Genomic DNA, 57,671 nt, shown 5'->3' with positions numbered 1-57,671 from the left:
CGGCCAATGTCATTGAAGGCACGGTCCGAAAGGCGGAAAAGGCCGGCGTCAGGATCTATATCAGCGGCACGAATGACGAGTTTCGCAGACTGTTGCAGACCCACGACGTTGCGCCAGCAAGGGTGGTCTTTACCAAGACAATCGAAGAGGCCTGCGAATTGATCGGCAATACGGGACGGTCATGAAGGCTGTCGCACAGGCCGGCTCCCACCGCGTCTATCGACACTCTTCTCCGCCATTTTTGCTGCAATCAGCTTCAGTCCCGAACTCGGGTTCAGAGCCGAGACACGGTTGCGGCCGCCGCGTTTGGCAATGTAAAGCGCCCGGTCGGCAAGACCGAACAGGAAGGTCACCTCTGCATGGCCGACGACATCGGCACAAAGTCCCTGGCTGACGGTCATGTGGAGTTGCTCGGCGCCGACCCGGATCGGGCAGCTCTCCACCTCTTTGCGAATACGTTCGCAGTGGATCTTGGCCTCTTCAATTCCCATACCCGGAAAATAGATGGCGAACTCCTCGCCACCGATCCGGCCGAAAATCATGTTAGGCGCCAGCGTTCTTTCCACGATGGCACAAAACATGTTCAGCGCCTCGTCGCCCGCACCATGACCATAGGTGTCATTGATGCGCTTGAAATGGTCGATATCGAGCAGTGCAAGCGCACCTCGATTCGTCCCGTCGGCACGCGCGGCCGAGACATAAGAGATAAACGCCCGCCGATTAAAGATGCCCGTCAACTCATCCACTTCCGAGGCGACGCGATAGCGCAATTCTGCACGCTCGCGAACCAGTACGAAAATCGCAACGGCAGAAAACATCATCTGCAGAAATGAGATAAACATGAAGAGCGGGGGCCAGATGGACACGCCCGCATCCACTGGATCCAGCAAAGCAGTGACCATGGCGACGCGCATCAGATAAGCTGCAGCGATCGCACCGAAGACATACGAAACTGCCGACCGCACCGAGTGCTGACCGGGTACCCGTCCACCCCAGGCGATCCGCGAAACGATTATGGACTGGTATGCCACCAACACCGATGCGACGATGACCCGCGACAACTCGTTATGTTGAAAATCGGGCCAGAACGCATAAAGCCCCGACCATATCAACGGACTAAGTGCAGATGCTGTGATCGAAATTGGCTTGCCGTCATAGGCCTGAAAACCAGCGCCGTATAACAAAAGGCACACAAAGATCAGAAAATTGCCGATACCAAGCGCCAGCCAGGGCGGCAAAAGCGACGACAGTCCGAGCAGGATCGAGCCGATCGATAGGCACCAATAGCCGATCGACCAATATTTCAGCCCGGCATCGCCGCGGCTATCCCACCAGGAAAAGGTCAAAAAACAGCCGATGATAGCGGTCGTGGCACCAACACAGAGCCACATCGTCGGGATATGAAAGAGAAGAGTCACAAGGCCATCTCACCAATTCGTAGAGAGCCAAGACTACATGAAAAAGAATGAATAAACGGAGAATAGGGAACGCCAAAACATGGCGTTAATCGCCGTGGCGGGACAGTTACATCCCGCCTCGACGATGAAGCCGTTCAACACTTGAGGCTTCAACCCGCGAGCGCTGCCGAAACCGCATCAACGGCCTGCTGCGCATTTGCGCCATCGGGTCCACCGGCCTGCGCCATATCCGCACGTCCGCCACCGCCCTTGCCGCCAAGTGCAGCGGAGGCAATGCGCACCAGATCGACCGCACTGAAACGTTCGGTCAGATCAGCGGTCACACCGACGACGGCGCTTGCCTTGCCATCTTCCGAAACTCCGATCAGCGCGACCACGCCGGAGCCGAGGCCCTGCTTGCCGTCATCTGCCAGCGTCTTCAGATCCTTCGGATCGACGCCCGTCAGAACCTTGCCCAGATATTTCACACCGCCAATATCGACGCTTTCGTCACCACCGGCAGATGAACCGCCCCCCATGGCAAGCTTGCGTTTGGCATCGGCCAGCTCGCGCTCCAGCTTGCGGCGCTCGTCAACCAGAGCCTCGACGCGTGACAACACGTCAACCGGCTGCACCTTGAGCGTCGACGCCAGTGATTTTACCCGCTCGTCCTGTTCGGCCAGATAGGCGCGCGCGGCCTCGCCTGTCAGCGCTTCGATACGGCGCACGCCAGCACCGACTGCACTGTCGCTGAGAATACGGACAATGCCGATCTCCCCCGTTGCACCGACATGGGTGCCGCCGCACAGTTCGACCGAATAGGGCTTTCCGGCCTTTGCTCCATGCAGGCCTGTACCCATTGATACGACACGCACCTCGTCACCGTATTTTTCGCCAAACAGCGCCATGGCGCCTTCGGCTATAGCGTCGTCGACGCTCATCAGACGTGTGGAGACGGGCGCGTTCTGCAACACGATCTCATTTGCCATTTCCTCCACCTGCCGCAACTCATCGGCAGACATCGGCTTGGGATGCGATACGTCAAAGCGAAGCCGCTCGGGCGCCACAAGGGAACCCTTCTGGGCAACATGGGTGCCCAGAATTTCGCGCAGAGCCTCATGAATAAGGTGCGTCGCCGAATGGTTTGACCGCAACCGACCGCGGCGCGCGTGATCGACTGCCAGAACGGCCGCAACACCGGGCTTCACAATACCTTCGCGAACCGTGGCGATATGCACGAAAACACCTTCGCCGCGCTTCAGCGTGTCGGTCACATCGAGCACGAATCCCTCGCCGGAAATGACACCGGCATCGCCCATCTGACCGCCGGATTCACCGTAGAAGGGTGTCTGGTTGGCAACGACCTGAACGGCGTCGCCAGCCGATGCTGAAGGGATGCTGGCGCCATCGCGAACCAGCGCCTGAATTTCACCTTCGGCCGTTTCCGAACTATAGCCGAGGAATTCCGTCGCACCGAAGCGATCCTTGAGCTCGAACCAGATCGCTTCTGCGGCCTTATCGCCGGAACCGGACCAACTGGCCCGCGCCTCTGCTTTTTGCCTCTGCATAGCATCGTTGAAGCTGGTGATATCAACACCGATACCCCGGTTACGCAGCGCATCCTGGGTCAAATCGAGTGGAAAGCCATAAGTGTCGTAAAGCTTGAAGGCCGTTTCCCCATCGAGCGTGTCGCCCTCGGACATCTCGCCCGTGGCATCCGACAACAGAGACAGACCGCGCTCGAGCGTCAACATGAAACGCTTCTCCTCAAGCTTCAGCGTCTCGGTAATCAAAGCCTCTGCGCGTGTCAGTTCGGGATAGGCTCTGCCCATCTCGGACACCAGAACCGGCAAGAGCTTGTAGAGCACCGGCTCGCGGGCACCCAGCAACTTGGCGTGGCGCATGGCCCGGCGCATGATGCGGCGCAGAACGTAACCACGGCCTTCATTGGACGGCAAAACACCATCGGCAATGAGGAATGCGGTGGCGCGGATATGGTCGGCGATGACACGATGGCTCGCCGCAGCCGGACCTTCGGCGCGCGATCCGATGGCCTCTTCGACGGCACCGATCAGGCGGCGGAACAGGTCGGTCTCGTAGTTCGACGTGACCCCTTGCATGATCGCGGCCATGCGCTCCAGGCCCATGCCGGTATCGATCGAAGGACGGGGCAGATCCAGACGCGTCTGGGCATCGATCTGGTCGAACTGCATGAACACCAGGTTCCAGAATTCCAGGAACCGGTCACCATCTTCATCTGCACTGCCCGGAGGTCCGCCGAATACGCTCTCGCCCTGATCGAAGAAGATTTCCGAACACGGTCCGCAAGGTCCGGTATCGCCCATGGTCCAGAAATTGTCGGAGGTCGGAATGCGAATGATCTTGTCGTCAGAAAAACCGCCGATCTTCTTCCACAGCAGCGCCGCTTCATCATCTTCCGAATAGACGGTCACCAGCAGCCGATGCTTGGGCAGGTCGTATTCCTTGGTGATCAGGTTCCAGGCAAGTTCGATCGCCCGCTCCTTGAAATAATCGCCAAAGGAAAAATTGCCGAGCATTTCGAAGAAGGTGTGGTGACGTGCCGTATAGCCGACATTGTCCAGATCGTTATGCTTGCCGCCCGCGCGAACCACCTTCTGGGCCGTGGTCGCTGTCGAATAGGGACGCTGCTCGAGACCGGTGAAGACGTTCTTGAACTGCACCATGCCGGCATTGGTAAACATCAATGTCGGGTCATTTTGCGGCACAAGCGGAGAAGACGACACGACCTCGTGACCGTTCGTCTTGAAATAGTCGAGGAATGTCGACCGGATATCGTTCACGCCGCTCATTTCATGCCCTTCACTGCTGCCATATGCTGGCTCATACTCTTAAAACCAAAGGCTTTTATCGCCCACCACCGAGACTGTCCAGCCGACAAAGCAAAACCGGCCATACATCTTGCGATATATGACCGGTCATAACATGATTTAGCGATGGATCAGTCGTCGTTGACGGCCTCGGCATCGTCATCATTGCCGGGGCCGCCATTATCCAGAAAACGCTCGGCGATCAGGCCTGCATTCTGGCGAAGCGACAGCTCGATCTCCTGTGCCACCTCCGGATTGTCGCGCAGGAAGTTCTTGGCGTTCTCACGCCCCTGCCCCAGCCGCTGACTGTTATAGGAGAACCACGCACCGGCCTTTTCGACGATCCCTGCCTTCACGCCCAGATCCACCAACTCGCCGGTCTTGGATACGCCCTCACCATACATGATGTCGAATTCGACCTGTTTGAAGGGAGGTGCCATCTTGTTCTTGACGACCTTGACGCGGGTCTGGTTGCCAACAACCTCTTCGCGATCCTTGACTGCGCCAATACGACGAATATCGAGACGCACGGACGCATAGAATTTGAGCGCATTACCACCCGTCGTGGTCTCGGGCGAACCAAACATCACACCGATCTTCATACGGATCTGGTTGATGAAGACCACCATGCAATTCGAACGGGAAATCGAGGCGGTCAGCTTACGCAGCGCCTGGCTCATCAGACGTGCCTGCAGGCCCGGAAGGCTGTCGCCCATCTCGCCTTCGATTTCGGCTCTCGGTGTCAACGCTGCAACGGAGTCGATGACCAGAACGTCAATCGCGCCGGAGCGGACGAGGGTGTCGGTAATTTCAAGCGCCTGCTCACCGGTATCGGGCTGCGAAATCAGAAGGTTCTGCAGATCGACACCAAGCTTGCGGGCATAGACCGGATCAAGCGCATGTTCGGCGTCGACGAAAGCGCAAATGCCGCCCTTCTTCTGCGCTTCAGCGATGGTCTGCAGCGCCAGCGTGGTTTTACCGGAGCTTTCCGGACCGTAAATTTCAATAATACGTCCCTTGGGCAGGCCACCCACGCCAAGAGCAATATCAAGACCGAGCGAGCCAGTCGAAATCGTTTCGATCTCCACCACGTTCTCGTTCGAGCCGAGCTTCATGATCGAGCCCTTGCCGAAGGAACGCTCAATCTGAGAAAGAGCCGCTTCCAATGCCTTGCTTTTATCCACCGTTTTGTCCTCTACGAGCCGCAAACTATTTTGTGCCATTAGATCCACCTTTAGGTTATTGAAGCCGCATAGGCAATGAAGCTGTCCTGACTGAGTTTGTACTCTTTTTGTTCCAAAAATACAAGTCCTCGCCAACAGATTGATTTCATGAATGTTTTAACCTCATGTTCTATATATGTTTTCAACAAGATCGGATGGGGAAAACCATGGCGAAGAAGACTAGTCACCCAGGCAGCTGCACCTATACGATTCGCCCGGAACCGGGTCTGAGAGGAGACTGAAATGACAGCGCGGATACTGGTTCTGGGTGGTGCCCATATCGACCGCCGGGGGCGCATTTCAGGTGCGACCACCCCAGGCGCCAGCAATCCGGGCAGCTGGATGGCGGAGCCCGGCGGCGGCGCCTTCAATGCCGCGCGCGCACTCTCAAGACTGGGCCATTCCGTCCGCCTGATCACGCCCAGGGGTGGCGATGCTGCGGGCGAAAGTGTCGCTCAGGCAGCGATAGATGCCGGCATAGACGACCGCCCCTTTGTCTTTCTAGACCGTGCCACGCCAAGCTATACCGCGATCCTCGAACGCGATGGCAATCTGGTGATAGCGCTGGCCGATATGGACCTCTACCGCCTTTTTACGCCTCGCCGCCTGCGCGTCAGCTCCGTCAGAAATGCGCTTGATGAAACAGATCTGATTCTGACGGACGCCAATCTCCCGGCGGAGACGCTCGCTGCCATTTGCAAAGCAGCAAACGATCGCAATATTCCCGTGGCGGCAATCGCCATCTCTCCAGCCAAGGTGGTCCGCTTTAGCGCGATACTACCTCAACTCGACTTTCTGTTCATGAACACGGCAGAGGCCACCGCCCTGACTGGCTGGCGCGCAGACACGACGGCCGAATGGCCGGCACTCTTGCGCGCCAAAGGCCTGAAAGCCGGTATCGTGACAAATGGTGGCGATGCGGTTGTCGCGTTCAATGGCGATGAATCGGCCCTTCTTGCACCGCCTCCGCTGGATCATGTTGCCGATGTCACCGGCGCTGGTGATGCTGCAACAGCCGGTTTTCTGGATGCAGTCATTGCGCACCAGCCGCTGGCCGAAGCGCTGCGCCAGGCCGTCGCGTGCGCCGCGATCACCCTTCAGGCGACCAATGCCACGGCGGCAAATTTGTCGCGAGCGGTTCTCGAACAGCATATGAAGCTTGTGCCACCAGCTGAAAACCTGTCATGAAGCCCAAAAGTCGCGCCTGACGGGGCGCACACGAAACGGAATGAGAGCAATGACCCAAGCCATGTCGTCCCCCCTGCCTATCGTCTATTCGCGCGAAGTCGCAGCAGCCAAAGAGCGCGGCGCGCCTCTGGTCGCCCTGGAATCGACGATCATCACCCATGGCATGCCCTATCCCGGCAATCTCGACATGGCCCGCAGCGTGGAAGAGATCATCCGCAAGGAAGGTGCCGTCCCGGCAACCATCGCCGTTCTCCATGGCGTGCTGCATATCGGTCTGGAGCCGGATCAGCTGGAAGCACTGGCGCAGATGAAGGATGTGATGAAGCTGTCGCGCGCCGACCTGGGCTTTGCCATCGCCGAACGCCGCAATGGCGCCACCACGGTTGCCGCCACCATGATCGCTGCGGCCCGTGCCGGCATCTCGGTTTTCGCCACCGGCGGCATCGGCGGCGTGCATCGCCGAGCCGAAGAAAGCTTCGACATTTCTGCAGATCTGGAAGAGCTGGCCAAGACAGCGGTGATCGTCGTGTCTGCTGGCCCCAAGGCCATTCTCGATATCCCCAAGACCATGGAAGTGCTGGAAACGCGCGGCGTGCCGGTCGTCACCTTCGACAGCGAGGAATTTCCGGCCTTCTGGTCGCGCACCTCCGGTCTGAAAAGCGCGCTCAACCTGCCAAGCCCGGCAGCGATTGCCAATTTCCAGAAAACCCGCGCTCAACTTGGCCTGGAAGGCGGCATGCTGATTGCAAATCCCGTTCCCGAAGCCGATGAAATCCCCCGCGAGGAAATGGAAATCTATATCGGTCGCGCTCTTGCCAGTGCTGAACGCGAAGCGATTGCCGGCAAGGACGTGACCCCCTTCCTGCTGGACGCAATCTTCACACTGACAGAGGGGCGCAGCCTCAAGACCAATATTGCATTGGTGGAAAACAACGCGCGCCTTGCAGCCGAAATTGCTGTTGCAATGACGTTTTGATCGGCAATCAGCCGATCAGAATTCGATGAAGACCTATCAGGAAATATAACCGCGGCGGAGCGCTTCCGCCACGGCCTGTTCCAGCCGCTCCACACCGAGCTTTCCACAAAGCCCGCTGACGAGATAGCGGATGGTGCGGATGGATAGGGAAAGTTCTCGGGCCAGCAGCTCGGAATCCCCGCCCGCAGACGCAAGTTCCAGACAGCGTATCTCCAGATCAGACAATCCGGAACCGGCCAGTCCAGCGCGCTTGTCGAACTCTCTCAGGCGATGAATGACCTGGATCGAGAGGAAACTGAGTTCCTCCATCTCCTCCTCAGACAGCCTTTCACGATCGCCGTAAAATCCGATGATGCGTTCTGTTCCTTTCAAACCGTTTATCGCCAGATACGCGCCACGATTGATTTTGAACCGGACGAGCAGATCGCTCATGATCGCGTGCTGCGACGGATCGAGGCCTTCGGCAAATTCCGCAACGCCCCACTGATAAGACAGAGACTTGGACAGATCGAAAGCGGTAGAGGGTAGGCAAATTCGCCGACCGATGGCCTCGAAATGATCCATGAAAGATTCCGGGAAGCTATAGATCAGGAGTTGTTCGCGCAAAGGCATATGCTCGACCGGATAAGCGCAATAGACCTTGTAATAGGAAAAGCCGAAGCGATCGCGGATAGTGACGATTAACTCACCAATATCCTTCAGCGTCTCGGCCGCCTGTACCCCGGCAACAATCTCGTTCCGGCCCGAACTGTCATCGCCAGTCACAGTTTTTCCACCGCGTATGTTCAAGACAACCGACGCAAACCTTTCAGTCTACGCACCCCCATGTCGCGCATGTCACAACCGCAGACGCTGAAGCTTAGGTGAAACCCGTTCAGGCGGCAATGCTTATGTATATCTATTGATTATAATTTTAGCAGATTTCGCAATCCGCCCTGACAGCGGCCAGCACCCGCAAATGCCAATAGATCCCATCAACTGTCGAGCATTTCACGCACGGCCACAGCCAGCTGCTTGAGGGAAAACGGCTTCGGCAGGAAGCCAAATTTGGCGTCAGCAGGCAGGTTACGGGCAAAGGCATCCTCGGCATAACCGGACACGAAAATGAACTTGAGGTCCGGATAAACCTTGCGGATTTCCTTCAACAGGCTCGGTCCGTCCATCTCCGGCATCACCACATCGGATACCACAATGTCAATTGCGCCATTGAGCTCCTCGATGATGTCGAGCGCCTCGATCCCGGAGCCGGCCTCGTGAACGGTATAGCCGCGCGTCTCCAGCATGCGTTTGCCGCCGCGACGGACGGCCTCTTCATCCTCGACCAGAAGCACGACAGCCGACTGCCCGGTGAGATCCTGCTGGTCGGTGCCTTCGCCATTTGACAGCTTTGCCTGCGAAGAGGCAGCGGCACCTTCCGCCTTTTCGACATCGGCCTGCTCGGCAAGCACCGCTTCCTGCTCGTAGCGTGGCAGCAGAATGCGGAAAGTCGTACCCTTGCCCACTTCCGATTCCGGATAGATGTAACCGCCCGACTGCTTGACGATGCCATACACCATGGCAAGCCCAAGGCCGGTGCCCTTGCCAACATCCTTGGTGGTAAAGAACGGCTCGAAGATCTTGTCCATGATCTCAGGTGCGATACCGGTGCCGTTATCCGAGACCTCGACCATCACGAAATCTTCAGCAGCCAGCCCGCGATAATCGAAGGCTGCGGCCTGAGCGGCCGTGACATTGCTTGTCTTGACGGTAATCGCGCCGCCATCCGGCATGGCGTCGCGCGCATTGACGCAAAGGTTGATCAGCACCTGCTCGAACTGGGACAGATCGGTCTTGACCGGCCAGAGGTCGCGGCCGAATTCCACCTTGAGCTTGACATTCGTGCCGGAAATCAACCGGTCCACCAGCATGCGCAGGTCGCCGATGACATCGGTCAGGTTGAGTACGGTCGGACGCATGGTCTGCTTGCGTGAGAACGCCAGCAACTGACGCACCAGCACGGCAGCGCGGTTGGCATTGCGCTTGATTTCCATCAGATCGGCAAAGCTCGCATCCGCAGGTCTTGCCTGCAAAAGCAGGTGATCGGAGGAGAGAAGGATTGCCGTCAGGACATTGTTGAAGTCATGCGCAATACCACCGGCAAGCGTTCCAACCGCATTCATCTTCTGCGTCTGCGCCATCTGCGCTTCCAGCGCCTTTTGATCGGTCACATCGACCGCATAGACAATCGCCGCCTCTTCCGGCGCCTCGTCGCTCTGGTCGATGACGGCATTCACGTAAAAGCGGAAGTAGCGCGTATCGTTGAGCGGATGACGCGAGTCGATCGGCGCAATATCGACCTGCCTGTCCTTGGCGGCAGCCAGCGCCTCGGCAAAGACCGCCCGATCACTCTCATGAATCACCGCTTCCATGAGAGCCTGATTGCCCACTTCATCGCGAGGCACGATATCGGAGAACAGGCGAAGGAAGGGCGCATTGGTCCTGAGAATTCGACCATTGCCGTCCACCGAGGCAATTGCCATCGGCGTATTATTGAAGAAGCGCGTGAACCGCATCGAGGCGCTGGAATCGGACGTATCGCTGCCAGAATCCTGGCGCGTGAGCACAATCGTGCGGCTTTCGCCCGGCGCACCGTCGCGCGCGGTGCGAACACGGTGCACGAGCCGCACCGGCAGGCTCTGGCCGTTGCTGCGTCTGAGGTCCAGATCAAGCGCCTCGGTTTTGGACAGACCCGGCTCGGCATGCACCGACTGCACCAGCGCCATGCCCTCACCCGCCACCAGATCGGACAGATAGATCGAGCCCGGCGAAAACTGCGTGAGATCGATCCCCAGCCATTCGGCAAGCGTGGCGTTCAGATAGTAGATTTCGCCCTTGCGTCCGGCAGAAAAGAAACCGGCCGGCGCATGGTCGAGATAATCGATGGCATTCTGCAATTCGCGGAAGAACCGCTCCTGCTCGTCGCGCTCGGCGCTGATATCGGCAATCCGCCAGACATGAAGTTTCTCACCCCTGTCTTCCTGCTCGAGAAGACGGGCAGTCAGCCGGTACCAATGTGCGCCAGTCCCGTTCGGCTGCTGCGTGCCAAGCGGCTTGATGAGGCGAAAATCCTCGTAACCCTCATTGCCTTCGCGCAGACCATTGGTCAGCCGGTAAAGCGCCTCGCTCGATTCCCGCTGTTTCGACAACAACATTTCGAGCGTCTGCACGTCTGTCGCCTTGGTTGCCCCTGTCATGCGGCCATAGGCAGCATTGGCATAGACGATGCGACCTTTCAGATCCGTAATCAGCGTACCTTCGGGCTGGCTCGCCAGAAAATCACGGCCCAACGAATCATGCGCAGCATTGGGTGTGACCTCGACGAAGCCGATGACAGCGGACACCAGGAAGAAGATGCCGACCATGGCCAGCACGCCAAGCATGCCAAGCACGATCTCGTTGTCGAGCTTGTCCTTGAACACCACGAAGGCGACGGCCGCGGCAATGAGGACGAAGGCCAGTAAAATGACGCGCAAGGCTGTGCCGGATCGTTTTGCACGGTCCACCAGCGGCGCTTCCGTCTGACCGGCCTGCTGCAAACTGTTCATCCATTCCTCATGATTGATGTTCTGCGACGATCCCTGACAGACCCCACAATTCTACCGGCGATTCTCTCTTAGCAATTTGCGGCTGCTACAAAAAGGACCGCCGGGTCAGTTTCATCCCGCCAATTCACAGGGAATTCAAAGCCTCTTAACGCATGTTGCGCGCGGGAAACAGCGCCAACTGTCGGAGATGTTGAAACTTGCTACGATGCAGGCCTTGCCCATGCCTTGCTTCGCTGCGAAAAAAGACGTCTTCTGTCAAATGTGCCAGAGAGAGGTATTGCTATGCTTGATGATCTGATTACGGCCTATGGAAACCGCTTCCTTGTCGCCGCCGTCGGCGTAAGTCTCGCGATACTCTGCCTTTTTGCAGTTCTTTGGCTTCTGCGCCATAAGGCGCCGTCCCCCTTTGTCAGGGGCGGCCGCAACCGCCAGCCACGGCTGCAGGTGCTGGATGCGGCGGCAGTGGACGCGCGCAGACGCATTGTCCTGATCCGGCGCGACAATGTCGAACATCTGGTCATGATCGGTGGACCGACCGATATCGTCATCGAGAGCGGCATTGGCGACGAACGAACTTATATTTCCGTTCCAGAGGCAGCAGCCACTTCGATCCCCGCCCAGCCGGAGAAACCGCAGGCCATCGCAGAATCGGAGCCTCCGGCCCGCCCTCTGGCCGTAGACACTCGGCGTCCCATGCCTCAGCCACCGGTCGGGGAGCGCCGCGCCGAGGCAGCACCTGTTGCCGCCGCCCCAAAAGCGGTCCCAACGCCACCTCCTGCTGCTGCACCAGATCCAGCGACTGTAACATCAGCACCGACAATGGCAGCAGAGCCCGAGCCACCGCGCAGCAGGCAGACACCGATCGTCGACAACCCTTTCGAACCGGAAGCAGACGACGATACTTATTCCGCCAAAGTGCAACCGGTGACACCGACTTCACTGACCGCCAGCGAAGAAGGCGAGCAGCAGAACACGGCTGTCGAACCTTCCGCTTCGCCTGCCCAAGCCATATCGGTCTCGGCGCCCACGCCGCCCGATAATCCACCCGCAAGCCGGCAGAAACCTGAACCGCCGCAGATAACCGACGAAAACAGTGTCGACGATATCCTTGAGGCGGCGCGCAGCCGTGTTCTGACACCGCAAGCAGACCCGGCGAGGATGCCAGCGGCGATGCCCTCGCCCGCGGCATCAATGCCACCTGCCGGCCAACCGGTCCCGCAGCCCAAGGCACCGGGCAAACCGTCAAGCGACTTTGAGCGCATCCTGGAGGATGAAATGAATCTGCGCCTCGCAGACAACATGCCTGCTGCGCCGCAGCGCCCGCTGGCCCCCACTGTCATGCCCCCCAGGCCCACAGCTGCGCCTATGGTCATGGTCGATCCGCCACTGCGCCCGGTCGCCTCCTCCGCTGGCTCGACCGCAGCACAACCCGCAACGAAGACGACAACCCCGCAAGCCGCCAATCAGCAAGAACCAAGCTTGCAGACGGAAATTGCCCGTATTTTCGGTGAGATGTCAGTCAAACGCAGCGACTGAAAGCCCCTCGACATGAAAAACGGCGCCCGAAGGCGCCGTAAGAAAAATGTCCGTATCTGCGAGCCATCGCCATCCGGGTGCGAAACGAACGCCCCGCACCTGTCACGACTGCGGCGACGCAATTATTCGTCGCGGTAGACCTTTTCCCGCCGCTCGTGCCGCTCTTGCGCCTCGATCGACAGTGTGGCGATCGGACGTGCGTCCAGCCGCTTCAAACCGATAGGCTCACCTGTTTCCTCGCAGTAACCATATGTTCCCTCATCGATACGCTGCAAGGCAGCGTCGATCTTGGAAATAAGCTTGCGCTGGCGATCGCGTGCGCGAAGCTCAATGGCCCTGTCTGTTTCGGATGATGCCCTGTCAGCCAGGTCAGGATGATTTGCGCTTTCCTCGGCCAGATGGCCAAGCGTTTCGCGCGCCTCCCGAAGGATATCATTCTTCCACGCAATCAATTTGGCGCGAAAGTATGCCTTCTGGTTTGCACTCATGAACTCCTCATTTTCAGAGAGTACATGATTGCCAAGATTGATCTTCTCACTCAACGCGATTCTCCTGAAGAACATCTCAATGGGCGGCTGTATACCTTTTCGAAACGACTGATTCAAGCCTGAATGAAAGGTTTCGGTTAATTCTCAACACGTCATAAAACCCTCATAAACGCCTCATTTTTAATCGGAAATTGGCAAAACACGCCTAATTCTACAGCATGTGCAGTGCAACACGCAGGATTCCCGATTTAATACATGTCAATATCTAGGCATGAAAAGTTCTCGACCGACCAACTCTCCTCAAAATTGAATTTTCTTGAACGGCACGAAACCGACAGTTTCAAACTTTAATGGGGCAGCAGGCGAATTATCCACCAGGGATGAATTCCATTTAAGGACGACAAAAGGTAAGGCTAGAACCATGCCGCTGGCTGGCTCCACCCATCACGATGACGGACCGGATGACGTTTACCAAATCGCCCCTTAGCCGTCTTTATCTTATGCGCCACGCCAATGCGGCATGGGCACAGCCCGGCACAAGCGACTTCGACCGCGAACTGACAGACGAGGGCTACGCCGAAGCCGAAATTGTGGCCGACAAGGCTGCCGGGAAAAACTACGTTCCGGCCCGGTTGCTCAGTTCCACCGCAAAACGCTGCCGTCAGACATCAGAGGCCATTCGCCGAAGCATGGATGAGGAGCTCGACTGCAATTTCATTGACACGCTCTACAATGCACCCGCCGATACCCTTCTGGAAATCATTGCGGCGCAGACCAGCTCCACGTCCCTGATGATCGTTGGACATAATCCCGCCATGGAAGAGGCACTTGTCGAGCTGGTCGGTGAAGACGTCTTCCATCGCGCCATACCCTTTGGATATCCAACTGCCGGCCTCGCAGTCCTGGACCGCACAGATCCGAAGGCCAAGGCACCCTATGCCTGGGTTCTGGTGGATTTCCTTCAGGAATAGGTAGCCTGCGGGGACAAGTGCGGCACCGAACTGCAAATGCCACGTCTCCTTGCCTTTTTTAGCCGCTACCGGGGACCTATATTGACCGGGAGACAGCAACCGGGAGCCAGCTTTGCCGCCACTGATCACGTCCATTGCCGATGAAGCGGCGATTGCCTTCGACAACTTATCCGACAGGGCATCCAATCTCGTTCATCCGACATTGCGTCTGGGTGTGACGGGACTATCGCGCGCCGGAAAGACTGTCTTCATCTCGTCACTGGTTCACAATTTGCTGCATGGCGGTCGCCTGCCGCTTTTTGAGGCCATGCGATCAGGTCGGGTAAGCGGCGTGACGCTGGAGGAGCAGCCCGACGATGCCGTTCCGCGCTTTCAGTATGAAGATCATATCCGCGCGCTGGTGCGCGATCGGATATGGCCCGATTCGACGAGAGCGATTTCCGAGCTGCGTCTGACGATCCAGTATGAAAGCGCAAGCGGTTGGAGCCGCATGTTTTCGTCCGGAAAGCTCTCCATCGATATTGTCGATTATCCCGGCGAATGGCTGCTCGACCTGCCTCTGCTCCAACAGGATTATCGAACCTTCAGCGCCAATACGGTGGAACTGGCCCGAACGGGTATCCGCTCTGACCTGTCGACGGCCTGGCTGGAGGAAAGCGCAAAAATCGATATGGATGCGCCGGCTGACGAGATGACGGCCCGAAAGCTGTCGGCGCTCTTTTCCGATTATCTGCGCGCCTGCAAGGCTGATGAACGCTCGTTGTCAACGCTTCCGCCAGGTCGCTTCCTGATGCCCGGCGATCTGGAAGGGTCACCGGCACTCACCTTCGCTCCCCTTCCCGATATGCCCGATGAGCGCCCGCCCTCGGGCTCGCTGCGCGCCATGATGGAGCGTCGCTTCGAGGCCTATAAATCCGTGGTCGTCAAACCCTTCTTCCGCGAGCATTTCGCCCGCCTCGACCGCCAGATCGTGCTGGTCGATGCTTTGCAGGCCATCAATCGCGGCCCCGAAGCCGTTCAGGATCTGGAACGGGCACTGGCCGACGTGCTCGGCTGTTTCCGCCCCGGCACCAATAATTTTCTAAGCGCCCTCCTTCGTCGCCGTATCGACAAGGTCCTGGTGGCAGCCACCAAGGCCGACCATCTGCATCACGAAAGCCATGACCGCCTTCAGGCGGTCACACGCCGCCTCGTGGATCGGGCCATTGAAACCATCGGCCGTTCGGGCGCCGGTATTGAAGTGATGGCACTGGCCTCCGTTCGGGCAACCCGGGAGGCCAACGTCAAGGAGAACGGTGAGGAACTGCCCGTCATCGTCGGCACGCCCATGGCAGGCGAAACCATCGGCGGTGAGCGCTTCGATGGCAATCGCAGCACTGCCGTCTTTCCCGGAGACTTGCCGGAGGACCCGAGCGGGTTCTTCCGTGAACTGGACGATCCGTCGCTCCATGCCCATCTCCCGCACCTCAACATCCTGCGCTTTCGCCCCCCGAAGCTGGAAGAGACCGGCGACGGACTGACCTTGTCGGTACCGCATATCCGGCTGGATCGCGCATTGCAGTTTCTGATCGGAGACCGACTGGCATGAGCAAGCCACCCGTCACCCCCGGCAATAAAACACGACGTCCCGCAGCGTTTTCCGTCGATCCGCCGCAAGACACACCAAGGCAGCCCGACAGAGCAAAACGGCAGCCACGCAGCTTCGACTATCAAGTCGACGTCATTCCCGATGAAGAGGATGCATTTCTGGCCGAACAGGCCGTCGATGCCGATGTCCCGCCCCTCGCCGTGCCGCGCAAGCGCCGCTTCTCGTTCTTGAAGCTCGCCGCAAGCGCCTTCGGCATTCTGTTTTCGCTGGCCATAGGCCTTTGGACAGACGCCCTCATCCGCGACCTGTTCACCCGCGCCGACTGGCTTGGCTATACAGCGATCGGGCTGGTGACGATCGGCCTGCTTGCCCTTTTGATCGCGATCCTGCGCGAGATCAGAGGGATCATGCGGCTCGAGGCCGCGCAAAAGCTGAAGACGTCTGCTGCAGAAGCACTTGCTCTTAACCGATCATCCGAGGCGCGCTCGGTGGTGTCACGGCTCACCAGCCTTCTGGCCGAGCGACCCGAAACGGCAAAGGGCCGCGCAGCCATGGAGGACGTGCGCGACGACATTATCGATCCCCCCGAACTTCTGGCCCTTGCAGAGCGCGAACTGCTGTCTCCGCTCGACCGCAAGGCCCGCGCGCTGATCCTCAATTCCGCCAAGCGCGTCTCAGTCGTCACCGCCGTCAGCCCCCGCGCCATCGTCGATCTCGCTTATGTTCTTTATGAAGTCGTGCGTCTTGTCCGGGCAATGGCCGAACTCTATGGCGGACATCCCGGCACCTTCGGCATGCTAAGGCTGCTGCGCGACGTCGTTGCCCATCTTGCCGTCACCGGATCGATTGCGGTCGGCGACAGTCTGGTGCAGCAGGTGCTGGGCCATGGTCTCGCATCGCGGCTATCGGCCCGACTCGGCGAAGGCGTGATCAACGGACTAATGACCGCCCGCATCGGCATTGCCGCCATGGATCTGTGCAGGCCGCTACCCTTTGCGGCCCTGAAGCGCCCGGGCATCGGCGACTTCATATCCGATCTGACACCCAGCATGACAGGCAATTCGACGGCAAAAACCAGTCGCGACGACTGAAGTTTCCCATTGCCGCGGCGTTGAATTAAAGTTAACGGAAATAAAGCATTAACCATTTGAACGCTATTGTCGGGCAAGTTTTTCGTTGCTCGTACCCATGGGTGCATGATGTCTCGCCATACCGTTATCCATTCCGGCCTTGTGGCCGCGCTCTCTGTCTTCATGGCGTTTGCACCTCTGTCGTCCGCTGAAGCGGGCTCCAACCGCGACAAGCGCTTTTTCGATACCGTCGCCGGTTATTGGAAGGGTCCCGGCGAAATCGTCGCCGGCAAATACAAGGGCACCAAGTTTACCTGCAACCTGACCGGTGAATCGTCGCCCAATGGTGCGACAGGCATGAAGCTTGACGGCACCTGCCGCGTCGGCATGTTCTCGCAGCCGATGTCGGCCGTCATCGCCTGGGACAACAATCGCTATCAGGGCAAGTTCCTGGACGGCGCCAAGGGCAAGGGTCTCGACATCGTGTCCGGCGTGGTTGCCGGTGACAAGGTGGTCGTCAACATCAACCGGGCAAAGCTCGACGGCGCAATCGTTGCGCGCATGGACAAAGACACCGCGATGCACATCACCATCTCGGTGAAGGTGGCAGAACAGATGGTCCCGGTGATCGGCCTCAAGCTCAACCGTCAGGTTGATGCCCTCGCCGTTGGGTCTGTCGGCAAGTAAGTCGCAACCGTCAGCTTGTTCGCTGCCACCAGTCACGGCTTGCGTCCGCTGTTTCGATGCCATCTGTATCGATATCCGCCAGCCAAGAACTGACTGAGCGACCAGCAATGGCAAGGTCCGGCGCGATATCGGCCAGAGGCACCAGAACGAACGCGCGCTCCGTGATGCGCGGATGCGGGATCGCCAGCGTCTCTGTCGAGACGTCCTGCTCATCATAAGTCAGAATATCGATATCGATGGTCCGGGGGCCCCAACGTTGCTTTCGCACCCGCTTCATGGTTCGCTCGATATCCAGACAAAGTTCGAGCAGCGGCTGCGGCTCCAGACTGGTCTCCACCAATGCGCAACAGTTGAAGAAATCGGCCTGATCAGTCATGCCCCACGGCGGGGTGCGGTAAACAGCCGACACAGCCGTGACGCGACAGTCCGTACGCGAATCGAGTTCGCGCAACGCTTTGGCCATGGCATCCACCGGATCGCCGATATTTCCACCAAGGCCGAGGGTGGCGCGGTGCGGGCGAAGATCAGCGGACCTGTTCAACACTCACCTGCACATAATCGAGAACACCCTGGATCGGAGCGCTGGGTTTGCGAACGGTAATCCGCGCGCGGGTGATGGTTTCAAAGCGCGCCAAAAGCGCCTTGACGATGTCATTGGCGAGCGCCTCTATCAAGTGACGGCGCGTCTTCGTGACAATCTCCTCGACCACCTTGAACGCGACGCCGTAATCGACGGTGTTGTCGATCGTGTCGTCTTCGAGAGCATTGCCAGCCTCGACATCCAGTTCCACATCCACGAAGAACCTCTGCCCCAGATTGGCTTCCTCTTCATAAAGGCCATGCCTGGCGAAGAAGGCACAATTTCGCATCTCGATCGTATAAAGCCCGTTCAAAATCTCTGTCCTCGTCAATTCTGTCTTTGCAGCGCCAACACAGCGTCAGCTACCTTTAGCGCGTCGAGGTTGAGGGCCACGTTGTGAACCCTGAAGATCTGCGCACCTTTCAGCCGAAGGATGACGCTGGTCGCAGCCGTCGCCGCATCGCGATCAGCAGCCTCGCGCCCGGTGATGGAACCGAGAAACCGCTTGCGCGACGTTCCGATCAGAAATGGCAGGTCGAAACGGTGCAACTCCTCAAAGCGCGCCATCAGTTCAACATTCTCGCGTTCGCTCTCCTTGGCAAAGCCGAAGCCGGGATCGAGCACGATCGATGATCGCGCAACCCCTGCCCGCTCGGCGATTTCCAGCGAGCGTTCAAGGTAGTCGAACTGGTCATCGACAACATCTGCCAACCTGTCACGTCCGCGGCCCGAATGCATGATGCACAGCCCCGCCTGTCCCTTGGCGGCAACTGTTGCAATCTCCGGCTCGCGCTGTAGCCCGTGAACGTCGTTGATAATATGAGCACCTGCCATATGCGCCAGACGTGCTGTCTCCGCACGGTAGGTGTCGATCGAGATCAGACATTCGCTTTCGCGCGTCAGCTTTTCGATCACCGGCAAGACCCGGTCCTGCTCTTCCGCCGGAGAAACGGGCGCGGCCCCCGGGCGTGTCGATTCACCGCCGATGTCGACGATCTCGGCACCCTCTGCGACACATGCCAGGGAATGGCGAACGGCGTCATCCACACCATTGTGGCGACCGCCATCGGAGAAGGAATCCGGGGTGACATTGACGATCGCCATCACCACAGCCCTGCCTCCAAGGGCAAGGCTGCGTCCGTGCGCAAGTCTCCACAACTTTTGCGGCGCGGCTTCCATAACTGCCCTACTCCCGACGTTATTAAATTTTACTGACGCCGATATTGCGCTCGCCAAGGCTATGCCCCAAGCTCACTCCGAACACAACACGACGGACTCGCTCCATGATAATTTCCCGCGCCCTCACGAGACTTGTCTGCGCAGCGGCTATCACCGCATTTGCCAGCCAGGGCGTGGCAGCCGAGACCGTTTTTCACAATTCTATCAGCTACTACCAGATCGGCGGAAAGACGGCGGACGATCTCGACCGCGAGCTTTCCCGTCGTGGCCCCTATACCGAAGGCACCGGATCGCGTCATCCCGGCGCAACCGAAATCAAATTCGGCGGCGAACTGACCTATGTCGAAAAACCGAAGCGCTGCGAAATTGGCGATGTAAAGGTCACCCTGACCACCCGCATCATCCTGCCCCGCTGGAAAAACCGCCGGAAGGCCGGACCGGATATCGCACTGGTCTGGGACGCTTTGTCGAGCGACATCAAGCGCCACGAAGAACGCCACGCGGAAATTGCCCGTCAGCACGCCCGTCGGCTTGAAAAAAGCCTGAAGCGCCTGCGCCCCATGCGCGACTGCGATTTGCTTGAGGCCAAGGTCGCGGAACTGAGCGATAAGGAACTGTCGCGCCACGACAAGGATCAACGACGCTTCGACCGAGTCGAGTCGATCAACTTCGAAAAACGAATCACTCGGATTATCGATTACCGCGCCGAGCAGGCCGGACGCTAAGAAAACCCCAGATTTTCTACTGCATACGTCGCTTTCTGTGCTTTTTGAGCACTGAACTTGCGCGAACCTTGTGCACGCCCCTGTGAATAACTGGGCATTTGTCAGTGTAGCACTTGCTAACAAACACAAATATAACTGTCATCAACAGCAAGCGTACAGTTACAGAGTTTCCCAGGTTCTCCTGGCGCGTCCTCAACTACCGCGGGTAGCTCCTCCCTCTTCCCCCGGTGATGCGCCCCATTGCCTCGCTCACCGCAAGCCGGTGTAGCGGGGCTTTTTTGCAGGCTCAGCCCTGCCGTTCAGGCACGCGCACGACGAGGCCGTCAAAATTAGGCCCCATCTTGATCTGACAGGAAAGACGCGAATTCGGCTGCACATCGGCGGCGAAATCCAGCATGTCCTCTTCCATGGGCTCAGGCGCGCCGACAGCCTCCGTCCAGGCCTCGTCGACATAGACATGACAGGTCGCACAAGCACAGGCGCCACCGCACTCTGCCTCGATGCCGGGAATGGAATTGCGCACCGCATTTTCCATAACGGTCGAGCCATCCTGCACATCGAGGTCATGGCGGGTTCCGTCGAAGGCGACGATTGTGAGCTTTGTCATGAAATTGGGATCCAGATTTTACCGAGAACAGGTCGCGCTTTATTCCAGCAAATCATAGGGGCAGTCAATATTCGCACGGCAAAAAGCAATTTGCCCGTTACCCGGTCAAAAACGGGAAAACCGGCCATTACGACCGGTCCAGTCCCCACTCCCCACGATGCGATTGCACCGATGCATTCAGCGGTTCAGTTTTTGAATGAAGTTCTCCGCCTCGACGATCGCCGCACCAGCAACCGCAATCGATGCCGGGTCGATGCCTTGGCTCTCGAGCGCCTGTGCGGCATCGGCCACACGATCCGCCCCGACGGACAAGGCCGCTTTCTTGAGTTTTTCGGCAGCAGCCAGCACCTGCTCGTGATCGTCGCTGATGAAATGCGTGAGACAATGCCGAGCCTGGCGGGCAAAGGCCTGCAAGACTTCAAGCTCGCGCTGCTTGTCGCCCTTGGCGTAAATTGCCAGCTGGACGAGATTGATCGGGCGCGGTTGCCCGTGACGGTAGCCGACCGAATTGTCCGGCGCTTCAAATGCGATATTCAGTGCTGCCATGATGCAAGTTTCCCCTGTCGTTCTTATTTGGCATGACGACGATGCGGGCCGAGCAATGGTTTTCACGTTAATAGCGAGACCTGGTGTGCCAAAAAGCTTCAGATATGGTTAATATTCACTAAACATCTAACAAAGCAGGGCTTTCCGCCATTAAGAAAGCCTAAAAACTGTTAACAAGCACCGACTTAGACCATGCGCGCCAATTGCATTTAATTGTCACAACAGGCTGAATGTGTCACTACGAGACGGTTTCGTGGGCAAATTCGCGCACGACTTTGGAGCCAGAGGCGCCAAGATGTTATGAGAGTGGCATCGGACGCTGTAAAGGAGCCATGTCGCCGCTGTATGAAAACGGGATAGATTTTTCCGCGCGGCGGCGGAATTGAAATACCAATGACGGCTTGCCCGCAGGCATATTTTTCACCGGCGGTTGAGCTCTAGTGCGGATCCAGCGGTCCAGGCAGTATCGAGGCGTAATCCGATGGCGAGTAAGAAATCAGGCGAAACGATAGACGACAACGCCTATCAGGCCCTTGAGGAAGCCTTGCGGAGTAACTTCGCGGAGAGCGAAGAGCCTGCACTGCGTTCGAATGGTAACGGAGTCGACGCACTGGAGGCCAATGTGTCCGATACGAATAATCAGAGGCAGAACGCCGCGCGGCAAACCAAGTCCGGTCGCAGCGCAGACGGCGCGTCGGAACCTGCCCCCAAATCCCCTGCTTTCCAGCCGGCGAATGATCGCTCCCGCCGCAGCAGTTCCGCCATCATGAAATCCCTTGAGAACGGCTCGATGCGTTCGGCGCTTCGCACTGCCGGTATCGTATCGCTCGTCTGGGTCGTGGGCGCTTTCGGCCTGGCACAGCTTCTTTACGGCAATGCGATCTGGAATGCTTCCTCCGTGGCCGATATTGCCGACATGCCTGGTCTCGTGGCCATTCTGGTCGGCACGATCATTCCGGTCATGCTGTTCTTTGCTTTCTCCATCATGATGGCGCGCGCTCACGAGCTGCGCAGTGCTGCGCGTTCGATGGCGGAAGTCGCGCTTCGTCTTGCCGAACCCGAAACCGTTGCCTCCGAACGCATCATGACGGTGGGTCAGGCGGTTCGCCGCGAAGTCTCTGCCATGAACGAAGGCATCGAGCGCACGATTGCACGCGCAACCGAGCTTGAGACTCTCGTCCATTCCGAAGTGACGGCACTGGAACGCAGCTATACCGACAATGAATTGCGCGTGCGCAGCCTGGTCCAGGAACTGGGCTCCGAGCGCGACGCCATCGTCAATCACGCTGAACGCATCCGGTCTTCCATCGTGGGCGTACACGAACAACTCAAGGAAGACCTGTCGCTGGCCACAGAAGAAGTTGCCGTGCGGCTTGCAACATCGGGCGAAGCCTTTGCGTCGATGATCGACACGCGCGCGGCGATCCTCACGGACAAGTCCAACAGTGCAACAGCAGCGCTTGGCAGCCTTCTGTCGTCCAAGACGGAAAACCTCGTGCAGGCTCTGACCGCATCGGGCATATCCCTTGCCAGCGAATTCGACACCCGGCTTCAGACCCTGTCCTCAACGCTTTCCGAGCGTGGCCAGGAACTGCTTGGCGAATTCGAGACACGCGCATCGACACTGGAAGCCAATACTGAAAAACTGAATGAGGCGCTCAGCGAGCGTGCCAAGCAGCTCAACGATACGCTGGTCGAGCGCACCCGCGCCATCGCCGACAGCCTGACCTCCGGTGAAGAAGAGATCACCGGCTCGCTCGATAACGTTCTGGCCCGCCTGAACTCCGCCCTCGATGAAAAGGGCGCAAGCTTCCGTCATGCCCTGAAGACGACCGCGGATGACGCCATCGTCGATCTGGACCTGCGCACCGGTCTGTTCGAAGATCGCATGCAAACGACCGTCGGCCAGATCAACACGGTCTTCGACGAGCGGGTCTCCGAATTTGCCTCCGCCTTCGACCAGCGGTCCGGTTCACTCGATGCCAAACTCAGCGAAAGCCTCAGCCGTATCAACGAATCCCTCGGTGGCGGCACCGATGCAATCGACGGCATTCTGACATCCAGCATCGAACGTCTGGGCTCGACCTTGAACGACCAGTCGTTTGCTCTGGCCACCACCTTGGCGACCAGCCACGACCTGGTGGACAGCGCATTGGCCGATCGGGCACGTGAAATCGCTGACGCCATGGCCGCCAAGGTCCAGCAGATCGACGAAACGCTGGAAGCAGCGCGCGCGCGCCTCGACGGCACGCTCGATGAGCGCGGCTCACAGCTGGGTGAAACGGTTGCCAGCCGCACCCGCGAAATTACCGAGGCGCTGGCGGCAAGCCAGACGCATTTCGACGAAAGCCTCGACAATCATGCCGCAGACCTTGCTGGCTCGATTGCAGGAGCCGAGCTTCTGATTTCCGAAACACTCGAAAACAAGACCAAGGCGATTACTCAGGCGTTCGAACAGGGGCATAACAACCTCAACGAAAGCCTCGATTCCCGCGCAGCCGATCTTGCCGGTTCGCTCGCCGGTGCCGAGATGTTGATTTCGGAGACACTCGAAAACAACACCAAGGCTATCACTCAGGCGCTCGAACTCGGTCAAAACAACCTGAGCGAAAGCCTCGATTCCCGCGCAGCCGATCTTGCCGGTTCGCTTGCAGGCGCCGAACTGCTGATTTCCGAAACACTGGAAAACAAGACACAGGCGATTACCGAGGCCCTCGAAAAGGGTCAGATCAACCTCGACGAAAGCCTGGATTCCCGTGCAGCCGATCTTGCCGGCTCGCTTGCAGGCGCCGAGATGTTGATTTCCTCCACGCTCGAATCCAGTTCGGACGCGATCACCAAGGCAATCGAGGAAGGCCACCTGAAGCTCGGAGAGACGCTTGGCTCACGTGCCGCAGAATTCTCCGGCACATTCGACAATGCCCAGCAGCGCATCGCCGAAACGCTCGATAGCCGCACGCAAGCCATAAACCGCGTCTTCGAAGAAGGTCATGAGAAGATCGACGGCAGTCTTGGCGGCCATGTCGCGGCATTCGAGGGCAGCTTTGAAAATGCAGAAAACCGCATTGCAGAAACACTGAACGGCCGCGCTGAAGCCATCACCCGTGCCTTCGAGGATGGTCATCAGAAGATCGACGACAGCCTGGCGACCCGGACATCGACCATCACCGACTCCATTGCCGCCTCCGAGCTTTATCTCTCGGAAGCCATCGACAAGAAATCATCTGCTTTGCTGGACGCTGTTTCCGACGCCGATCTTCAAATCGAAACGGCCTTCAACCTGCGCGCCGAAATGATGCAGGCGGCATTCGAAGACAATCAGCGGCGTCTCGACGATAGTCTGACGCGACACACCGACAGCCTGGGCAATACCTTGAACAGCAACGCCGAGCGGGTTGAATCCGTGTTTGGCGAGGGTTCACAGCGGATTGATTCCACCCTTTCCTCCAGCCTCTCGCGCATGGAAGAGACCTTTGGCGACACCCATTCTCGCATTGCCGAGACCTTGAATGAAAAGCATGACCGGATCGCCGGCACACTTGGCGACGGTCACGCGCGCATCACTGAAACGCTCGGCGAAGGTCACACGCGCATTGCCGAAACGCTCGGTGAGAACCATGATCGCCTTCGCAACACCCTGACGGACAATGGCGATGCGATTGCCGCATCCCTGCGTCAGGCCGCAGAACAGCTGGAAACAACGCTCCACGAGCAGAGCACCTCCATGGGTGCGACCCTTGCGGCAAGCGCCGGCATGCTGGAACTGACTTTCGAAGGTCACGAAGAAGAACTGCGCAAGGCAATCGAAGAAAGCGGACGCAATCTCGACGAGCGCCTTCGCGGCACCGCAGGTGCGATCTCCGGCGAACTCAGCGGCGCTGCCGACAATGTGACCCGTTCGGCAGAAGACTTCTCACTGCGTATCGAACAGTCCATCGGCGGCATGACGCAGCGCCTCGATGAAACGGGCAGCCGCATCGAAACCAGCCTCGACACCCTGGAAGACCGCATCAAGAATGGCCTGGATGGTGTATCCGGTCTGGTGGGCGATGCAGGCGAGCAATTTGCCTCCAAGCTTGGCGAGAAGGTGTCGCATCTTGAGCGCGTCACCGGCGAGGCATCGGCGCGCGTGGCCCAGGTCATCGATGACGGTGCTGGCCGCGTTGTCGAGACCTTCGATGGCCGCACGGCACAGATCGACGAGCGTCTGTCGACGATGGACCGGGCCCTCAATGTCGGCCTCGAAAACGTCAACAAGACGATCGAAACAAAGGCCACGGGTCTTGCCGCTGCCCTGCGTTCCGCTGTATCGGACGCCGCCCAGCAGATCGACAACGAAGCGGCGCGCTCTGCAAGCCACCTGGCTGAAACCGGGGACCAGTTTGCCTCCCGGCTCGGTGAGCGCAGCGCCGAGTTTACGCGCGCCGTCGACGAACGTTCGCAGGAACTGGAAAGCCGTATTTCCGAGACCCAGGAACGCCTTACCGTGCGCGCTGCTGCCGTCTCGCAGAGCTTCTCCGAGACCAGCGAGTCGATCATTGCCAAGGTCGCAGAAGCCGACACCCTGCTCGGCCAGCGTCTGGCCGCTCTCGACGCAAGTCTCGCCAAGGCCGGTGCGACGATGGAAGAACGGGGCAATGCCATCCGCTCGGCCATCAGCAACACAGCTGCCGAAATGAGCACGTCGATGGACGGGATCGACAAGGCGCTAGCCGCGCGTGGCGAGTCCATTCGCGCGGTGCTCGACGAGCGCACCCGCGAACTCAATTCCATGCTGTCGAGCCGTTCCGCAGAGTTCAACCGCGTTCTCGACGAGAAGGCTCTGCCTGCTCTGGAGAATTACACGAAGGCCAGCGAGACCTTCGCCGGTCGGGTCGCTGCCTCCGTGCAGGAAGGTGCCGAGCGTATCCGTTCCGACAGCACGGCTATCGTCGATGCCATCGCGGAGCGCACCGAGCTTGCAACGCGCACGCTCAGCGCCAGCGAAAGCAGCCTTGCTGCCACCGCCGGTCAGTTGATCGAGCGCCTGGCCAACAGCAACAGCGCGATTTCCGATGTTGTCGCCAAGGCTGCCGAAAACCTCGAACAGGTCGACAGCAAGCTGATCGCCACCACCGACAGGTTTGAGGAATCGACAGCCCGTGCGTCGGAAGTCCTGTCGACGTCGAGCCGCCTGGTCGACGACAAGGTCGGCAAGCTGATTGCAATCTCCAACGAGACGCTGTCGCAGGTCGGCGGCATCGTCACCCGCTTTGGCGATCATACCAAGATGCTGAGCCAGGCATCGGATCTTCTGGGCGCAGCCCAATCGAACCTTGCAGGCACCCTCGACGAGCGTCAGCAGACCCTTCGCGACCTGTCGGTTGGTCTGGTGACACGCTCGGAGGAAATAGAAACCACCATGCGCATGCTCGGCAACATGGTCGAGGCTGCCTTTGACCGCGCCGAACAGCGTTCGGGTCAGGTTGCCGGCAATCTGCGCCAGAGCGTGCAGACGTCGTTTGCCGATATCGGTCGTATCCTCAGCGACACGGAAACCAAGGCCAACGCAACAGCAGACGGGATGCGCAATGCGCTTCTGTCCGCTGGGCAAGAGGCCAACAAGTCCATCGAGCAGACACTCAGCGAAGCAGAACGTCGCTCTGGCGAGCTTGCAGATCGTCTACGCTCCGGCCTCTCCTCCTCTCTCAGTGAGGTGGATGGCATTCTGAGCGAAGCCGGCCGCAAATCCGACAGCGCTGCCGCTCACTTGCGCGAAGTTCTGCGCTCGGCGGTCGAAGACGCCCTTGGCCGCTTTGGCGGTGCCACGGAAGAAATCCGCCGCTCGGCTGCCGATATCCGCAAGGAACTCGACATGACCCGCGACGAGTTGAAGCGCGGTGCCTTCGATCTTCCGGAAGAAGCCAAGGAAAGCGCTGCCGCAATGCGTCGCGCCGTATCTGAACAGATCCGCGCCCTGCAGGACATTTCCCAGCTCGTTGGCCGTTCGGTTCAGCCCATGGAAGTGTCGGCACCGCGTGCTGCAGCCGCACCGGCCGCACCACAACCGACGGCTCCCGCACCGCGTCAGGCACCGCAGGCTCAGGTGTCCCAGGCCCAGCCTACACCGCAGCGTGCGGCCCAGCCAGCCGATCCTTTCGCCATGCGTGGCAGCATCGCCGCCGATCAGCAGCCCGCACGTCAGTCTGCCCCGTCATCTGGTGGGCAGGAAGGCGGCGGCTGGATCAGCGACCTGCTGCGTGGCGCCTCGCGTGAAGAAGACAACGGTGCCTCGCAGGCAGCCCCTGCCCGCAGCGCAAGTCGCCCGGCAGCAGCGCCAGCCGCTCAGCGCCCGCAGGACACCCGCAACCCTCGCCATGTTGTGGAATCGCTGAACTCGCTGTCCGTCGATATCGCCCGCGCCATCGATCACGATGCCTCGGTCGATCTGTGGCGCCGTTATCAGCGCGGTGAGCGCGACGTCTTTACCCGTCGTCTCTACACGCTCAAGGGCCAGCAGACCTTTGACGAGATCAAGCGCAAGTATGACCGCGAGCCGGAATTCCGCACCGCTGTCGACCGCTATATCGCCGACTTCGAAAAGCTGCTCGCCGACGTCGCGCGCACAGACCGCGACAAGACCGCGACGCAGGCCTATCTGACCACAGACACCGGCAAGGTCTACACCATGCTGGCCCATGCGGCAGGCCGGTTCAGCTAAGGCGGACGCAACAATCCGAAAACAAAAAATCCGCCGGTCATTCCGGCGGATTTTTCCGTTTCAGCGGACATAGGACTTGAGACTGCGAATGCTCGCATCGCCGGACAAAATGGCCTGATGCCGCCATCCGCCCATGCTTCTCGATCCGGATGTGATGTGGGCAGTGCTTGAAAAGACCGAGCCGATGCGATCGGGGTTGAGATACGGCTTCATAGCGAGAAGACGAAACTATTGCGCGCCATCACGCACCTCCACCAAATACATGGTGGGTCACGGCCAACAATTGTCACCGACTATGAACGAGCGTCATGCAGGCGGGCGCACCAAGCGCTGCCAGTGGAGGTCAGATCTTGGTCAGGGTCCAGCGAACGATATCCGCGGTTACAGCGCCGAAAGCCTGATCGAGCGCCTGGATATAGGCACTGTTCTGCGTGCCCCTGGCATTGACCGTCGCAATGAAGGTATCCTGCGCCTTCACCGAACCATTGCGGTCGTTGAGGAGCTTCACGGAAATCTCCACATTGGCACGGTCGGCGCCACTGGTATCGATCTCGAACGAGCGGATCTCGGTCACAAGTTGATAGTCGATGGCAAGTCCCTGGCCCGGACGACCAACGCCCCCCAGCCGACCGGTGTCCTCAAAGGCTTCGGCGAGCTTTGCCTGAACCATGCGCGGCAGCTTGTCGCTCCATTGCGAATTGGAAAGATAGCGGATTTCGGAAGACGAGACCCGCACCAGAACATTCTCACTGTCGAGCGCCTTCAGTGCTGCCGGATCGGCGATCAGAAGCTGACGATTGCGCGCAGTCCGGGCCACATCGACTTTCGAAACAGCCGACAGATCGAAAGTATCATTTTTCGCCCCGCCGCCCAGGCAGCCGGCAAGCGCCACAGCCACCAGAGACATCGCAGCAAAGGTCTTCACTGTCGATTTGAAGTGCGCCGTGCATCGCATGGTGTTCATCCGTCCGCTGTCCCGCATGTCCATTCCTTACCGGCGCGTACGCCCGTCATATTGCTTGACTGTATCACCGCCAAAAAGCAACCGCTGCGGATCATTGTCGAAGTTGCTGATCGCATCATTGAGGTTGCGCACAGTGTTGCGCGTGTCATTGACCAGAGTTTCGATATCGCGAAGCCCGCCGCTGGAGAAGCGGCTGAGATTATCGGCAATCGGCCCGACCTTGGAATTGATGTTCTCGGCCACCGCGCGGATCGATTCCAGCGTCTTGCGTGCCTCGGCAGACAGCGACTTGGTGTCATCCGTTCCCAGCAACTCGTCCACCTTGCGCAAGATACTGTCGACCTTGTCAGACGAGTTGTTCAGCTTGTTGGCCAGTTGCGTGAAATCGGTGATCGCCTGATCGATATCGTCCTTGCGCGCACCGACGTCATCGCCGATCTTGCGGAATGATGACAGCGCTTCGCGCGCATCGCCGGTTGCGACGGTGATATTGTCGATGGCCGTGCCGATCTTCTGGCTGTCGACTGCGGCCATGAGCTTGTCGAACTTGTCGAGCGTCTTGGTCGCATCGGCGCCGAAGGTCTTGTAGGTATTGATGGTGTCCTTCAGGTCATCCAGCGTCGGACCGACCTTTTTGGACGCATCAGCAACCTGCTGGCTGACGGTCTCCGCATTGGCAATCACCTTGTTGATCTTGTCCGCATCGACAGCGCGAACGAGATCTTCGACGGCAGTCAGCGTTGAATCGAGACGACCCGAAAGCCCCGTCACCGTATCAGAGAGTGCACTCACACTTTTCAGGAAGGTGTCGATGCCATCGGCATTGTCTGCCAGCGCCTTGGAAAAGGTTTCGGCATTCTTCACCGTATTGGTCAGGGGCCCGCGCGAGTCCTCGATGAAGCCCTGAAGATTGCCAATCGCATCATCCGCACGCTTCAGGATCTTGTCCGCTGTGGCCAGAAGATTGGTCACGCTCGATTGATCGGCAAGAATCTGGGCGGGCTGTTCTTTGCGGATTGCCTCTTCAAGGATGGACGGCTCTGATGCGCTGCCACCGGACAACTCGACATAGGCAGCGCCGGTCAAACCCTGAATTTCCAGAACCGCAGTGGTCGACTTCGTCACCGGCGCATCGGCACGAACCTCACTGAACGCAATCGTGAACTTCGGATCGTCCTTGTCGATGTAAAGGCTTTTGACCGAGCCGACCGCAATGCCGTTAAAACGCACCGGCGAGCCAACGCTCAAGCCGTTGGCCGAACCCGGAATACGGATGACAAGCTGCGCCGTCGGGCCACCGCGTCCGAATTCGGACATCCAGTAGACGAAGCCAAAGGCGGCCGCGATCACAAGGACCGCGAAAAACCCGACAATTGCGTAGTTAGCCTTGGTTTCCATGGGCATCCATCACTTTATCGGTTTCCGCCGGGGTCTCATTCCTGTCGATGGTGCGTGCCCGTTTCCCACGGAAGTAGGATTGGACCCACGGATCTTTACAGGCAAGCATATCGTCCAGGGTCCCCTCGACCAAGACCCGCTTTTCCCCCAGAACCGCAATGCGGTCACAGACGGAAAAGAGGCTATCGAGATCGTGGGTCACCATATAGACAGTCAGTCCCAGCGTGTCGCGCAAATGCGCGATCAGTTCATCAAATTCGGCGGCCCCGATAGGGTCGAGGCCAGAGGTGGGCTCGTCGAGAAAGACGAGGTCGGGATCGAGGGCAAGCGCCCGGGCCAGCGCGGCACGTTTGATCATGCCACCGGAAAGCTCGGATGGATATTTATCGGCAGCATCGGGATGAAGGCCGACCATTTCCAGCTTCAGATAGGCCAGCTCATCCATCAACCACTTCGGCATATCGCGATATTCGCGCATGGGAACCTGGATGTTTTCCTTCACGGTCAGTGACGAGAACAATGCGCCCTGCTGGAAGAGCACACCGAGACGCGTATCGAGCAGGATACGCTCCGCCTCGTCCACCGTGTCGAAATCCGCACCCAGAATATTGATGGTTCCGGATCGCCGCGGCAACAGTCTGAGCACAGTGCGCATCAGAACAGATTTGCCGGCACCGGACGCCCCCACAAAGCCAAGGATTTCACCGCGATAGATATCGAGATTGAGATTGTCGAGCACAATCTTGGAGCCGAAACCGACCGTGAGATCCTTGACCGACAAGATCACGTCACGCTTTTCAGCCCTGTTTTCACTCTCTTCCATCTGGCCCCTCAAAAATCGATAGCCGAATAGAAGATGGCAAACAGCGCATCCACAAGAATGACGACGAAGATCGACTTCACCACCGACGACGTGACGTGGAAACCGAGCGATTCCGCACTACCACCGACTTTCATTCCCTCAACCGCTGCAACCACGCCGATAATCAGGGCCATGAAGGGCGCCTTGATCATACCGGATGCCAGCGTCGAATAATCGATCGCCTCGTGCAGCCGGGACAGGAAGACGGAATAGGTGATGCCGGAATAGATATTCGAGACCACCGCTGCACCGCAAAGTGCGGCAAAGTTGGCAATGATCGTCAGCAGCGGCAGCGCAATGGTCAGCGCAACGAGACGGGGAAAGACCAGCACGCCGATCGGATTGAGCCCGATCACCTTCAGCGCATCGATTTCCTCGCGCATCTTCATCGAGCCGATTTCCGCCGTGATGGCGCTACCGGACCGGCCGGCAATCATGATCGCAGTCAGCAACACGCCGATTTCGCGCAATTGCAAAATGCCGACGAGATCGACCACGAAGATCTCGGCACCGAAATAGCGAAGCTGGAACGCGCCCTGCTGGGCAATGATGGCTCCGATCAGAAACGACATCAGCGTGATGATGGGAACAGCGCGGACGCCCATATGGTCAAGCTGGTTGACCACGGCTGCCGGAGATATGCCGCTGCCGCGATTGATCTTCGTCTGGGCTCCACGTACCGCCGAGCCTATGACATAGAGCATCGCCAGAACGTCATCCCAGAGATCAACAGTCATCCTGCCGAGTGGACTGAAGAGGCGTTCGAAAATCGGCGGCCTCGGAGCCGCTGGCGCGGGTTTGGGGACCTCGTCGGGCAACTCCTCGATCAGTTCGATCATGGTGTCCGAACCGCCTGCCAAAGATGCCTTTTGGCCGCGCTGATCAAAGCCGATGGAGATGCGCCGCACCAACCAGGCACCCGCCATATCCATCGTCGAAATACCGGAAATGTCGAGCGCGACATCACCTTGGGCATTCTCACCGGTGACACTGTCTAGCTGGGATATCACAGGCCCGAGGGACGCATTGGTCCACGGTCCGCTGAACATGAGCGTGCGCGCCGAGCCTTCGGAAGAGCCGGCCCACTCGATCTTCGCGCTATCCTGATTGACCGGCTTCAAGCTTACATGTCTCTTCGGTATGAATGGTGGCCGCACACATCACATATCGGCCATCGGAAATACAGTTCAGAAACGTTAATATAGCTCGCCGCGCCGGCATTTCCATCCGCATAACGTCTTTACACAGGCCATAGTCACCCTGCGGCAACAGATAGCGCCTCGCCACCTGACGCAGAGCCCCGATAACGCGTGCCCGCAAGACGGTGACGGGAATCAGGCGGCCTGTATATCGGACACTTTGGCGGTCTCGACCTGGACCGGCATCTGTGATTGCGGTGCCGGCAAAGCCGCGATCGGCTTTGCCGCGCCGATCAGATGGCCCCAATTGATCATCTCGAATGTGCCGTCCTGGTTCTCGGCAACGGCAGTGCAACTTTCAACCCAATCCCCGGTATTGATGTAGTGGATACCGTCAATATCCTCCATCACCGCGTGGTGAATATGGCCGCAGATCACGCCATCCACGTCATTTTTTCGCGCTTCTTCGGCGACAACGCGCTGGAACTCACCGATGAAATTCACCGCCTGTTTCACCTGCTGCTTGGCCCAGGCCGAAAAGGACCAGTAAGGCATGCCCAGATAACGACGAACGGCCGCGACAACCACATTGATCGCAATTGCCATATCGTAGGCCCAGTCACCAAGATAAGCGAGCAGTCGGGCATTGCGAACCACCATGTCGAACTCGTCGCCATGCAGGACCAGATATTTCTTTCCGTCTGCCGTCTCGTGAATCATCCGGTGCGCCACTTCGATGCCGCCGAAATGCGTGCCCGGAAAGGCCCGCAGGAATTCGTCGTGATTGCCCGGAATATAGACGATGCGCGTACCTTTTCGGGCCTTGCGCAGCAGCTTCTGCACCACATCATTGCAGCTCTGCGGCCAGTACCAGCTGCGCTTCAGGCGCCAGCCATCGATGATGTCCCCGACCAGGATGATCGTGTCAGCTTCATGGGTTCTCAGAAAGTCCAACAGGAAATCGGCTTTGGCAGCTTTGGAGCCAAGATGAACGTCCGATATGAACAATGTTCTGAAGTGCCGGGTTTCGATGTCTGCGCTCACGGGCGTCATCCTCTCAACGATGGTCCATGTCGCGTTTTGAAAACCAGACTCGTGTATCAGGAAGATGACAAGCGGCAGTTGAAGGGCGGTTGCAGGCTCCAGTGAGCCGATTCCGGTGGAAAACAGCCCTGAAGGCGAAGGAATACACGTTTCGGCAACACACTTGGCTGTAATCCAATACTCGCCATTCCGCCCAATTGGTGTATGGAGTGACAGTGACAAGGCAATAGACAAGATCTCGGTGACAGAATGACCTCGAAAGACACATCCAAGCAGCAATCCGGCCCCGAAACGGGTGATCTGGACGCGCAGGCACTCTTCTATCACCGCTATCCGCGCCCCGGTAAGCTTGAGATCCAGGCGTCAAAGCCGCTCGGAAACCAGCGCGATCTGGCTCTTGCCTATTCACCCGGTGTCGCGGCCCCTTGCCTTGCGATCCGCGACAACCCTGAAACCGCGGCCGACTACACCGCGCGCGGCAATCTCGTCGCCGTCATTTCGAACGGCTCGGCCGTTCTGGGCCTTGGCAATATCGGCCCGCTGGCATCCAAGCCGGTGATGGAAGGCAAGGCGGTCCTGTTCAAGAAATTCGCCGGCATTGACGTTTTCGATATCGAGATCGACGCCGTCCAGGTCGACGAAATGGTCAACACCGTGGCCGCGCTCGAGCCCACTTTCGGCGGCATCAACCTTGAGGACATCAAGGCACCTGAATGTTTCGAGGTCGAGCAGCAATTGCGCGCCAAGATGAATATCCCGGTCTTCCACGACGACCAGCACGGCACCGCAATCATCGTCGCTGCCGGCGTTTTGAATGCGCTGGAACTGGCCGGCAAGAATATCGAGGACGCCAAGATCGTCGCCTCTGGGGCCGGCGCCGCGGCGCTTGCCTGCCTCAACCTGCTGGTGCTCCTGGGCGTCAGGCGCGAAAACATCTGGGTCCATGATATCGAAGGCCTTGTCTATGTTGGCCGCGAAGTGCTGATGGATCCATGGAAGTCTGTCTATGCGCAGGAAAGCGACAAGCGCCAGCTCTCCGAGACCATCGACGGCGCCGACGTCTTTCTTGGCCTGTCTGCAGCCGGTGTCTTGAAGCCCGAACTGCTGGCCCGCATGGCAGACAAACCGCTGATCATGGCGCTTGCCAACCCGAACCCGGAAATCATGCCGGATCTGGCGCGCGAGGCACGACCCGATGCCATGATCTGCACAGGGCGCTCCGACTTCCCCAATCAGGTCAACAACGTTCTGTGCTTCCCCTATATTTTCAGGGGTGCACTCGATTGCGGCGCGACCACGATCAACGAAGAGATGAAGATGGCCGCCGTACGTGCCATCGCAGCCCTTGCCCGCGAGGAAGTCTCCGAAGTTGCCGCCCGCGCCTATACCGGCGAGACACCGGTGTTTGGTCCCAACTACCTGATCCCCTCGCCCTTTGACCCGCGCCTGATCCTGCGCATTTCGCCAGCTGTCGCCAAGGCCGCAGCCGATTCCGGCGTGGCACTGCGGCCGATCGAAGATTACGACAGCTATCTCGATCAGCTGAACCGCTTTGTCTTCCGCTCCGGCTTCATCATGAAGCCGATCTTTGCCAGCGCCAAGGTTGCCACCCGCAAGCGCGTGATCTTTGCCGAAGGTGAAGACGAACGCGTGCTGCGCGCCGCACAGGTTCTGCTGGAAGAAAACACAGCTCAACCGATCCTGATCGGGCGTCCGCAGATCATCGAAACGCGCCTCAAGCGTTTCGGTCTGCGCATCCGCCCGGATGTCGATTTCCCGGTCGTCAACCCGGAAGGCGATCCGCGTTTCCGCGAATATGTCGACGATTATTTCGCACTGGTCGGCCGTCAGGGTGTCACGCCTGAGGCAGCCCGCACAATCGTGCGTACCAATTCGACGGTCATTGGCGCATTGTCGGTCAAGCGTGGCGAAGCAGATGCGATGATCTGCGGCGTAGAAGGTCGCTACGATCGCCATCTGCGCGATGTGCGTCAGATCATCGGCAAGAAGCCCGGCATTATCGATTTCTCCGGCCTCAGCCTGCTGATCTCCTCACGCGGCGCGACCTTCTTCACGGACACCTATGTCACATACAATCCGAGTGCGGAGGAAGTGGCGGAGATGACGGTGATGGCCGCCAACGAAATCCGTCGCTTCGGCATCACGCCGCGCGCCGCGCTTCTCTCGCATTCCAACTTCGGCTCGCGCGATTCCGAAAGTGCCCGCAAGATGCGCGCAGCCCTGGGCATTATCCGCAACGTCGCACCCGAACTGGAAGCAGACGGTGAAATGCATGGCGACTCGGCGATCTCCGAGCTTCTGCGCAGCCGCGTCATGCCAAACAGTTCACTGACCGACGAGGCCAATCTGCTGGTTTTCCCGAACCTGGATGCCGCCAATATCGCGCTCGGCCTGATGAAGACGATGATGGAAGGCCTGCATGTCGGCCCAATCCTGCTGGGTGCTGCAATGCCGGCCCACATCCTGTCGCCATCAGTCACATCGCGCGGCGTGGTCAATATGGCAGCACTTGCCGTGGTCGAAGCCTCTCAGCCGGACTGAGGACCGTCCTTCACGCTCTGACCAACCGTCGTTAACGTAAAATACGCTGGGCGGTTGGCGAGAACACGGCAAAGTCTTATGATGTCTGCAACAATGCATGACGCATAGGGCCAAACGGGAAAGCCACGTGATTGTAGGTCGTGACACCCTGCTGTTGATGATTGCCACATTGGTGGCGCTGCCTGCTGCCGCCAACGCGACAGTGGTCTGTGACAGGCTGCGGGATCGACTGGTATCGGCACCCCAGACAGTAAGCGCCGACAATGCCGAGATCCGAAGCTATTCCAGCGCAATTGCCCGGCAGAAATTCGAAATCCGCAAGACAAAGCAGGATATTCGCCGCCTGCGTTGCGACAACTCCAGCATTGTCACCTTCGGCCCAAACGGCAATTCCTCTTGCGATACGTTGACGTCCTCACTGGAACGCATGCAGCAGAACCGACAGATTCTGGAGGAAAAGCGCGACAGCCTGAAGGAGGGACGCGCCATTCCCAACTCCCTGCGTGCCCGCCTGCTGAAGGCCTTGGATGAGAACGGCTGCAACGCGCTCCCCGGACATGAGATAGAACAGCCTTTGGCGGACGAGCAGGCCTCGTCGCCGGCAGGAACGTTGCGGATACCGGACGACGCCATGCGCAACTCTTACGCAATCGACGGGTGGCGTGCCAGCCTGCAGGGTCAGGGCGGAACACTTAGAACCATGTGCGTGCGCACCTGCGACGGTGCCTTTTTTCCGATATCGTCCAACGCGACACCGGCCATGTTCGGACGCGATGCCGGACTTTGCGATAATATGTGCCCCGGCACCCAGACTGAGCTCTACTATCACTCCCTGCTGAGCCAGGAGAGCGCGGATATGGTCTCAGCGTCCACCGGGCGGCCCTATCGCGACCTTCCGAGCGCCTTTGCCTATCTCCACCGCAAGACCGGTGACGACAAGGCCTGCGGCTGCAACCTGACAGCCTTCCATCAAAAGGCGCTGAGCTACGCCAACCGTCAGCAGAGCACCGCTGCGGCTTATTCCGCCATTACCCCGATCAAGACCATGCCTGACAAAATCGCACCTGAGAAAATCACCATCGATCCGATGGAGCGCCCCTATGATCCGAGCACCAGCACCGTAAGGCAGGTCGGCCCGGCTTTCCTTCCCAAGGAAACAAGCAGCATCGACCTGAAGCACCCGGCACTGTCAGGCGCGCAACCCGTACAATAGGCGAATTCGCTCAGCCGTCTCCATCGGGCCATCGCTCTTCGAACACCAGATCCTCAAGCGGCAAGCGCTGCCGCCAGCCCTTGAGCGCCAGTTCCGGCTGATCATAGAGCTTGTCGACATAGCCAAGGCAGAACCAGCCGATGATCTCGACATGCTCCGGAATGCCGAAGATCGCGCGCAAATCCGCATCGCGAAAGATACTGACCCACCCGACGCCCACTCCTTCCGCACGCGCTGCAAGCCACAGGTTCTGCACGGCGCAAACGGTGGAATAGCTGTCCATGCGTGGATTATGCGTGCGACCGAGCACAACCGGACCGCCGCGCGTTGGATCGCAAGTAATGCAGATTCCCACCGGCGCCTTGCGGATGCCTTCGAGCTTCAACTGCATATAGCTGTCACGCTGGCTTCCAGAGAACATCTCTGCCGCTTCATCATTGGCACGGCTGAAGGCATGCCAGACCGCCTCCCGCATCCGAGCATCGCGCACGACCAGGAAATTCCACGGCTGCATGAACCCGACGGACGGTGCGGCATGGGCCGCCTCCAGCAGTCGAGTGATCAATGCATCGGGCAATGGATCGGATAGAAACTGATCCCGCACATCACGGCGGGTATGGATGGCGCGGTAGACGGCGTTGCGTTCTTCAACGCAAAAAGCCCCTGCCCGCACGAAATGATCGTGTGGTTCGTCGTGCATCGTCAAATCCCCAACAATGCTGCGACCGCCTGCTGTCCGCACAGGCAAAGCCTATCGTGTCCGGCCGGTCTTCTGGCTCGGCATCATCTGCTCCGATCGCCTTCCCGGTCGCAAGACCAGTGGCCTGAGTTTCCAGGAAACTCCCGATCGTGCATCAGCCTCACAGCGTTGGGCACGCGCCGGATTTCCACCGGCTTCCCGATTCTCCCGCTCGCGCGGGCACCAGACAACGTTGGTTTAGCGCGAAGCACGGCAAACGCAAAGCGCCGGCAACGACACCGGCCTATCTATTCGGGGAAATAGCGGACAAAGGCGAATGCTGTTCCGTCGGGAGACCAGTTGGGCACGTTGATGCTGCCCTGCCCGCCAAAGAACTCGAACAGCGTCTCGACATTGCCGCCATCTGCATCCATCAATCGAAGCCGTACAGTCTTGTCGCGAGGATGGCCGGAGACATCCGGATCGTAGGATAGAAAGAGAACCTTCTCGCCATTGGGCGAAGGATGCGGGAACCAATCGCCGTGTCCGTCCGATGTCAGCTGTTCCAGTCCGGATCCATCGCATCGCATACGCCAGATCTGCATCGGACCGGTACGGCTGGAATTGAAATAGATCCAGCCGCCATCCGGCGAATAGTCCGGGCCGTCATTATGGCCTTCACCGAAAGTCAGTCGCCGTTCGCTGCCACCACGGACCGAAATCGTATAGATGTCGAAGGCACCATCGCGCGCACCGCAATAGGCGAGTTCCCGTCCGTCCGGTGACCAGCCATGCCAATAGGATGGCATATTGGCAGTGATCTGACGCGGCTCCTCATCTCCATCACCAAGAATATAGATGCAGGACTTGCCAAACAGCGTCTCATCCGAAAAGGCAATGGATGCGCCGTCGGGTGACAGTCCATGGTCGTTATTGAGCCGGACCGCGAGACCGGTATCGATCAACTCGGGCTCGGCGTCATCATCGCCGAGCGGCAGCGCGTAGAGCAGCCCATTTCCATTGACGATCAGGAATTCGCCGTCGCGGGACCAGTTCGGCGCTTCGACAAGATCGTCTGTCTGCCAGACCACCTCGCACTCGCGCGTCTCCATGTCGTAGATCTCAACCGAACTGCGCATAATCCCTCCCCAATAACAAATTCGCCTACAAACTGGTTGGCTGTTCCAGCGCACGCCGCAGCTTGACGACAATCGCCACGCCCGTCTGCAACGCGTTGCGGCGACCCCACTCGCCCGCAAAGCCCCATACGAGACTGGCGACCAATGTCAGGAAACCGATGCCGAGCACCTTGAAGTCGCCGTCCCATAAGCCATAGGCACCGATGGCGATTGCCGGCGCATAATAGGCAAAGGCCGACACCACACCGAAGAGCGAGCTGCGCCCCTCTTCGCTCGCCGAGACGGAAAAGATATAGTCTCGTTCAGCCTGCGAGAATTCAGGCATCGCGGTCCGAACGCCCGGACCCTCGGTACGATCGCTCATGCACGATCCCGGAACCGGTTCGTAATCGGATAGCGCCGATCACGGCCGAAATTCTTCTTGGTGATCTTCACGCCCGGCGCCGACTGACGACGCTTGTATTCCGCCAGATAAAGCAGGTGCTCGATGCGGTGGACCGTCGCGACCTCGTGCCCCCGCGCAATGATGTCTTCAACCGACATCTCCTTTTCCACCAGGCATTCCAGAATGTCATCCAGAACCGGATAAGGTGGCAGGGAATCCTGGTCCGTCTGATCGGGACGCAGTTCCGCAGAAGGTGCCTTGGTCAGGATATTGGCTGGGATAACCTCCCCAGACGGCCCAAGCGCTCCCGGCGGCACATGCGCGTTGCGCCAGGCAGAAATGGCATAGACCTGCATCTTGTAGAGGTCCTTGATGGGATTGAAGCCACCATTCATGTCGCCGTAAAGCGTCGCATAACCGACCGACATTTCCGACTTGTTGCCGGTGGTCACGACCATCGAACCGAACTTGTTGGAGATCGCCATCAGGATCGTGCCACGCGTGCGGCTTTGCAGGTTTTCCTCCGTCACGCCACTTTCCGTGCCCTCGAACATTTCGCCAAGTGCGGTCAGGAAGCCTTCTACAGGTTCCGCAATCGGCACGATGTCGTAATGGCAGCCAAGAGCCTTGGCGCAATCGGCCGCATCTTTAAGCGAATCCTCGGAGGTATAATGATAGGGCAGCATGACCGTGCGCACGCGCTCCTCACCCAGTGCATCGACCGCAATGGCCGCGCAAATGGCCGAGTCGATGCCACCGGACAGTCCCAGCACGACGCTGCGGAAACCATTCTTGTTCACATAGTCACGGAAACCCAGCATGCAGGCACGGTAATCCGCTTCTTCCGCTTCTGGAATCTGTGACATCGGGCCTTTGTCACAGCACCAGCCGTCCTCCTCGCGACGCCATGTCGAGACATAGAAGGTCTCCTCGAACTGGCTCATCTGGAATGCCAGCGTCTTGTCTGAGTTGAAGGCAAAGCTTGCGCCATCGAAGACCAGTTCGTCCTGGCCGCAAAGCTGATTGACGAACAGAAGCGGCAGTCCGCTCTCGATTACCTGTCGCAACACCACCTGATGACGCACATCGAGCTTGCCGCGATAATAAGGCGAGCCATTCGGCACGATCAGGATCTCGGCGCCGGCTTCCGCCAGCGTCTCGCAGATACCCAGATCGTTCCAGATTTCCTCACAGATCGGGATACCGAGCCGAACACCGCGGAAATTGAAGGGACCTGAAATCGAGCCTTCCTCGAAAACCCGCTTCTCGTCGAATTCGCCGTAATTGGGCAGATCGACCTTGTCGCGCAATGCCAGGATCTTGCCGCCATCGATCAGCGCCACGGAATTGTGCCGGCCTGTCTCACCCTGACGGGGAAAACCGATGATCACGCCCGGGCCGCCATCGGCTGTATCGGCAGCCAGTTCATCGACGGCTGACTGACAGGCCGCCAGGAATGAAGGCTTCAGCACCAGATCCTCTGGCGGATAGCCCGAGATGAAAAGCTCGGGCAATACCACGAGGTCAGCGCCATTGGCCTTGGCCTCAACCCGCGCAGCCCGCGCCTTGGCAAGGTTTCCGGCGACATCGCCAACGGTCGGATTGCCCTGCGCGATTGCGATACGAAGTGTGTCGGTAACAGTCTTTTGCTCAGCCATGCCAATCCTCTAGCGCGTGTCCTGTCGCTTCGCAACGACGAAGGACTGCCCGGACCGCAAAGCCTGTAACGCAGCGCAAAATAATTTACTCCAACGGGCGTCCCATAGCCTCCGTTCATCTAGCGTTCATGACAGTTATATGACACTTGTATGACACCGCTCATATTTTTCATTCCGACTGAACCTGGAGACTGCGTTGGCCGAGTTTGCCACCGATAACGCCCCCGTACTCGTAAAACAGCCAGCGCTGAAATCAGCGATACCAACGCACAGTCACGCCGGTTTTTTCGCCAGCAGCCTATGTCTGTTGAATTCGCTGGCATTGTCCTTCACCACCGTCTTCCTGATGGAATGGATCGCGCGCGGCACGCTCGATGACGTGGGAACCTATCTGTTTTCACCAGACAGACCGGGCCTTGCCGCAATCGGCCTCTTGTTCGTATTCTATATTGCTCTTGATGCGCTGCTCGGTCGCGCCCATCAGGCCGCGCTGATCCTGATGCCGCTGGCCATCCTGCCAGCCTTCATATCGAGCCAGAAACAAATGTTTCTGTCAGATCCGCTCTATCCGAGCGACATGCTGTTCGGCCGCCAGATTTTCGAACTGATGCCGGCCATGGTGGCGGATCGTCCACTGGCCGCGTTCGGCTATGGCGTGGCAACCGTGCTCGCTGTCGCCTCGATCGTCTATCTGTGGGTTTTCGCACGACGCAACTTCAATCCGATTTCCACCAAGGGAAAACTGGCCCGTCTGGCCGTGGCCATTCCCCTGATCGCCGGCTTTGTGCCACTGCTCGACTATGCCAAATATTCGCCGCTGCGGGACCAACTCAACATCATTCCCATGATGTGGGACCAGAAGGCCAACTACAGGCAGAACGGCTTCCTGTTCGCCTTTGCCTTCAATATCCCGATGGCCAATGTCGCGCCGCCCCAAGGCTATGATGCCACGGCAATCGACCAGATCCCCTCCACGCCAGTCTCTCCTGCGGCAGTTTCGACGTCCTCGGAGAAGCCCGACGTCATCATGATCATGAGCGAGTCGCTTTGGGATCCGACGCGGATTACCTCGGTGCGGCTGACGCCTGATCCAATGCCGGTCATCCGCGCCAACCAGTCCGGGACAATGTTCTCGCCGGAATTCGGCGGGATGACCGCCAATGTCGAATTCGAGGCGCTCACCGGCTTTTCCAATGCCTTCCTGCCCACCGGCAGCATTCCCTATCAGCAATATATCCGTCGCCCGCTGCCCTCGCTTGCCACTTTTTTCAAGTCGCAAGGCTATGCCGCCAAGGCCTTCCATCCCTTCCAGAGCTGGTTCTGGAACCGTGGCAATGTCTATGATGCGCTGGGCTTCGACAACTTCCTGTCGGAAGAAAACATGCCGCCAATGGAAAAGCGCGGCATCTTCGCCTCCGACGAGGCACTGACTGCCGAATTGATCGAGAACGCCGACAGCACCGACAAGCCGTTCTTCTTCTTCGCCGTCACGCTTCAGGGCCACGGCCCCTATGAGGCAGGCCGCTACAAGAACAATACCATCGCCATCAACGGACCGGATCTGTCTGACGGCAGCAAGGCAATCCTTGCAACCTATTCGCAAGGCGTGCGAGAGGCCGACGATAGCCTGAAACACCTGATGCAATGGGCAAAAAAGCGTGACCGCGAAACCATCATTATGATCTTCGGCGACCACCTTCCTCCGCTCAGAACGGTTTACCCCGAAAGCGGTTACATGAAAGATCAGGTCGCCGACCGACGTGCCGATGTCGAACAGATGGCCCGAGAACATGAAACGCCGCTTGTGATCTGGTCTTCGAAAACCGGCACCAAGAAAGATCTCGGCGCTGTCAGCCCCTCGCAGCTACCTATGCATTTGTTGGCGCTCGCGGGCTTCGAACATCCCTTCTATACGGGCTTGCTTGGCAGGGTTCATGAACGCTACGACGTGGTCGATCGCTATATGCTGGTCGACAAGAAAGGCGAAGGCCATCCCGACTGGCTGATGGCTCCTGTGGCTGATCCCGCTTTGAATGATTATCGCCTTGTGCAATATGACACCATCTTCGGCGAGGGCTTCAGCACGGGGAAATTTTTCCCAAAGGGACAGCTTCTGCCAGCCAGCTGAGCAGAGATCGCCTGCCAAGGTGAAACCGGATTGTCAGCACGCTCATTCATGGCGTATGCCGTCAACAGGCGCTTCAACTGCTAATGGACAATGAACATGCTTGGACCGGAATTCTTCCAGAAACACTTGGGCAAAGCCGCCGAGCAGCTCAGTGCCGCAGAACGACTGGTGGTCGAGCGGACGAAGAACCGGTTGGTCGTTGCGACCGACGTCAATGCCGAGCTCACGGCGCGCTCCAGCTTCGGCGACAGGCTGGCCGACCAGATCGCCAAGATCGGCGGTTCCTGGGGCTTCATCATCTTCTTCTTTCTGTTCCTAAGCGGCTGGGCGATTATCAATGTCGTCATCCTCACCCGTGACGCATTCGATCCCTACCCCTTTGTATTCCTGAACCTGATCCTCTCCATGCTTGCCGCCATCCAGGCGCCCATCATCATGATGTCCCAGAACCGCCAGGCCGAGCGCGACCGTTTCGAGGCAACCAAGGACTACGAAGTCAACCTCAAGGCAGAGCTCGGCGTCCTGGCGCTTCACCAGAAGATCGACATGCAGGTACTGACCGAACTGGCAGCGCTTCGCGAAGAGGTTGGCCGATTGACCGAAAAGCTCGACCAAGCCAAAGGCTAGGACGGGCGCCCAGCCGGATACTGGGCCTGTGCGTCGTCAATCGTGTAAAAATCCCCCTTGTCGGCGCAATAGATGTGGTAGCCGAAGGTGAGGCCGCTGGGTTGTTCAAAGGCTCCCGCCAGGATCGAAATCCGCCGCGCTCCATCTGCGACCCAGAACAACGCTGAACCGCAGGTCTTGCAAAAACCGCGCCGCGCATCCGGGCTCGCACGATACCATCCGATACAGTCCTCACCCTCGATGGTCAGGCGATCTGTATCCACATCGGTGGCCGCATAATATAGCCCCGTCTGCTTTCGGCATTGCGAACAATGGCAGGCGATCACCTCCCGCAGCGGCCCTGACGTTTGAAAACGAACGGCACCGCAAAGGCACGAACCGTGATGATTGTCTTGCATGCGCACCCCTTCAAAATGAAACCGGGCCAGCTTGGGGAAGCCGGCCCGGTTGGTCAAATTCAAAGAGCTGCAACATCACTTAAGCAGGGTTGAACCGGCCCAGTATCAGCCGTTGGCGGCCATGACGCGCTTTTCGTCGCGACCATCCTTCATGCGTTCCGCCAGAAGGAAGGCCAGCTCCAATGCCTGATCGGCATTGAGGCGCGGGTCGCAATGGGTGTGGTAACGATCCTGCAGATCTTCCGCCGAAAGCGCACGGGCACCGCCGGTGCATTCGGTCACATCCATGCCGGTCATCTCGATGTGAACGCCACCTGGATGGGTACCTTCAGCCCGGTGAATCTGGAAGAAGCTCTCGACCTCAGACAGGACGCGCTCGAACGGGCGTGTCTTGTAGTTGTTGAGCGTGATCGTATTGCCGTGCATCGGATCGCAGGACCAGACAACCTTGCGGCCTTCCTTCTCAACCGCACGGATGAGCCGTGGCAGATGGTCAGCAACCTTGTCGTGACCGAAGCGGCAGATCAGCGTCAAACGTCCGGCCTCATTGGCCGGATTCAGCACATCGATCAGATTGATGAGATCGTCGGCCTCGAGAGAAGGACCGCATTTCAGACCGATCGGGTTCTTGATGCCACGGCAGAACTCGACATGGGCATGATCGACCTGACGAGTCCGGTCGCCGATCCAGATCATGTGACCAGATGTGGCGTACCAGTCGCCGGACGTGGAATCCACACGCGTCATCGCCTCTTCATAGCCCAGAAGCAGCGCTTCGTGGCTGGTGAAGAAATCGGTCTCGCGAAGGCTCGGCTGGTTGTCGGCATTGATGCCGATCGCCTGCATGAAATTCATGGTTTCAGAGATGCGGTCGGCAAGTTTGCGGTACCGCTCGGCCTGCGGGCTATCCTTGACGAAGCCCAGCATCCACTGGTGTACGTTTTCCAGGTTGGCATAGCCGCCCATCGCGAACGCACGCAACAGGTTCAGCGTCGCCGCAGACTGGCGATAGGCCATGATCTGACGTTCAGGATTCGGAATACGTGCTTCCGGCGTGAACTCGATACCGTTGATGATATCGCCACGATAGCTTGGCAGCTCGACATCGCCCTGCTTCTCGAAATCGGAAGAACGCGGCTTTGCAAACTGACCGGCAATACGCCCAATTTTGACCACGGGCAGCTGGGCACCATAAGTCAGCACGACAGCCATCTGCAAAAACGCGCGGAAGAAGTCGCGAATATTGTCGGCACCATGCTCGGCAAAGCTCTCGGCGCAATCACCACCCTGCAGCAGGAATGCGTTGCCTTCGGCCACATTGGCGAGATGCTTCTTGAGACGACGTGCCTCCCCTGCAAAAACAAGCGGTGGATAGCTGGCAAGCCGCGCCTCGGCTGCTTTCAGCGCCGCATCGTCGGGATAAAGCGGAACCTGCTTGATCGGCTTGTGCCGCCAGCTGCTTGGAGTCCAATTCTGTGCCATGGTCATCACCTGCTAGTTCATGCCGGTAGGCGGCCGTACCCCGGCCACGCTGAATTGCCGGCTTATAGTCGCTAATACTCCGCTTGCAAAGCCGTAGTTTTCTAAAGAATGGCGCCTTATGGGCACGAATTTGCGGTCGGGGATGCTCGATACCAGGACAGAACCGACCCACGCGCAAATCTTCACTTGGGGACTTAGGCAGCTTGAATAGCCAGGATTACGAAAGGCAGGGACAGAAAGATCTGAAGACAAAAAACGATCGAAAGCAAGCAAATGGATCTACAATTTTAAAGAGTAATTAAGGCAAAAGAAATACATCTATTTAAATTCTGTGCGCCGATGCAGGCGCGCCATTTGGTGTCATGAAGATACGCTCTTGTTTGCTGTTTAGGTGGTAGTCCATGCGCCCATTTATCATGCGTCTTTTGCACGATCGATCCGGTAATTTCGGCATCATGACCGCGCTGCTGCTTGTCCCCCTTCTCGGCACCGTAGGCGTGGCAATCGATGTCCAGCGCGCGCTCAACTTGCGTAACGAATTGCAAAACGCCGCAGATGCAGCGGCAATCGGTGCCATTGCCGCCAAATCGCCCGCTGTGAAGGCCGCTCTCGCAAGCAATAGCGCGGCGACGACAATCGGCCAGGAAGACGCCCGCCGCATGTTTTTGGGTCAGATGGCCGATCCCGACGAAGAAATACTGGACGACGTTCAAGTCGAGCTTACAAAAGTCGGTCGCGAACTCACGGCACACGTAACTTTTACGGCAACCATTCCGACCACACTTCTGAAGGTCATCGGCAAGCAGACGATCACCACCGGTGGAACGGCGACGGCAAGCAATACGCTTGGTTCCTATATCGACTTTTACATGTTGCTGGATAACACCCCGTCCATGGGCGTTGGCGCCACTCCGGACGACATCAGCGCATTGGAGCGAAATACGCCCGACAGCTGCGCTTTCGCCTGCCACGACAAGTCCGACAGCAACAACTACTATAACCTCGCCAAGAAATTGAAGATCGACATGCGGATCGATGTCGTGCGAGAGGCAACGAAAGAGCTGACGGATACTGCTGCCGCCAGCATGATCCTGAGTGATCAATACCGCATGGCCGTCTATACCTTCGGCGCCAAGGCTGAAGAAGCCAAACTGACAAAGGTGAGCGGATTAAGTTCCAACATGCAGACGGTCAGCAGCTACGCCTCGGCGGTCGACCTGATGTCGATACCCAAGCAGAATTACAACAATGACCAGACCACCGACTTCGACAACGCACTGTCTGAGTTGAAGACGATCATGGGCACTGGTGGAACAGGCAACACGGCCAGCGATCGACAGAAAGTGGTTTTCTTCGTCTCAGACGGCTTGGGCGACAGCAAAAAGCAGTACACCTGCACCAAACCTACGACGGGAACGCGTTGTCAGGAGCCCATCGATACCTCCTACTGCAAGCCGCTAAAAGACAAGGGCATACAGATAGCCGTGCTCTACACCACCTATCTGCCCCTGCCAAAGAACGCCTGGTACAATAATTGGATCAGCCCGTTCCAGGATCAGATCGCCACTCGAATGGAGCAGTGCGCTTCCGAGGGACTCTTTTTCGAGGTGGCTCCCGGCGAAGGCATTTCCGCCGCCATGAACGCCCTCTTCAACAAGGTCATCGGAAGGCCTCGCCTGACGAACTGACGAGAGAGCGGGGTTATACCCGCTCGCCGTTCTTCACCCGGTAACTTGGGTTGTACATCGTTACCAGCTCTTCCGATGCTGTCGGATGTACGGCCATCGTGCGATCGAAGTCATCCTTGGTACAGCCGGCCTTCAGGGTGACGCCGAGGATCTGCGCCAACTCCCCGGCATCGTGACCAAGGATATGCGCGCCAACCACTTTCCGGTCCGCGGCATTGACGATCAGCTTCATGATCATCTTCTCCTGGCGCCCCGACAAAGTCGCCTTCATCGGACGGAATTCTGCGCGGTAGACTTCGAGTTCCGGATACTGCTTTGCAGCGTCATCCTCGGAAAGACCGACCGTGCCAATTTCAGGCTGCGAGAAAACAGCGGTCGCGATCAGGTCATGGTCTGGCTTGGTGGGATTGCCCTTGTACTCGGTTTCAATGAAGCACATCGCCTCATGGATCGCCACAGGTGTCAGCTGCACACGGTCGGTCACGTCGCCCAGCGCAAAGATGCTTGGTACATTTGTCCGCGAATGATCGTCGACAACGATAGCGCCTCGTTCATCGACCTTAACGCCTGCGGCCTCCAGCCCCAGACCTTTGGTATTGGGATCACGGCCAAGGGCCAGCATTACCTGGCCGGCAGACAATGTTCCGTGGTTCTTCGTCTCAACCGAGAGACCGCCCGCCGGCAGCTTGCTGACATTCTGGATCACGTCATGGCAAAGGATACGGATCCCCTTTGCTTCCATGGCCGCATGAAGGCCCCGGCGCATATCGGAATCGAAGCGCGACAGGATTTCAGCACCGCGATAGATGAGCGTGGTATCGACACCGAGACCGTGGAAGATATTGGCAAATTCCACCGCAATATAGCCGCCGCCTGCGATCACGATGGAGCGCGGCAGCTCGTCCAGATGGAACGCCTCATTGGACGAAATGCAAAGCTCATGACCCGGCAAGGACGCGTGCGGATTGGCAGATCCACCGACGGCGATCAGGATACGCTCGGCCGAGACAACCTTGTCGGTTTTCACCAGACGCACCGTGTTCGGGCCTACGATTTCAGCGCGTGTCTCCAGAATTTCCGCACCGGCATTCTCCAGCCCCTTGCGGTAAAGACCTTCCAGCCGGAGGATCTCCTTGTCCTTGGCGGCAATCAGTTTCTTCCAGTCGAAATGGCTCTCGCCCACCGTCCAGCCATAGCCGGCGGCATCCTCGAAATGCTCGTGAAACTGTGAGGCATAGACGAAAAGTTTCTTCGGCACGCAGCCCCGAATGACGCAGGTTCCGCCGAACCGGTATTCCTCGGCGATAGCAACCTTCTTGCCCATGCCCGCGGCAAGGCGTCCGGCACGAACGCCACCCGAACCGCCGCCGATTACGAAGAGGTCATAGTCATAGGTTGCCATTACAAGCTCCTTCGGCCGCGGCAGCGCTCTTCAGCACCCCGGCCCTTCCAGTGTCACATCATCAAACAGGGAAAGCCCGAACAGTGTCCGGGCTCCCCACTCATCATAAAGGCCGTTAAGCGTCAGTTATTGGTTGCAGGAGCAGCCGGGGCTGCAGCGCCATCCGCGTTCACTGGTGCGCCCAAATTCTTGACCAGTTCTTCGGTGGTCTCCTTGTTGAGATCCCGTGCAATGCCGGACGCCCAGATATCAGCGGCCTTCAGCAGTTCGCGTTGTGCGATCGGGCCGTCCTTCAACAGCTTCTTGCCGACATCGCTGCTGTAGAAATCGGCAATGCCTTTCAGCTCTTCGGTGGTGAAGGCCTTTGCGTAAACGAGTGCGGCCTCTTTCTCCAGATCGGCACGACGGGACGCAAGCGCAATAGCCTTCTTGTCGACAGTCGCGGAAATCTCGTCGAGATAGTTCGGATAAGCCTGAATCAGCTGCGCCTTCAGCCGCTCAGCCAGGCCCGGCAGAATGGTATCGAACCGGTCCGTCAAACCCAGTGCGGAAATGGCAGAACGGGCCTCCTTCAACTGCTCATCGGAAACATCCTGTGCGTGAGCCGTTGCGCCCAATACGACGCTGCCCAAAACAATGGCGACCGAAGCAACACGGCCAATGCGCGAAAAACCAATCATGAAACCTATAGCTCCTGTCTGCTTCCAGCTTCCAGCACACGTGCGCCGGACGGTCCGGCGATGATGGCGATCGAAGCCAGGTTGATAAATAACCCGTGTTCTACGACTCCGGGTATGGAATTGAGCGATGATGATAAGGCCTCTGCATCAGGAATGCGGCCAAAAGATGCATCGACAATCAGGTGTCCGCCATCGGTCGTAAACTCCACGTCGCGCGATGAACGAACGACCAGTTCGCCGACAAGACCCAGTCGGGAAGCGACCTTTTCAATGGCGATCCGCGTGGATGCCTGACCAAAGGGATTGATCTCAATGGGCAGTGGAAATGCACCCAGTGTCTCCACCAGCTTGCTATCGTCGGCGATCACAATCACCCGATTCGACGCAGCCGCCACAATCTTTTCGCGTAACAGCGCGCCGCCGCCGCCCTTGATCAGCCGTAACTGGTGATCGACCTCGTCGGCACCGTCAATTGTCAGGTCGAGTTCAGGAAGCTCGTCCAGCGATCTCAGCGGCACGCCGAGTTCCACGCAAAGACGCGCGGTCCGCTCGGAGGTTGGCACCCCTTCGACATTAAACCCTTGCGAAACCTTCTCGGCCAGCAGACGGACAAACTCCTCCGCGGTCGAGCCTGTTCCGATGCCCAGCTTCATGCCATCCTCGACATGCGCCAGCGCCGCTTCTGCGGCCTTGATCTTCATTTGCCGGGCGTCCATGCGCCAGCATCTCCCAACTATTTCGACGAGTGCTGTTTACACGCCCGAACGTGCAAACGAAAGCCCCTTTGGCGACCTGCATGCGCTTGCTTTTTAAAGAATGATCTCCTACCCCGGATGCGTCATCCGGTTGCCAACGAGGACATCATGCCAGCTCCCACAATCGTATTCGACCTCGACGGAACACTCGTCGACACCGCGCCTGATCTGATCGACAGCCTCAATCACACGATTGAAGCGGCCAATTTGCCGCCCGTCAGTTACGACGACGTCACCCATCTGGTGGGCCAGGGTGCCCGCACCATGATTGAACGCGCCTTCAAACTCTATGATCAAACGATCGAAGCTGAAGAACTCGACAAGCTGATGGCCCGTTTTATTGCGCATTACGGTGCCAACATGCCGGGCAAGAGCAAACCCTTTCCAGGCCTCGTGGACGCTCTGGACAGACTGAAAGAGGCAAACTTTACGCTTGCCGTCTGCACAAACAAGACCGAGAAGCTGGCCGTGCAGTTGATCGACGGGCTCGGCCTGTCCCACTATTTCGCGGCCACAACCGGCGGGGACACATTCACTGTGCGCAAGCCCGATGCCGCCCATCTGACGGGAACCATCCTGAAGGCCGGAGGCGATCGGAAAAAAGCTGTGATGATTGGCGACAGTATCAACGACATTCTGGCGGCAAAGAATGCCGCCGTTCCCTGTGTGGCTGTCCCGTTCGGCTATACCGATATTCCGGTCGATCAACTGGGTGCCGACCGGATTGTCCGTCATTATGACGAGCTATCGCCCGACCTGTTGATCGAACTGATGGTGAGGGGCGCTTAAGCCCCTCTCCTCAACTGCGGGCTTCGCGTGCGTCCGTCGTGACTTCGAATGCCTTTTCAGTATGCGAATCGCGATCGTAGACGTCGTTGTAATAGCCGATCGATCCGTCCTTCTGCGGCCAGGCCGTAAAGTAGGACACGTAGACAGGAATATCGCCCTTCACCGGCAGAGACTTGTTCTGGCCCTGCGCAATCTCGCGACCGATATCATCGACTGTTGTCCCCATGACGGCGGCTGCCATCACACGCGGCTCTGACAGCCGCACGCAGCCATGGCTGAGTGCACGCATGTCACGCTTGAAGAAGGCCTTTTGCGGCGTGTCGTGCATGTAGATCGCATGCGAGTTCGGGAACAGGATCTTCAACTCGCCAAGGGCGTTGCTACCGCCGGGCGGCTGGCGCACATCGACAGCATGGGTGGAGTTCCAGTCAACCTGGGTGGAGGACACCTGCCGCCCCTTGTAGCTGACTTCGTAACCCTGACGGTCGAGATAGCTTGGGTCTGCCCGCAGCTTTGGCAGCATTTCGTTGATGATGATCGATTGCGGCACGCCCCAATAAGGATTGACCTCGACCGTCTGGATCTTGTCCTCGAAGAAATAGGTCTGGTGCGCCTTCGAGCCGACCACGACGCGCATGGCGATCTGCTGCTTGCCATGGTCGAAATAATAGGCCTGGAATGCCGGCTGGTTGATGAACACGTAGCGCTCACCGAGATTGTCAGGCAACCAGCGCAGCTGTTCCATCGCCACGATCAGCTTTTCGATCTTGTCTGCGCTTGTGTGCCCCACCAGCGCTCGAACGGTCGCAGGTCCAATCACGCCATCCGGGCGTAGACCGGCTTCCTTCTGGAAGCCTTCGACCAGCGACACGAGCTCTGGCGTGTATTCCGGCGTATCGGTGTAGGCAGCAAGGACCGCGGAATTTTCGGCCTTGAGTTCAGGAGACGCGTTCTTGCGAATGAGCGCCACGACATTGGCCAGCTCCGCATCGCTGCGACCCGGCTTCAACAATAGTTTTGGCGCAATGGTGATACGCGGGCCGGCTCCGGCATCCTGCGCGCGCAGCTTTGCAAGTTCGGCCTTCAATGCCTCGAATTGCGGATTGGACGGATCCCGGTGACGCAGATAGGCGGCAACATCGGGGCTCAGACGCATCATGTTCAAGACCGGCGTCAGCTTGACCTTCTTGAGCTTGAAATCGTGGTAGCCAGACAGCTTGTTGGGATCGATCCGACCGCGTTCGGTATCGCGGACATAGGTCAGCACCTTGGTGGACAGTGCCACCTCGAAACGCATCAGCGCGGCATCGCGTCCGTCAACGTCAGACGTCGCATCCGCGGTGGCTGGCATGCTGACGCGATAGTCTTCGGGGTCGAGGCCCACTGTATCGGCGGCGGCCAGCGCCTCGATCATGGCTTTCGCCTTGTCGCTCGGTCCTTGGCCATCGACCCAGATCAAAGGCTTGCCGCTTGTGTAATAGGCTTCAACCGCATCGGCGACATCATCGGTGGCATAAACCTTGACCCCATCCATCGCCGCACGCGGATCGGAATTCGGCTGAGCGGCGATTGACGCCGTGGAGGTCATGTCGGCGCCCGACGCCGAGACATTCTCAACGGCGGCAACGGGCTCAGGCGCTGTCCAGAAACCTGCGGTCTTGACCAGGCGCATGGCCTCGGCCTTGTAGTCGTAATAGCGCGGTCCGCTCACCCGCGGCAGCGGCTCAGGATCCGAGTCATCGATCGCCGCCTGGATACCCGAGACATTGCGGCTACCGCCAAAGAGCGGCTGAATGCCGCGATCCCTGCTTCTGTTATTTTCGCCCTTGGCAGGACCGCCGCGCAACAGATCAAGAAGCGTCGTGGCCTGCGCGGTGACCGGCGCTGCCTGCACCGCGGCAAATGCGCCGACGATTGCAACTGCCATGACGGTGTTGTTCTTGAACCTGCTCACTATCGAACCTCATATTCTTGATTGTTTCATCAGGACGCCCCGACAACGCATCTCGCGGGCAAGCAATCCCAATGGCGTAACGCCGAGAGCTAACCGATTAACGCCACGCTGAAAAGTTTTATCCGTCAGGGACGTGTACCGCATGTCTCAAATTAATGTGAGGTCTGCGCGCATAATTTTCACCCCTGACTGCATTTGAAGAAAACTTTAGTTAACTTTCAAATAACAGACCCGAATCACTGATAACACCTGTGGCGAAACAGCGCCACTCAGGCAGAGCGAAGATCGAAGTTATTGCGTGTCCGGTTGGCAAAGGCCACCAGCGCCAGCATGGCCGGCACTTCAACCAGCACGCCGACAACGGTTGCGAGTGCCGCACCCGACTGCAGTCCGAAAAGACTGATGGCGACGGCAACGGCCAGTTCGAAGAAATTGGACGTTCCGATCAGCGCCGCGGGAGCTGCCACCGAATGCGGAAGCCGCCAGAGATAAGCCCAGCCATAGGCGACAACGAAAATAACCAGATTCTGCAACAGCAATGGTATGGCAATCAGCACGATCACAAGCGGCGAGCCGACAATGGTCTGCGCCTGAAACCCGAACAGCAGAACCACGGTGCCAAGCAGTCCGACGATGGAATAAGGCTTCAGCGCAGCCGTGAAGGTCTCGACGGCATGAGTGTCGTGCTTTCGGTCCAGCCACAGGCGCGTCAGATATCCGGCCAGAAGCGGGATGACCACATAGAGCAGCACCGATAGCATCAGCGTCTCCCACGGCACCACCACGTCGGTCACGCCCAGCAGAAGAGCGGCGATGGGCGCGAAGGCAAAGACCATCACCACGTCATTGATCGAAACCTGCACCAGCGTGTAGTTCGCATCGCCCCTGACCAGTTGGCTCCAGACGAAAACCATGGCGGTGCAGGGTGCGACGCCCAGCAGGATCATGCCGGCAATGTATTCGCTGCCCTCCTGTGGCGATACGAGACCGGCAAACAGGTGGTCGAAAAACAAGACCGCGATGGCCGCCATGGTGAACGGCTTGATCAGCCAGTTCACAACCAGGGTCACACACAGACCCTTCGGCTTTTTGCCAACGTCCCGCAAAGACGCAAAGTCGATGCTGACCATCATCGGATAGATCATCACCCAGATGAGCACCGCAACCACCAGATTGACCTTGGCATATTCCAGCGATGCGATCAGACTGAACGCAGGCGAAAATGCCAGCCCAAGCCCGACGCCAGCTGCAATGCAAAGGGCAACCCACAGGGAAAGGTAGCGTTCGAAGAAGCCGAGCGGCGACCGGGAAGCGTTGTCGTTCATGTCGATCCTGAAACGAAAAATGAGGGAGAGGAGAGCCGAAAACATGTGCCCGCGCTTATCTCAGCACCGGCAAACCAGTTCATCCAGAATGGGACGGCATAAATCCGGCGAGCCGCCGCAGCAGTCTTCCAGCATGAACGCCATTAGTCCGCGCATTGCATCGAGATTGGCACGATACCTGATATGGCGCCCTTCCCGTTCTCCTGCGATGAGCCCGGCATTGCTGAGCACCATCAAATGCGCAGACAATGTATTGGCGCGAATATCGAGATGGCTTGCAACGTCGCCCGCATGCTTTCCATCCGGCGCAGCGCGTACCAGAAAACGAAAAATTTCAAGCCGTGCTTCGTGACCAAGCGCCGAAAGCGCTGCCAGTGCATCAATTTTGTCCATAGTTCGATAAATCATGAAGTATGAAAGATTGCAAGTCCAAGGATGCACTGACATGCCCTTGCGCACCACTTGCCTGCCCAGTCAACTTGATTTGCGGTCGTCTCCCACCATCTTGTCTTGGGAGTTCTCAAAAAAGGATCACCCCATGACAAACACCCGCACCGAGACGGATACCTTTGGCCCAATTGACGTCGCAGCCGACCGATATTGGGGCGCTCAGGCCGAGCGATCGCGTGGCAATTTCAAGATAGGCTGGGAAAAACAGCCTTTATCTGTGGTGCGCGCACTTGGTATCGTCAAGCAGGCGGCGGCCCGTGCCAATATGTCTCTGGGTGTCCTCGACACGAAAATTGGCAACGCAATCGTCAGCGCTGCGCAGGAAGTGATCGACGGAAAACTGGACGACCACTTCCCACTTGTGGTCTGGCAGACAGGATCCGGTACCCAGTCCAACATGAATGCGAATGAAGTGATCTCCAACCGCGCCATTGAAATGCTGGGCGGCGAGATGGGCTCGAAAAAGCCGGTCCATCCGAACGACCACGTCAATATGAGCCAGTCGTCCAACGATACCTATCCGACGGCCATGCACATCGCCTGTGCCGAACAGATCGTTCGCCATCTGCTACCAAACCTGCAGCATCTCCAGCAAGCGCTAGACGAAAAGGCGAAGGCCTTCGCTCACATCATCAAGATCGGCCGGACCCACACGCAGGACGCGACACCGCTGACGCTCGGCCAGGAATTCTCCGGATATGCGGCGCAAATTGCCTCCGCCATCAAGCGGATCGAGCTGACCCTACCCGGCCTCTGCGAACTGGCCCAAGGGGGCACAGCCGTTGGAACAGGGCTCAATGCGCCAAAAGGGTTTGCCGAAAAGGTCGCTGAAGAAATCGCCACCATCACTGGCCTCGCCTTTATAACAGCGCCCAACAAGTTCGAAGCGCTGGCCGCCCATGACGCCATGGTCTTTGCGCACGGAGCGATCAACGCTGCGGCGGCTGCCTGCTTCAAGATCGCCAACGACATCCGCTTTCTCGGCTCCGGCCCCCGCGCAGGCCTTGGAGAACTTTCTCTGCCGGAAAACGAGCCTGGCTCCTCGATCATGCCTGGCAAGGTCAACCCCACCCAGTCGGAAGCCCTCACCCAGGTCTGCGCGCATATCTTCGGCAATCAGGCTGCCATCACCTTCGCCGGCAGCCAGGGCCATTTCGAACTTAATGTCTACAATCCGATGATGGCCTACAACTTCCTCCAGTCGGTCCAGCTGCTGGGCGACGCAGCCCGCTCCTTCACCGACAATTGTGTGGTTGGCATCGAGGCGCGTGAGGACAACATCAAGAAGGGTGTCGAAAACTCGCTGATGCTGGTGACCGCGCTCAACTCCCGGCTTGGATACGACACCTGCGCCAAGATCGCCAAGACCGCCCACAAGAATGGCACCACGCTTCGCGAAGAGGCCGTGGGCGGTGGCTATCTCAGCAATGAGGAATTCGACGAACTGGTGCGCCCGGAACTCATGATCGGGCCCAAGTAAGTATCGAAAATCTAGACGCAGCCGGTCATTGCGGACCGGCTGCGCATCAAGATGCAGACCGCCAGCGGCTGCGACCGGTCTCCCGTGCCCTGAACAGATCCATGTCTCCGTCGCGGATCAAGTCAGCGACCGACGTCATCTCCGGGCTCAGGTGGCTGACGCCAAAGCTCGCAGACAGGTCTCCACGTTTGAGTGGATCGACCACCAGACTATCCAGTCTGTCGCCGATCTTCTGCGCAAATTCCAAAGCGCCGTCCTGCCCCGTTTCCGGCAGAAGAAGCATGAAGATGCTGCCGCCCATGCGTGCAGACAGAGAATTATCATCGGTCATCGAGCGCAGCAAATCACCAACGGCAACCAGCGTCTTGTCGGCAATGGCCCGCCCCTGCTCTTCCCTGATCGCTCTGAAATGGTCGAGATCGAAGATGATCAGGCTCAGAGGCTCTTTGCCCTCCTGGCATCTGCGGAACAGGTCCTCCCCCTCGTCCAGCATCGCACGCCCCATGCGCAATCCGCTCAATGGGTCTGTGATCGCCGGCACGTCATTGCGCTCACCGATCGCTTCAATTTCGCTTACAAGCCCGCAGACGGCCCGGGTGACCACAGCGATCTCATCGTCTCCGCGCTTGTTAAGCCGAGCCTCGCCGAATTCCCCGATCATCCGGAATGCCGCAATTTCCGTCGACAACCGGCGCAGCGGAGCAATCAACTGCCACAGAATGCCAAGGCAAAGAACGGTACCAACAAGCGTCGCCCCGAGAACGACGAAGAAGGAATGTGCATTGTCGCCGCCTTCGAGCAGGCTCAGACTGGCGATCAGACCGAGCAAGGGAAGGTGAATGCAGACAAAGCAGACGACAAAGATCCGCGTGACAATGGACCGGCGCCACATCGGGCTGGCAGACTTCATCGTATCCATAAATTCTAAGCTCCTGAAACTTGACGCCCCACTACTACATCGGCGGCTCAAGTCTGCCAAAAAAAATGCACTCTGCTTCATCAAATCGAGGGAAATGCCGAAAACTTGGGATCTGCAGAGCAGCCCGAACATTGAATTGTTAACGCCCTGCCCTTAAACCACAGACCATCCTGCATGCTATTTCGAAAGGCACCGCGATGGCTGACGACCTGTTTCCGCTTGGTGAGGACACGACCCCCTACCGCAAGATCTCATCCGACTATGTTTCAACCACATCCTTCAACGGAAACGAGATCCTGAGCGTCGATCCCGAAGGGATCAGGCTGCTGGCCGAAACGGCGCTGTCAGACATCAACCATCTGCTGCGGCCGGGACACCTGAAACAGCTGGCCTCCATTCTGGACGATCCCGAAGCCACCGACAACGACCGTTTCGTCGCCTTCGACCTGCTGAAGAACGCCAACATTGCAGCCGGCGGCATCCTGCCAATGTGCCAGGACACCGGCACCGCCATCGTCATGGCCAAGAAGGGCCGCCGCGTCTGGACCGATGGCGGCGACTATGAAGCCATGGCAGCCGGCGTACGCGATGCCTATGAGCGCAAGAACCTGCGCTATTCGCAGCTCGCACCGCTGAAGATGTTTGAGGAAAAGAACA

Annotated in this window: 47 protein-coding genes and 1 riboswitch (2 of these 48 cut by a window edge); of the genes, 18 read left to right on the top strand and 29 right to left on the bottom strand. The window is 58.4% G+C overall.

The genetic code is table 11. The annotated features are described in order from the left end of the window. Positions 1-185, top strand: partial view of a SulP family inorganic anion transporter gene (locus tag ACWPM9_RS08805; protein WP_484757429.1) — the end only. The gene continues 1,456 nt to the left of window position 1, outside the view; only the last 185 of its 1,641 coding nucleotides appear in the window; the start codon falls outside the window, past its left edge; its stop codon occupies positions 183-185. Here the strand turns inward: ACWPM9_RS08805 and ACWPM9_RS08800 are convergent. The 3 genes from ACWPM9_RS08800 to recA all read right to left on the bottom strand — a co-directional run bounded on the left by ACWPM9_RS08800 (position 180) and on the right by recA (position 5,469). Next, positions 180-1,418, bottom strand: coding sequence for a GGDEF domain-containing protein (locus ACWPM9_RS08800; RefSeq protein ID WP_484757428.1), 1,239 nt, complete (start codon positions 1,416-1,418; stop codon positions 180-182). The genes ACWPM9_RS08805 and ACWPM9_RS08800 overlap by 6 nt on opposite strands. Before the next feature lie 149 nt (positions 1,419-1,567). Next, positions 1,568-4,228, bottom strand: coding sequence for an alanine--tRNA ligase (alaS, locus tag ACWPM9_RS08795; protein ID WP_484757427.1), 2,661 nt, complete (start codon positions 4,226-4,228; stop codon positions 1,568-1,570). Between the two features lie 149 nt (positions 4,229-4,377). After that, the gene (gene recA, locus ACWPM9_RS08790) at positions 4,378-5,469 is read right to left on the bottom strand and encodes a recombinase RecA (protein ID WP_428187013.1); all 1,092 of its coding nucleotides are present in this window, start codon (positions 5,467-5,469) and stop codon (positions 4,378-4,380) included. 243 nt (positions 5,470-5,712) lie between these two features. On the opposite strand from recA, the gene ACWPM9_RS08785 reads away from it, so the two are divergent. After that, the gene (locus tag ACWPM9_RS08785) at positions 5,713-6,657 is read left to right on the top strand and encodes a carbohydrate kinase family protein (RefSeq protein ID WP_484757426.1); all 945 of its coding nucleotides are present in this window, start codon (positions 5,713-5,715) and stop codon (positions 6,655-6,657) included. A gap of 49 nt (positions 6,658-6,706) precedes the next feature. Then, positions 6,707-7,633 (top strand): pseudouridine-5'-phosphate glycosidase, encoded by a 927-nt coding sequence (locus ACWPM9_RS08780; protein WP_484757425.1) that lies wholly within the window; start codon positions 6,707-6,709, stop codon positions 7,631-7,633. Between the two features lie 36 nt (positions 7,634-7,669). Here the strand turns inward: ACWPM9_RS08780 and ACWPM9_RS08775 are convergent, their stop codons facing one another. Beyond that, positions 7,670-8,398 carry a helix-turn-helix transcriptional regulator gene (locus ACWPM9_RS08775; RefSeq protein WP_484757424.1) on the bottom strand — a complete coding sequence of 243 codons (729 nt, stop codon included), beginning with the start codon at positions 8,396-8,398 and terminating at the stop codon, positions 7,670-7,672. Positions 8,399-8,607: 209 nt separating this feature from the next. After that, the gene (cckA, locus tag ACWPM9_RS08770) at positions 8,608-11,217 is read right to left on the bottom strand and encodes a cell cycle histidine kinase CckA (RefSeq protein WP_428187017.1); all 2,610 of its coding nucleotides are present in this window, start codon (positions 11,215-11,217) and stop codon (positions 8,608-8,610) included. Positions 11,218-11,499: 282 nt separating this feature from the next. Between cckA and ACWPM9_RS08765 the strand changes: the two genes are divergently transcribed. Then, positions 11,500-12,753, top strand: a complete 1,254-nt coding sequence (locus ACWPM9_RS08765) for a flagellar biosynthetic protein FliO (RefSeq protein WP_484757423.1) — start codon at positions 11,500-11,502, stop codon at positions 12,751-12,753. A 122-nt stretch (positions 12,754-12,875) separates the two neighbouring features. Here the strand turns inward: ACWPM9_RS08765 and dksA are convergent, their stop codons facing one another. Beyond that, entirely contained in the window at positions 12,876-13,295 is a 420-nt protein-coding gene (dksA, locus tag ACWPM9_RS08760) for an RNA polymerase-binding protein DksA (protein ID WP_428187019.1), read from the bottom strand. Between the two features lie 407 nt (positions 13,296-13,702). Here dksA and ACWPM9_RS08755 point away from each other — a divergent pair, with 407 nt between their 5' ends. From ACWPM9_RS08755 to ACWPM9_RS08740, 4 genes are all read left to right on the top strand, one after another. Further along, complete coding sequence (locus tag ACWPM9_RS08755) at positions 13,703-14,212, top strand: SixA phosphatase family protein (protein WP_484757422.1); 510 nt, start codon at positions 13,703-13,705, stop codon at positions 14,210-14,212. A 112-nt stretch (positions 14,213-14,324) separates the two neighbouring features. Next, positions 14,325-15,800 carry a YcjX family GTP-binding protein gene (locus ACWPM9_RS08750; protein ID WP_484757421.1) on the top strand — a complete coding sequence of 492 codons (1,476 nt, stop codon included), beginning with the start codon at positions 14,325-14,327 and terminating at the stop codon, positions 15,798-15,800. After that, positions 15,797-16,891, top strand: coding sequence for a YcjF family protein (locus tag ACWPM9_RS08745; protein ID WP_484757420.1), 1,095 nt, complete (start codon positions 15,797-15,799; stop codon positions 16,889-16,891). Before ACWPM9_RS08750 ends, ACWPM9_RS08745 begins: the two co-directional genes overlap by 4 nt. 105 nt (positions 16,892-16,996) lie before the next feature. After that, positions 16,997-17,557, top strand: coding sequence for a hypothetical protein (locus tag ACWPM9_RS08740; RefSeq protein WP_484757419.1), 561 nt, complete (start codon positions 16,997-16,999; stop codon positions 17,555-17,557). A gap of 10 nt (positions 17,558-17,567) precedes the next feature. Here the strand turns inward: ACWPM9_RS08740 and folK are convergent, their stop codons facing one another. The 3 genes from folK to folP all read right to left on the bottom strand — a co-directional run bounded on the left by folK (position 17,568) and on the right by folP (position 19,316). Further along, complete coding sequence (gene folK, locus ACWPM9_RS08735) at positions 17,568-18,020, bottom strand: 2-amino-4-hydroxy-6-hydroxymethyldihydropteridine diphosphokinase (protein WP_484757626.1); 453 nt, start codon at positions 18,018-18,020, stop codon at positions 17,568-17,570. A gap of 61 nt (positions 18,021-18,081) precedes the next feature. Then, the gene (gene folB, locus ACWPM9_RS08730; protein WP_428187493.1) at positions 18,082-18,426 is read right to left on the bottom strand and encodes a dihydroneopterin aldolase; all 345 of its coding nucleotides are present in this window, start codon (positions 18,424-18,426) and stop codon (positions 18,082-18,084) included. A gap of 38 nt (positions 18,427-18,464) precedes the next feature. Continuing rightward, entirely contained in the window at positions 18,465-19,316 is an 852-nt protein-coding gene (folP, locus tag ACWPM9_RS08725) for a dihydropteroate synthase (protein WP_428187025.1), read from the bottom strand. Positions 19,317-19,420: 104 nt separating this feature from the next. Here folP and ACWPM9_RS08720 point away from each other — a divergent pair, with 104 nt between their 5' ends. Further along, positions 19,421-20,041, top strand: coding sequence for a DUF922 domain-containing Zn-dependent protease (locus ACWPM9_RS08720; protein ID WP_428187026.1), 621 nt, complete (start codon positions 19,421-19,423; stop codon positions 20,039-20,041). A gap of 286 nt (positions 20,042-20,327) precedes the next feature. Here the strand turns inward: ACWPM9_RS08720 and ACWPM9_RS08715 are convergent, their stop codons facing one another. Continuing rightward, complete coding sequence (locus ACWPM9_RS08715; protein WP_484757418.1) at positions 20,328-20,648, bottom strand: 2Fe-2S iron-sulfur cluster-binding protein; 321 nt, start codon at positions 20,646-20,648, stop codon at positions 20,328-20,330. Between the two features lie 177 nt (positions 20,649-20,825). Beyond that, complete coding sequence (locus ACWPM9_RS08710) at positions 20,826-21,194, bottom strand: Hpt domain-containing protein (RefSeq protein WP_428187028.1); 369 nt, start codon at positions 21,192-21,194, stop codon at positions 20,826-20,828. Between the two features lie 481 nt (positions 21,195-21,675). Here ACWPM9_RS08710 and ACWPM9_RS08705 point away from each other — a divergent pair, with 481 nt between their 5' ends. After that, positions 21,676-27,894: an apolipoprotein A-IV repeat region-like domain-containing protein gene (locus tag ACWPM9_RS08705; protein ID WP_484757417.1), complete on the top strand. Its 6,219-nt coding sequence runs from the start codon at positions 21,676-21,678 to the stop codon at positions 27,892-27,894. Between the two features lie 343 nt (positions 27,895-28,237). Here ACWPM9_RS08705 and ACWPM9_RS08700 read toward each other — a convergent pair whose 3' ends face one another. The 5 genes from ACWPM9_RS08700 to ACWPM9_RS08680 all read right to left on the bottom strand — a co-directional run bounded on the left by ACWPM9_RS08700 (position 28,238) and on the right by ACWPM9_RS08680 (position 33,310). Further along, entirely contained in the window at positions 28,238-28,801 is a 564-nt protein-coding gene (locus tag ACWPM9_RS08700) for an ABC-type transport auxiliary lipoprotein family protein (RefSeq protein ID WP_428187494.1), read from the bottom strand. An 84-nt stretch (positions 28,802-28,885) separates the two neighbouring features. Then, on the bottom strand, positions 28,886-30,256 hold the full coding sequence (locus ACWPM9_RS08695) for an MlaD family protein (protein WP_484757416.1): 1,371 nt from the start codon (positions 30,254-30,256) through the stop codon (positions 28,886-28,888). Then, entirely contained in the window at positions 30,240-31,079 is an 840-nt protein-coding gene (locus ACWPM9_RS08690; RefSeq protein ID WP_484757415.1) for an ABC transporter ATP-binding protein, read from the bottom strand. The genes ACWPM9_RS08695 and ACWPM9_RS08690 overlap by 17 nt, the downstream gene beginning before the upstream one ends. 8 nt (positions 31,080-31,087) lie before the next feature. Beyond that, the gene (locus tag ACWPM9_RS08685) at positions 31,088-32,239 is read right to left on the bottom strand and encodes an MlaE family ABC transporter permease (RefSeq protein ID WP_484757414.1); all 1,152 of its coding nucleotides are present in this window, start codon (positions 32,237-32,239) and stop codon (positions 31,088-31,090) included. A gap of 213 nt (positions 32,240-32,452) precedes the next feature. Next, positions 32,453-33,310: a UDP-2,3-diacylglucosamine diphosphatase gene (locus ACWPM9_RS08680; protein WP_484757413.1), complete on the bottom strand. Its 858-nt coding sequence runs from the start codon at positions 33,308-33,310 to the stop codon at positions 32,453-32,455. Between the two features lie 240 nt (positions 33,311-33,550). On the opposite strand from ACWPM9_RS08680, the gene ACWPM9_RS08675 reads away from it, so the two are divergent. Together ACWPM9_RS08675 and ACWPM9_RS08670 are read left to right on the top strand one after the other, a co-directional pair. Next, the gene (locus ACWPM9_RS08675; protein WP_428187034.1) at positions 33,551-35,863 is read left to right on the top strand and encodes an NADP-dependent malic enzyme; all 2,313 of its coding nucleotides are present in this window, start codon (positions 33,551-33,553) and stop codon (positions 35,861-35,863) included. 127 nt (positions 35,864-35,990) lie between these two features. Next, positions 35,991-37,076 (top strand): DUF2865 domain-containing protein, encoded by a 1,086-nt coding sequence (locus tag ACWPM9_RS08670; RefSeq protein ID WP_484757412.1) that lies wholly within the window; start codon positions 35,991-35,993, stop codon positions 37,074-37,076. A gap of 10 nt (positions 37,077-37,086) precedes the next feature. Here ACWPM9_RS08670 and bluB read toward each other — a convergent pair whose 3' ends face one another. The 4 genes from bluB to ACWPM9_RS08650 form a co-directional block, all read right to left on the bottom strand. Continuing rightward, a complete protein-coding gene (gene bluB, locus ACWPM9_RS08665; protein WP_428187036.1) occupies positions 37,087-37,776 on the bottom strand; it encodes a 5,6-dimethylbenzimidazole synthase in 690 nt (229 codons plus the stop codon). A gap of 45 nt (positions 37,777-37,821) precedes the next feature. After that, a riboswitch (cobalamin riboswitch) is annotated at positions 37,822-38,018 on the bottom strand. A 45-nt stretch (positions 38,019-38,063) separates the two neighbouring features. Then, on the bottom strand, positions 38,064-38,894 hold the full coding sequence (locus tag ACWPM9_RS08660) for a TolB family protein (protein ID WP_484757411.1): 831 nt from the start codon (positions 38,892-38,894) through the stop codon (positions 38,064-38,066). Between the two features lie 25 nt (positions 38,895-38,919). Continuing rightward, entirely contained in the window at positions 38,920-39,258 is a 339-nt protein-coding gene (locus ACWPM9_RS08655; protein WP_484757410.1) for a hypothetical protein, read from the bottom strand. After that, complete coding sequence (locus ACWPM9_RS08650) at positions 39,255-40,937, bottom strand: NAD+ synthase (protein WP_484757409.1); 1,683 nt, start codon at positions 40,935-40,937, stop codon at positions 39,255-39,257. Before ACWPM9_RS08650 ends, ACWPM9_RS08655 begins: the two co-directional genes overlap by 4 nt. A gap of 196 nt (positions 40,938-41,133) precedes the next feature. On the opposite strand from ACWPM9_RS08650, the gene ACWPM9_RS08645 reads away from it, so the two are divergent. Then, a complete protein-coding gene (locus ACWPM9_RS08645; RefSeq protein ID WP_484757408.1) occupies positions 41,134-43,065 on the top strand; it encodes an LTA synthase family protein in 1,932 nt (643 codons plus the stop codon). Between the two features lie 90 nt (positions 43,066-43,155). Then, entirely contained in the window at positions 43,156-43,692 is a 537-nt protein-coding gene (locus ACWPM9_RS08640) for a DUF1003 domain-containing protein (RefSeq protein ID WP_428187041.1), read from the top strand. Here ACWPM9_RS08640 and ACWPM9_RS08635 read toward each other — a convergent pair. Together ACWPM9_RS08635 and ACWPM9_RS08630 are read right to left on the bottom strand one after the other, a co-directional pair. Next, positions 43,689-44,090: a GFA family protein gene (locus ACWPM9_RS08635; protein WP_428187042.1), complete on the bottom strand. Its 402-nt coding sequence runs from the start codon at positions 44,088-44,090 to the stop codon at positions 43,689-43,691. The two genes, ACWPM9_RS08640 and ACWPM9_RS08635, sit on opposite strands and share 4 nt — an antisense overlap. 105 nt (positions 44,091-44,195) lie before the next feature. Further along, on the bottom strand, positions 44,196-45,572 hold the full coding sequence (locus tag ACWPM9_RS08630; protein WP_428187043.1) for a class II 3-deoxy-7-phosphoheptulonate synthase: 1,377 nt from the start codon (positions 45,570-45,572) through the stop codon (positions 44,196-44,198). A gap of 401 nt (positions 45,573-45,973) precedes the next feature. Here ACWPM9_RS08630 and ACWPM9_RS08625 point away from each other — a divergent pair, with 401 nt between their 5' ends. Continuing rightward, complete coding sequence (locus tag ACWPM9_RS08625) at positions 45,974-47,260, top strand: pilus assembly protein TadG-related protein (RefSeq protein WP_484757407.1); 1,287 nt, start codon at positions 45,974-45,976, stop codon at positions 47,258-47,260. A gap of 13 nt (positions 47,261-47,273) precedes the next feature. On the opposite strand, the gene gor is transcribed toward ACWPM9_RS08625, so the two are convergent. The 3 genes from gor to rpiA form a co-directional block, all read right to left on the bottom strand. Continuing rightward, a complete protein-coding gene (gor, locus tag ACWPM9_RS08620) occupies positions 47,274-48,662 on the bottom strand; it encodes a glutathione-disulfide reductase (protein ID WP_484757406.1) in 1,389 nt (462 codons plus the stop codon). Positions 48,663-48,784: 122 nt separating this feature from the next. Beyond that, complete coding sequence (locus ACWPM9_RS08615; protein ID WP_484757405.1) at positions 48,785-49,342, bottom strand: DUF2059 domain-containing protein; 558 nt, start codon at positions 49,340-49,342, stop codon at positions 48,785-48,787. A gap of 5 nt (positions 49,343-49,347) precedes the next feature. Then, entirely contained in the window at positions 49,348-50,058 is a 711-nt protein-coding gene (rpiA, locus tag ACWPM9_RS08610; RefSeq protein ID WP_428187047.1) for a ribose-5-phosphate isomerase RpiA, read from the bottom strand. Positions 50,059-50,205: 147 nt separating this feature from the next. On the opposite strand from rpiA, the gene ACWPM9_RS08605 reads away from it, so the two are divergent. Next, positions 50,206-50,886, top strand: a complete 681-nt coding sequence (locus ACWPM9_RS08605) for an HAD family hydrolase (RefSeq protein ID WP_428187048.1) — start codon at positions 50,206-50,208, stop codon at positions 50,884-50,886. Positions 50,887-50,896: 10 nt separating this feature from the next. Here the strand turns inward: ACWPM9_RS08605 and ACWPM9_RS08600 are convergent, their stop codons facing one another. The 3 genes from ACWPM9_RS08600 to ACWPM9_RS08590 form a co-directional block, all read right to left on the bottom strand. Further along, positions 50,897-52,813 (bottom strand): L,D-transpeptidase family protein, encoded by a 1,917-nt coding sequence (locus tag ACWPM9_RS08600; RefSeq protein ID WP_484757625.1) that lies wholly within the window; start codon positions 52,811-52,813, stop codon positions 50,897-50,899. Between the two features lie 296 nt (positions 52,814-53,109). Next, positions 53,110-54,165: an ACR3 family arsenite efflux transporter gene (arsB, locus tag ACWPM9_RS08595; protein ID WP_484757404.1), complete on the bottom strand. Its 1,056-nt coding sequence runs from the start codon at positions 54,163-54,165 to the stop codon at positions 53,110-53,112. Between the two features lie 60 nt (positions 54,166-54,225). Next, on the bottom strand, positions 54,226-54,558 hold the full coding sequence (locus ACWPM9_RS08590; protein ID WP_484757403.1) for an ArsR/SmtB family transcription factor: 333 nt from the start codon (positions 54,556-54,558) through the stop codon (positions 54,226-54,228). A 145-nt stretch (positions 54,559-54,703) separates the two neighbouring features. Here ACWPM9_RS08590 and fumC point away from each other — a divergent pair, with 145 nt between their 5' ends. Beyond that, positions 54,704-56,095 carry a class II fumarate hydratase gene (gene fumC / locus ACWPM9_RS08585; protein WP_484757402.1) on the top strand — a complete coding sequence of 464 codons (1,392 nt, stop codon included), beginning with the start codon at positions 54,704-54,706 and terminating at the stop codon, positions 56,093-56,095. A gap of 46 nt (positions 56,096-56,141) precedes the next feature. Here fumC and ACWPM9_RS08580 read toward each other — a convergent pair whose 3' ends face one another. After that, the gene (locus ACWPM9_RS08580; RefSeq protein WP_484757401.1) at positions 56,142-57,014 is read right to left on the bottom strand and encodes a GGDEF domain-containing protein; all 873 of its coding nucleotides are present in this window, start codon (positions 57,012-57,014) and stop codon (positions 56,142-56,144) included. A 197-nt stretch (positions 57,015-57,211) separates the two neighbouring features. Between ACWPM9_RS08580 and ACWPM9_RS08575 the strand changes: the two genes are divergently transcribed. Then, on the top strand, positions 57,212-57,671 hold the start of the coding sequence (locus ACWPM9_RS08575; RefSeq protein WP_484757400.1) for a fumarate hydratase. The gene runs 1,148 nt beyond the window's last position; the window shows 460 of its 1,608 coding nt (coding positions 1-460); its start codon is at positions 57,212-57,214; the stop codon falls past the right edge of the window.

Source organism: Agrobacterium sp. H141, assembly GCF_057158725.1.
Note: the sequence above shows the minus strand (reverse complement) of the source record. Positions and strands in the feature narration are given on the sequence as shown.

Excerpts from the sequence above, each read along its gene's own strand:
- ACWPM9_RS08680 (WP_484757413.1), bottom strand. The coding sequence starts at position 33,310 with ATGACGCCCGTGAGCGCAGACATCGAAACCCGGCACTTCAGAACATTG.
- ACWPM9_RS08600 (WP_484757625.1), bottom strand. The coding sequence starts at position 52,813 with ATGGCAGTTGCAATCGTCGGCGCATTTGCCGCGGTGCAGGCAGCGCCG.
- ACWPM9_RS08695 (WP_484757416.1), bottom strand. The coding sequence starts at position 30,256 with ATGGAAACCAAGGCTAACTACGCAATTGTCGGGTTTTTCGCGGTCCTT.
- ACWPM9_RS08630 (WP_428187043.1), bottom strand. The coding sequence starts at position 45,572 with ATGGCACAGAATTGGACTCCAAGCAGCTGGCGGCACAAGCCGATCAAG.
- gor (WP_484757406.1), bottom strand. The coding sequence starts at position 48,662 with ATGGCAACCTATGACTATGACCTCTTCGTAATCGGCGGCGGTTCGGGT.
- ACWPM9_RS08745 (WP_484757420.1), top strand. The coding sequence starts at position 15,797 with ATGAGCAAGCCACCCGTCACCCCCGGCAATAAAACACGACGTCCCGCA.
- ACWPM9_RS08720 (WP_428187026.1), top strand. The coding sequence starts at position 19,421 with ATGATAATTTCCCGCGCCCTCACGAGACTTGTCTGCGCAGCGGCTATC.
- ACWPM9_RS08690 (WP_484757415.1), bottom strand. The coding sequence starts at position 31,079 with ATGGAAGAGAGTGAAAACAGGGCTGAAAAGCGTGACGTGATCTTGTCG.
- ACWPM9_RS08655 (WP_484757410.1), bottom strand. The coding sequence starts at position 39,258 with ATGAGCGATCGTACCGAGGGTCCGGGCGTTCGGACCGCGATGCCTGAA.
- ACWPM9_RS08700 (WP_428187494.1), bottom strand. The coding sequence starts at position 28,801 with ATGTCTCTGGTGGCTGTGGCGCTTGCCGGCTGCCTGGGCGGCGGGGCG.
- ACWPM9_RS08785 (WP_484757426.1), top strand. The coding sequence starts at position 5,713 with ATGACAGCGCGGATACTGGTTCTGGGTGGTGCCCATATCGACCGCCGG.
- ACWPM9_RS08705 (WP_484757417.1), top strand. The coding sequence starts at position 21,676 with ATGGCGAGTAAGAAATCAGGCGAAACGATAGACGACAACGCCTATCAG.
- ACWPM9_RS08710 (WP_428187028.1), bottom strand. The coding sequence starts at position 21,194 with ATGGCAGCACTGAATATCGCATTTGAAGCGCCGGACAATTCGGTCGGC.
- folK (WP_484757626.1), bottom strand. The coding sequence starts at position 18,020 with ATGGCCAAAGCGTTGCGCGAACTCGATTCGCGTACGGACTGTCGCGTC.
- bluB (WP_428187036.1), bottom strand. The coding sequence starts at position 37,776 with ATGCACGACGAACCACACGATCATTTCGTGCGGGCAGGGGCTTTTTGC.
- ACWPM9_RS08580 (WP_484757401.1), bottom strand. The coding sequence starts at position 57,014 with ATGGATACGATGAAGTCTGCCAGCCCGATGTGGCGCCGGTCCATTGTC.
- ACWPM9_RS08590 (WP_484757403.1), bottom strand. The coding sequence starts at position 54,558 with ATGGACAAAATTGATGCACTGGCAGCGCTTTCGGCGCTTGGTCACGAA.
- cckA (WP_428187017.1), bottom strand. The coding sequence starts at position 11,217 with ATGAACAGTTTGCAGCAGGCCGGTCAGACGGAAGCGCCGCTGGTGGAC.
- ACWPM9_RS08650 (WP_484757409.1), bottom strand. The coding sequence starts at position 40,937 with ATGGCTGAGCAAAAGACTGTTACCGACACACTTCGTATCGCAATCGCG.
- ACWPM9_RS08615 (WP_484757405.1), bottom strand. The coding sequence starts at position 49,342 with ATGATTGGTTTTTCGCGCATTGGCCGTGTTGCTTCGGTCGCCATTGTT.
- ACWPM9_RS08765 (WP_484757423.1), top strand. The coding sequence starts at position 11,500 with ATGCTTGATGATCTGATTACGGCCTATGGAAACCGCTTCCTTGTCGCC.
- ACWPM9_RS08625 (WP_484757407.1), top strand. The coding sequence starts at position 45,974 with ATGCGCCCATTTATCATGCGTCTTTTGCACGATCGATCCGGTAATTTC.
- ACWPM9_RS08740 (WP_484757419.1), top strand. The coding sequence starts at position 16,997 with ATGATGTCTCGCCATACCGTTATCCATTCCGGCCTTGTGGCCGCGCTC.
- ACWPM9_RS08635 (WP_428187042.1), bottom strand. The coding sequence starts at position 44,090 with ATGCAAGACAATCATCACGGTTCGTGCCTTTGCGGTGCCGTTCGTTTT.
- folP (WP_428187025.1), bottom strand. The coding sequence starts at position 19,316 with ATGGAAGCCGCGCCGCAAAAGTTGTGGAGACTTGCGCACGGACGCAGC.
- rpiA (WP_428187047.1), bottom strand. The coding sequence starts at position 50,058 with ATGGACGCCCGGCAAATGAAGATCAAGGCCGCAGAAGCGGCGCTGGCG.
- alaS (WP_484757427.1), bottom strand. The coding sequence starts at position 4,228 with ATGAGCGGCGTGAACGATATCCGGTCGACATTCCTCGACTATTTCAAG.
- ACWPM9_RS08660 (WP_484757411.1), bottom strand. The coding sequence starts at position 38,894 with ATGCGCAGTTCGGTTGAGATCTACGACATGGAGACGCGCGAGTGCGAG.
- ACWPM9_RS08755 (WP_484757422.1), top strand. The coding sequence starts at position 13,703 with ATGACGTTTACCAAATCGCCCCTTAGCCGTCTTTATCTTATGCGCCAC.
- ACWPM9_RS08715 (WP_484757418.1), bottom strand. The coding sequence starts at position 20,648 with ATGACAAAGCTCACAATCGTCGCCTTCGACGGAACCCGCCATGACCTC.
- recA (WP_428187013.1), bottom strand. The coding sequence starts at position 5,469 with ATGGCACAAAATAGTTTGCGGCTCGTAGAGGACAAAACGGTGGATAAA.
- ACWPM9_RS08780 (WP_484757425.1), top strand. The coding sequence starts at position 6,707 with ATGACCCAAGCCATGTCGTCCCCCCTGCCTATCGTCTATTCGCGCGAA.
- ACWPM9_RS08605 (WP_428187048.1), top strand. The coding sequence starts at position 50,206 with ATGCCAGCTCCCACAATCGTATTCGACCTCGACGGAACACTCGTCGAC.
- ACWPM9_RS08640 (WP_428187041.1), top strand. The coding sequence starts at position 43,156 with ATGAACATGCTTGGACCGGAATTCTTCCAGAAACACTTGGGCAAAGCC.
- arsB (WP_484757404.1), bottom strand. The coding sequence starts at position 54,165 with ATGAACGACAACGCTTCCCGGTCGCCGCTCGGCTTCTTCGAACGCTAC.
- folB (WP_428187493.1), bottom strand. The coding sequence starts at position 18,426 with ATGCGAAATTGTGCCTTCTTCGCCAGGCATGGCCTTTATGAAGAGGAA.
- ACWPM9_RS08675 (WP_428187034.1), top strand. The coding sequence starts at position 33,551 with ATGACCTCGAAAGACACATCCAAGCAGCAATCCGGCCCCGAAACGGGT.
- fumC (WP_484757402.1), top strand. The coding sequence starts at position 54,704 with ATGACAAACACCCGCACCGAGACGGATACCTTTGGCCCAATTGACGTC.